Annotated in this window: 44 protein-coding genes, 1 rRNA gene and 1 pseudogene (1 of these 46 running past the window's edge); 27 read left to right on the top strand and 19 right to left on the bottom strand. The window is 73.1% G+C overall.

Annotated elements, in window-relative coordinates:
• The 4 genes from ACIHAA_RS10975 to ACIHAA_RS10960 all read left to right on the top strand — a co-directional run.
• Window positions 1-969, top strand: partial view of an amino acid permease gene (locus tag ACIHAA_RS10975; protein WP_399815547.1) — the 3' portion only. It extends 486 nt beyond the left edge of the window; the window shows 969 of its 1,455 coding nt (coding positions 487-1,455); the start codon falls outside the window, past its left edge; its stop codon occupies window positions 967-969.
• 188 nt (window positions 970-1,157) lie between these two features.
• Window positions 1,158-2,528 (top strand): peptidase C39 family protein, encoded by a 1,371-nt coding sequence (locus ACIHAA_RS10970; RefSeq protein WP_399815545.1) that lies wholly within the window; start codon window positions 1,158-1,160, stop codon window positions 2,526-2,528.
• A 351-nt stretch (window positions 2,529-2,879) separates the two neighbouring features.
• Window positions 2,880-3,026 carry an SCO1431 family membrane protein gene (locus ACIHAA_RS10965; RefSeq protein WP_399815543.1) on the top strand — a complete coding sequence of 49 codons (147 nt, stop codon included), beginning with the start codon at window positions 2,880-2,882 and terminating at the stop codon, window positions 3,024-3,026.
• A gap of 302 nt (window positions 3,027-3,328) precedes the next feature.
• Complete coding sequence (locus ACIHAA_RS10960; protein ID WP_399815541.1) at window positions 3,329-4,501, top strand: acyl-CoA dehydrogenase family protein; 1,173 nt, start codon at window positions 3,329-3,331, stop codon at window positions 4,499-4,501.
• Here the strand turns inward: ACIHAA_RS10960 and ACIHAA_RS10955 are convergent.
• Together ACIHAA_RS10955 and ACIHAA_RS10950 are read right to left on the bottom strand one after the other, a co-directional pair.
• Window positions 4,464-4,730, bottom strand: a complete 267-nt coding sequence (locus ACIHAA_RS10955; RefSeq protein ID WP_399815539.1) for a hypothetical protein — start codon at window positions 4,728-4,730, stop codon at window positions 4,464-4,466. The genes ACIHAA_RS10960 and ACIHAA_RS10955 overlap by 38 nt on opposite strands.
• Window positions 4,731-4,903: 173 nt before the next feature.
• The gene (locus ACIHAA_RS10950) at window positions 4,904-5,332 is read right to left on the bottom strand and encodes a hypothetical protein (protein WP_399815537.1); all 429 of its coding nucleotides are present in this window, start codon (window positions 5,330-5,332) and stop codon (window positions 4,904-4,906) included.
• A 303-nt stretch (window positions 5,333-5,635) separates the two neighbouring features.
• Between ACIHAA_RS10950 and ACIHAA_RS10945 the strand changes: the two genes are divergently transcribed.
• The 4 genes from ACIHAA_RS10945 (at window position 5,636) to fxsA (ending at window position 9,865) form a co-directional block, all read left to right on the top strand.
• The gene (locus ACIHAA_RS10945; RefSeq protein WP_004002750.1) at window positions 5,636-6,076 is read left to right on the top strand and encodes an Lrp/AsnC family transcriptional regulator; all 441 of its coding nucleotides are present in this window, start codon (window positions 5,636-5,638) and stop codon (window positions 6,074-6,076) included.
• 94 nt (window positions 6,077-6,170) lie between these two features.
• Window positions 6,171-7,787, top strand: a complete 1,617-nt coding sequence (locus ACIHAA_RS10940) for an amidohydrolase (protein ID WP_399815535.1) — start codon at window positions 6,171-6,173, stop codon at window positions 7,785-7,787.
• Window positions 7,788-8,328: 541 nt separating this feature from the next.
• Window positions 8,329-9,126 (top strand): polyprenol monophosphomannose synthase, encoded by a 798-nt coding sequence (locus tag ACIHAA_RS10935; RefSeq protein WP_399815533.1) that lies wholly within the window; start codon window positions 8,329-8,331, stop codon window positions 9,124-9,126.
• Between the two features lie 157 nt (window positions 9,127-9,283).
• Window positions 9,284-9,865: an FxsA family membrane protein gene (gene fxsA / locus ACIHAA_RS10930; protein ID WP_399815532.1), complete on the top strand. Its 582-nt coding sequence runs from the start codon at window positions 9,284-9,286 to the stop codon at window positions 9,863-9,865.
• A gap of 220 nt (window positions 9,866-10,085) precedes the next feature.
• Here the strand turns inward: fxsA and ACIHAA_RS10925 are convergent, their stop codons facing one another.
• The 4 genes from ACIHAA_RS10925 to ACIHAA_RS10910 all read right to left on the bottom strand — a co-directional run bounded on the left by ACIHAA_RS10925 (window position 10,086) and on the right by ACIHAA_RS10910 (window position 13,640).
• Window positions 10,086-10,460, bottom strand: a complete 375-nt coding sequence (locus tag ACIHAA_RS10925) for an RNA polymerase-binding protein RbpA (protein ID WP_399815530.1) — start codon at window positions 10,458-10,460, stop codon at window positions 10,086-10,088.
• Window positions 10,461-10,726: 266 nt separating this feature from the next.
• Window positions 10,727-12,109 carry an MFS transporter gene (locus tag ACIHAA_RS10920; protein WP_399815529.1) on the bottom strand — a complete coding sequence of 461 codons (1,383 nt, stop codon included), beginning with the start codon at window positions 12,107-12,109 and terminating at the stop codon, window positions 10,727-10,729.
• 41 nt (window positions 12,110-12,150) lie between these two features.
• Window positions 12,151-12,918 carry a glycerophosphodiester phosphodiesterase gene (locus ACIHAA_RS10915; RefSeq protein WP_399815527.1) on the bottom strand — a complete coding sequence of 256 codons (768 nt, stop codon included), beginning with the start codon at window positions 12,916-12,918 and terminating at the stop codon, window positions 12,151-12,153.
• On the bottom strand, window positions 12,915-13,640 hold the full coding sequence (locus tag ACIHAA_RS10910) for a YitT family protein (RefSeq protein ID WP_399815525.1): 726 nt from the start codon (window positions 13,638-13,640) through the stop codon (window positions 12,915-12,917). Before ACIHAA_RS10910 ends, ACIHAA_RS10915 begins: the two co-directional genes overlap by 4 nt.
• A gap of 64 nt (window positions 13,641-13,704) precedes the next feature.
• Here ACIHAA_RS10910 and ACIHAA_RS10905 point away from each other — a divergent pair, with 64 nt between their 5' ends.
• The gene (locus ACIHAA_RS10905; protein ID WP_399815523.1) at window positions 13,705-15,204 is read left to right on the top strand and encodes a PLP-dependent aminotransferase family protein; all 1,500 of its coding nucleotides are present in this window, start codon (window positions 13,705-13,707) and stop codon (window positions 15,202-15,204) included.
• 5 nt (window positions 15,205-15,209) lie between these two features.
• On the opposite strand, the gene ACIHAA_RS10900 is transcribed toward ACIHAA_RS10905, so the two are convergent.
• Entirely contained in the window at window positions 15,210-16,787 is a 1,578-nt protein-coding gene (locus ACIHAA_RS10900) for an ATP-binding protein (protein ID WP_399815521.1), read from the bottom strand.
• Window positions 16,788-16,815: 28 nt separating this feature from the next.
• Window positions 16,816-17,010 (bottom strand): hypothetical protein, encoded by a 195-nt coding sequence (locus ACIHAA_RS10895; RefSeq protein ID WP_399816115.1) that lies wholly within the window; start codon window positions 17,008-17,010, stop codon window positions 16,816-16,818.
• Window positions 17,011-17,345: 335 nt separating this feature from the next.
• Between ACIHAA_RS10895 and ACIHAA_RS10890 the strand changes: the two genes are divergently transcribed.
• From ACIHAA_RS10890 to ACIHAA_RS10870, 5 genes and pseudogenes are all read left to right on the top strand, one after another.
• Window positions 17,346-17,738: an ankyrin repeat domain-containing protein gene (locus ACIHAA_RS10890; RefSeq protein ID WP_399815520.1), complete on the top strand. Its 393-nt coding sequence runs from the start codon at window positions 17,346-17,348 to the stop codon at window positions 17,736-17,738.
• A gap of 301 nt (window positions 17,739-18,039) precedes the next feature.
• Entirely contained in the window at window positions 18,040-19,458 is a 1,419-nt protein-coding gene (locus tag ACIHAA_RS10885) for a HEAT repeat domain-containing protein (RefSeq protein WP_399815518.1), read from the top strand.
• A 172-nt stretch (window positions 19,459-19,630) separates the two neighbouring features.
• Window positions 19,631-20,797, top strand: coding sequence for a glycosyltransferase family 4 protein (locus tag ACIHAA_RS10880; protein ID WP_399815516.1), 1,167 nt, complete (start codon window positions 19,631-19,633; stop codon window positions 20,795-20,797).
• Window positions 20,794-21,933: pseudogene (locus ACIHAA_RS10875) on the top strand (glycosyltransferase); the annotation flags it as partial. The gene ACIHAA_RS10880 and the pseudogene ACIHAA_RS10875, both read left to right, overlap by 4 nt.
• 293 nt (window positions 21,934-22,226) lie before the next feature.
• Window positions 22,227-23,084 carry an SGNH/GDSL hydrolase family protein gene (locus tag ACIHAA_RS10870; protein ID WP_399815514.1) on the top strand — a complete coding sequence of 286 codons (858 nt, stop codon included), beginning with the start codon at window positions 22,227-22,229 and terminating at the stop codon, window positions 23,082-23,084.
• Between the two features lie 255 nt (window positions 23,085-23,339).
• Here ACIHAA_RS10870 and ACIHAA_RS10865 read toward each other — a convergent pair whose 3' ends face one another.
• From ACIHAA_RS10865 to ACIHAA_RS10850, 4 genes are all read right to left on the bottom strand, one after another.
• Window positions 23,340-24,209, bottom strand: coding sequence for a biotin-dependent carboxyltransferase family protein (locus tag ACIHAA_RS10865; RefSeq protein WP_399815512.1), 870 nt, complete (start codon window positions 24,207-24,209; stop codon window positions 23,340-23,342).
• Window positions 24,206-24,823, bottom strand: a complete 618-nt coding sequence (locus ACIHAA_RS10860) for an allophanate hydrolase subunit 1 (RefSeq protein ID WP_399815510.1) — start codon at window positions 24,821-24,823, stop codon at window positions 24,206-24,208. The genes ACIHAA_RS10865 and ACIHAA_RS10860 overlap by 4 nt, the downstream gene beginning before the upstream one ends.
• Window positions 24,820-25,572: a LamB/YcsF family protein gene (locus ACIHAA_RS10855; protein ID WP_399815508.1), complete on the bottom strand. Its 753-nt coding sequence runs from the start codon at window positions 25,570-25,572 to the stop codon at window positions 24,820-24,822. The genes ACIHAA_RS10860 and ACIHAA_RS10855 overlap by 4 nt, the downstream gene beginning before the upstream one ends.
• 112 nt (window positions 25,573-25,684) lie before the next feature.
• Window positions 25,685-27,004, bottom strand: a complete 1,320-nt coding sequence (locus tag ACIHAA_RS10850) for an MFS transporter (RefSeq protein WP_399815506.1) — start codon at window positions 27,002-27,004, stop codon at window positions 25,685-25,687.
• A 170-nt stretch (window positions 27,005-27,174) separates the two neighbouring features.
• Here ACIHAA_RS10850 and ACIHAA_RS10845 point away from each other — a divergent pair, with 170 nt between their 5' ends.
• The 4 genes from ACIHAA_RS10845 to ACIHAA_RS10830 all read left to right on the top strand — a co-directional run bounded on the left by ACIHAA_RS10845 (window position 27,175) and on the right by ACIHAA_RS10830 (window position 35,301).
• Entirely contained in the window at window positions 27,175-27,882 is a 708-nt protein-coding gene (locus ACIHAA_RS10845; protein ID WP_399815504.1) for a GntR family transcriptional regulator, read from the top strand.
• A 173-nt stretch (window positions 27,883-28,055) separates the two neighbouring features.
• Entirely contained in the window at window positions 28,056-29,585 is a 1,530-nt protein-coding gene (locus ACIHAA_RS10840) for a hypothetical protein (protein ID WP_399815502.1), read from the top strand.
• A 37-nt stretch (window positions 29,586-29,622) separates the two neighbouring features.
• Window positions 29,623-30,501 carry a hypothetical protein gene (locus ACIHAA_RS10835; protein WP_399815501.1) on the top strand — a complete coding sequence of 293 codons (879 nt, stop codon included), beginning with the start codon at window positions 29,623-29,625 and terminating at the stop codon, window positions 30,499-30,501.
• A 144-nt stretch (window positions 30,502-30,645) separates the two neighbouring features.
• A complete protein-coding gene (locus ACIHAA_RS10830; RefSeq protein WP_399815499.1) occupies window positions 30,646-35,301 on the top strand; it encodes a hypothetical protein in 4,656 nt (1,551 codons plus the stop codon).
• 151 nt (window positions 35,302-35,452) lie between these two features.
• Here the strand turns inward: ACIHAA_RS10830 and ACIHAA_RS10825 are convergent, their stop codons facing one another.
• Complete coding sequence (locus tag ACIHAA_RS10825; RefSeq protein ID WP_399815497.1) at window positions 35,453-35,929, bottom strand: hypothetical protein; 477 nt, start codon at window positions 35,927-35,929, stop codon at window positions 35,453-35,455.
• A 421-nt stretch (window positions 35,930-36,350) separates the two neighbouring features.
• On the opposite strand from ACIHAA_RS10825, the gene ACIHAA_RS10820 reads away from it, so the two are divergent.
• The 5 genes from ACIHAA_RS10820 to ACIHAA_RS10800 all read left to right on the top strand — a co-directional run bounded on the left by ACIHAA_RS10820 (window position 36,351) and on the right by ACIHAA_RS10800 (window position 44,417).
• Window positions 36,351-39,137 (top strand): nitrate- and nitrite sensing domain-containing protein, encoded by a 2,787-nt coding sequence (locus ACIHAA_RS10820; protein WP_399815496.1) that lies wholly within the window; start codon window positions 36,351-36,353, stop codon window positions 39,135-39,137.
• Window positions 39,134-39,574: a roadblock/LC7 domain-containing protein gene (locus ACIHAA_RS10815; protein ID WP_399815494.1), complete on the top strand. Its 441-nt coding sequence runs from the start codon at window positions 39,134-39,136 to the stop codon at window positions 39,572-39,574. Before ACIHAA_RS10820 ends, ACIHAA_RS10815 begins: the two co-directional genes overlap by 4 nt.
• Window positions 39,575-39,583: 9 nt before the next feature.
• The gene (locus ACIHAA_RS10810) at window positions 39,584-39,979 is read left to right on the top strand and encodes a DUF742 domain-containing protein (protein WP_399815492.1); all 396 of its coding nucleotides are present in this window, start codon (window positions 39,584-39,586) and stop codon (window positions 39,977-39,979) included.
• A gap of 234 nt (window positions 39,980-40,213) precedes the next feature.
• Window positions 40,214-43,831 carry a hydantoinase B/oxoprolinase family protein gene (locus ACIHAA_RS10805; protein WP_399815491.1) on the top strand — a complete coding sequence of 1,206 codons (3,618 nt, stop codon included), beginning with the start codon at window positions 40,214-40,216 and terminating at the stop codon, window positions 43,829-43,831.
• Entirely contained in the window at window positions 43,812-44,417 is a 606-nt protein-coding gene (locus ACIHAA_RS10800; RefSeq protein ID WP_399815489.1) for a GTP-binding protein, read from the top strand. The genes ACIHAA_RS10805 and ACIHAA_RS10800 overlap by 20 nt, the downstream gene beginning before the upstream one ends.
• A gap of 87 nt (window positions 44,418-44,504) precedes the next feature.
• On the opposite strand, the gene ACIHAA_RS10795 is transcribed toward ACIHAA_RS10800, so the two are convergent.
• The 3 genes from ACIHAA_RS10795 to ACIHAA_RS10785 all read right to left on the bottom strand — a co-directional run bounded on the left by ACIHAA_RS10795 (window position 44,505) and on the right by ACIHAA_RS10785 (window position 47,984).
• Window positions 44,505-46,157, bottom strand: a complete 1,653-nt coding sequence (locus ACIHAA_RS10795; protein ID WP_399815488.1) for a GGDEF domain-containing protein — start codon at window positions 46,155-46,157, stop codon at window positions 44,505-44,507.
• A gap of 214 nt (window positions 46,158-46,371) precedes the next feature.
• Entirely contained in the window at window positions 46,372-47,562 is a 1,191-nt protein-coding gene (locus tag ACIHAA_RS10790; RefSeq protein WP_399815487.1) for a lipid-transfer protein, read from the bottom strand.
• Entirely contained in the window at window positions 47,559-47,984 is a 426-nt protein-coding gene (locus ACIHAA_RS10785) for a Zn-ribbon domain-containing OB-fold protein (RefSeq protein WP_399816113.1), read from the bottom strand. The genes ACIHAA_RS10790 and ACIHAA_RS10785 overlap by 4 nt, the downstream gene beginning before the upstream one ends.
• A gap of 307 nt (window positions 47,985-48,291) precedes the next feature.
• Here ACIHAA_RS10785 and ACIHAA_RS10780 point away from each other — a divergent pair, with 307 nt between their 5' ends.
• Complete coding sequence (locus tag ACIHAA_RS10780) at window positions 48,292-48,828, top strand: NUDIX domain-containing protein (protein WP_399815485.1); 537 nt, start codon at window positions 48,292-48,294, stop codon at window positions 48,826-48,828.
• Between the two features lie 177 nt (window positions 48,829-49,005).
• On the opposite strand, the gene ACIHAA_RS10775 is transcribed toward ACIHAA_RS10780, so the two are convergent.
• Window positions 49,006-51,375, bottom strand: coding sequence for a glycoside hydrolase family 31 protein (locus ACIHAA_RS10775; RefSeq protein ID WP_399815484.1), 2,370 nt, complete (start codon window positions 51,373-51,375; stop codon window positions 49,006-49,008).
• Window positions 51,376-51,588: 213 nt separating this feature from the next.
• On the opposite strand from ACIHAA_RS10775, the gene ACIHAA_RS10770 reads away from it, so the two are divergent.
• Both ACIHAA_RS10770 and ACIHAA_RS10765 read left to right on the top strand, forming a co-directional pair.
• Window positions 51,589-53,556 carry an acetoacetate--CoA ligase gene (locus ACIHAA_RS10770; RefSeq protein WP_399815482.1) on the top strand — a complete coding sequence of 656 codons (1,968 nt, stop codon included), beginning with the start codon at window positions 51,589-51,591 and terminating at the stop codon, window positions 53,554-53,556.
• Between the two features lie 111 nt (window positions 53,557-53,667).
• Window positions 53,668-54,558: a hypothetical protein gene (locus ACIHAA_RS10765; RefSeq protein ID WP_399815480.1), complete on the top strand. Its 891-nt coding sequence runs from the start codon at window positions 53,668-53,670 to the stop codon at window positions 54,556-54,558.
• A gap of 95 nt (window positions 54,559-54,653) precedes the next feature.
• Here ACIHAA_RS10765 and ptsP read toward each other — a convergent pair whose 3' ends face one another.
• Complete coding sequence (gene ptsP / locus ACIHAA_RS10760) at window positions 54,654-56,324, bottom strand: phosphoenolpyruvate--protein phosphotransferase (RefSeq protein ID WP_399815479.1); 1,671 nt, start codon at window positions 56,322-56,324, stop codon at window positions 54,654-54,656.
• 80 nt (window positions 56,325-56,404) lie between these two features.
• Window positions 56,405-56,854: a PTS glucose transporter subunit IIA gene (locus ACIHAA_RS10755; protein WP_399815477.1), complete on the bottom strand. Its 450-nt coding sequence runs from the start codon at window positions 56,852-56,854 to the stop codon at window positions 56,405-56,407.
• Between the two features lie 644 nt (window positions 56,855-57,498).
• On the opposite strand from ACIHAA_RS10755, the gene ACIHAA_RS10750 reads away from it, so the two are divergent.
• Window positions 57,499-57,671 (top strand): 16S ribosomal RNA (locus ACIHAA_RS10750); the annotation flags it as partial.

Here is a 57,671-nt window from a genome sequence, read left to right as displayed (position 1 = left end):
AACCGGATCTCGGTGTGGTGGCTGCTGATCGGCCTCGTGGTGATCGTGACCGCGCTGGTCATCGGCCCGGACGCGCACCGCCCGGCCTCCTATGTGACGCATTTCGTGAACAACACCGGTTTCACCAACGGGCTCTACGGCGGCATGCTCGGCCTGCTGGTCACCAGCTGGACCTTCACCGGCTTCGACGGCAGTTTCCACATGTCCGAGGAAACGGTCCGGGCGACGGTCAACGCACCCCGGGGCATCACCCGCGCCATCGCCTGGTCGGCCGGGACCGGACTCGTCCTCATGCTGGCCCTGGTGTACAGCATCGGCGACTACGGCAAGGTGGCCGGCTCCGCGGCGCCGCCCGTGCAGATCCTCATCGACGGACTGGGCACGGGCGCGGCCAAGGCCCTGCTGCTGATCGTCATCGGCGCCATGCTCTTCTGCGGCCTGGCCAACCTCACCAGCAACACCCGGCAGATCTTCGCCTTCTCCCGGGACGGCGCGATGCCCGGCTCCCGCTGGTGGCACTCGGTCTCGCCGCGCACCCGTACCCCGGTCAAGGCGGTCTGGCTCGCGGTGGTCTGCTCCCTCGCCCTGGTGCTGCCCGGCTGGTGGTCCCACACCGCCTTCACCGCGATCGTCAGCGTGAACGTCGTCGGGCTCTTCCTCGCCTACGCCGTGCCGATCTTCCTGCGGCTGCGGCTCGGCGCCGACTTCCAGTCCGGGCCCTGGCACCTGGGGCGCTGGTCCCGTCCGGTCGGGGTGGTCGCGGTCGCCTGGATCCTGCTCAGCAGCGTGCTGTTCATGCTGCCGCAGGCCTCGCCGATCACCGTCGACTCCTTCAACTACGCACCGATCGCTCTCGCCACGGTGCTGGTCGTCGCCACGGTCTGGTGGTTCGCCACCGCGCGCCGCCGCTTCCAGGGGCCGGTCAGCTACGGCCGCCCGGACGAGGTGGCGGCGATGGACCTCGTCTGAGCCGTCGCCGTGCCCGGCGGCCGTACGCGACCGCCGGGCACGGCCCCCCGGGTCCTGCCAGTGGTAGGGACCAATAGTGGTGGACACGCCGAGGGCCGAAGCGGTGGCGGAGGCCCCGGACGGCCGCCATAGTTGGCCCACACCGTGCGTCTGGACCACCGCTTCAGGACACCTGGGGGCACCCACCGATGAGCAGAGCTTCAGAGCCGTCCCGCAGAACCGTCCTCGCCGCCGCCCTCGTCACCGCCGCGGCGGCCGGGACGGCGCTCGGCCCTCCGGCCGCGGCCGCCCCGGCCGGACCGCCCGCCGGACCCGCGAGAGAGACCCCGCGACCCGTGGACCACCACGCCTGGACCAGCTGTGCGGACTGGCGCGGCGGCACCGGCCGCGGCGTCCTGGTCCTCGCCGGCACCCGCCCCGGCGTGGTGATCGCGACCCCCGCCGGGACCACCGACTACACCGACCCGCACACCGGGAAGACCGCGAGCTGGGAGTACGCCACCTGGACCTCGCCCGTGCACCGGCTCTCCGTCCCGTCCACCGAGGCCGTCGCCTCCTGGAACGCCCGCACCCCGGCGGGCACCTGGCTCCAGACCGAGCTTCAGGGCACCTACTCCGACGGCACGGCCACCCCCTGGTATGTCATGGGCCGCTGGGCCTCGGGCGACCAGGACATCCGGCGGACCTCCGTCGACGGCCAGACCGACGGCAGGAGCAGCATCTCGACGGACACCTTCGCCGTCACGGACCCCGCCTCGGGCCTGCGCCTGGTCTCGTACCGGCTGCGTCTGACCCTCTACCGCAGGCCGGGCACCCGCCTCACCCCGACCGTGTGGCGGCTCGGAGCCATGGGCTCCGACATCCCGGACCGCTTCACCGTCCCCGCCTCGGCCCCCGGCCTGGTCCGTGAACTGACCGTGCCGCGCTACTCGCAGGAGATCCACAAGGGCCAGTACCCCGAGTACGACAACGGCGGCGAGGCGTGGTGCAGCCCCACCTCCTCGCAGATGGTCATCGAGTCCTGGGGGCGGAGGCTCACCCCCGCGCAGCTGTCCTGGGTCGACCCCTCCTACGCCGACCCCCAGGTCTGCCATGCGGCCCGCTCCACCTACGACTACCAGTACCAGGGCTGCGGCAACTGGCCGTTCAACGCGGCCTACGCGGCCACCTTCAAGGACCTCCAGGGCGTGGTCACCCGGCTGACCTCGCTCACCGACGCGGAGCGGCTGATCGCGGCGGGCATCCCCGTGATCACCTCGCAGTCCTTCCTGGAGCAGGAGCTGACGGGTGCCGGGTACGGCACCTCCGGCCATCTGATGACCGTGACCGGCTTCACCGCCGGGGGCGATGTGATCGCGGGCGACCCGGCCGCCCCGGACGACGCGGCGGTGCGGCGCGTCTACCGGCGGCGGGAGTTCGAGAACATCTGGCTGAGGACCAAGCGGTACAACGCCTCCGGCAAGGTCGTCTCCGGCACCGGCGGGGTCTGCTACCTCTACTTCCCGGCGCGTCCGAGCACCGCCCAGCTGGCGGCGCTGGCGGCGGTGGGCGTGCGCTGACCGGCCCCGGCCGCGGGGGGGGGGGGGGGCGGCGGCCCCCGCCCCCCCCCCCCCCCCCCCCCCCCCCCCCCCACACCCCCCCCCCCCCCCCCCCCCCCGGGGGGCGCCCCCGCCCCCGCCCCCCCCCCCCCCCCCGGGCGCGAAAGACCCCCCCCCCCCCGCGGGGGGGGGGGGGGGGGGGGGGGGGGGGCGCCCCCCCCCCCCGCCGGGGGGGCCCCCCCCCGGGGGGCACCCGCCCTCGCCGGGCCCCCGTCCTGTGACCAAGCTCTCCGCCGGGGCGGCCCGTTCCGGTGGCAAGGTGGACAGGGTCCGGGGGGACTCCGACGCACCACCGAGGACCAGCGAGCCGCCATGACAGCCCTCTCCGCCACCGCCGCCCGACTCCGTGCCCGCACCGGCGGCCCCCGGGACGACGACCCGAAGACCGTGGAGCACATCATGGGCTGGGTCCTCGTGGTGGTCCTCGCGATGCTGGTGACTCAGCTCGGCTGGCTGTGACCCCGCCGGCAAGTCCCCCTTCCCCCGGTCCCGGTGAGGTCTCCCGGCGGTGGCGGACCCGACCCGTGGGCGCACGGTTCGGGCCAATTGTTCCCGGTGGGGAATCTTTCTTCGAGTGAGCGCTCGTTAACTGGTGACTCCATGCCTCCGATCGGGCATACTCCAAGCGCCACAGCCGCTGGTCAGCCGCCTCCGAGACCCGGAGCGGCAACCATCGGCCGGGCCCAGTGAGACCCGGCGGAGCTGCCCCCACCCAAGGCGCGCATCCGTCGATGTTCCCGAAATGGGAGGAGAGCGTCGCCATGTCCGACCGCGTCCCGCAGCCGGTGGACCGTGAACTGCCCACCGACGAGGCCCGGGATCTGATCTCGCTCGTCCGTGACATCGCGCAGCGAGAGATCGCGCCGAAGGCGGCCGAGGAGGAGTACGCCGGACACTTCCCGCGCGAGGTCTTCCGCCTGCTCTCGGAATCAGGACTCCTCGGCCTGCCCTACGCCTCCGAGTACGGCGGCGGCGACCAGCCGTACGAGGTCTACCTCCAGGTCCTGGAGGAACTGGCGGCGGCCCGGCTGACCGTCGGCCTCGGTGTCAGCGTCCACACCCTCGCCTGCCACGCCCTGGCCCACTACGGCACCAAGGAGCAGCAGGTCGAGCATCTGCCCGCGATGCTCGGCGGCGGCCTGCTGGGCGCCTACTGCCTCTCCGAGGCCTCCTCCGGGTCGGACGCGGCCTCGCTGCGCACCCGGGCCCGCCGCGACGGCGACCACTGGGTGATCAGCGGCACCAAGGCGTGGATCACCCATGGGGGCATCGCCGACTTCTACACCGTGATGGCGCGCACCGGAGCGGAGGGCCCCCGCGGTATCTCCGCCTTCCTGGTCCCCGGCGACGCCGAGGGGCTGAGCGGAGTGACGCCCGAGAAGAAGATGGGCATGACGGGCTCGCCCACCGCCCAGGTCCACCTGGACGAGGTGCGGGTGCCCGACGAGCGCCGCCTCGGAGAGGAGGGGCAGGGCTTCGCGATCGCCCTGTCCGCCCTCGACTCCGGGCGGCTCGGCATCGCGGCCTGCGCGATCGGCCTGGCCCAGGCGGCCCTGGACGAGGCCGTCGGGTATGCGAAGGAACGCCTCCAGTTCGGGCGCCCGATCTCGGACTTCGAGGGGCTGCGCTTCATGCTCGCCGACATGGCGACCCAGATCGAGGCGGGCCGGGCCCTGTATCTGGCGGCGGCACGGCTGCGGGACGCCGGACGCCCGTTCGCCAAGCAGGCGGCCATGGCGAAGCTGCACTGCACCGATGCGGCGATGAAGGTCACCACCGACGCCGTCCAGGTCCTCGGCGGGTACGGCTACACCGCCGACTTCCCGGTCGAGCGCTATATGCGCGAGGCCAAGGCGCTTCAGATCGTGGAGGGCACCAACCAGATCCAGCGGATGGTCATCGCCCGTCACCTCGTGGGTCCCGAGTCGCGCTGAACGGGTCCTGGCCCACCGTCCCCCGGCCGGTTCCGGCCGGGGGAGCGGCGAGCCGTGTCCACTCCGGGTCATGGCGTCCCGGCAGGGTGCGCCCGCGGTCGGCCCAGGTACGCATCAGCGCGCGGTAGATGGGCGGATCCGGGAGCCGGGGCGGCGGCGGAGGCGGCGCTGCCGAGGCCGGAACGCGGACCCACGGCCGACGGCCCGTCGCCGATGATGTGGCGGTCATACAAGGGGAACGCCGGGACGCGTGCGCGGGTCACCGGCCCCGGTATTCGAGCGTGAGTTCCCCAAGGGCCCGTACGGGGGCACAGGGTGCCGTGCCCCGGCGTGGCGCCCCCTGACGGGATGTCCGGCCGGGGGCGGTGCCGCGAGCCGGCCGACGTACCGCCGACCGGGTGGTCAGGCTGCCTGACGGGGCATCACCGGCAGGCGCACCGGGTGCGACCCCGGGCCGCCGACGTGCGAGAAGGGCTGTGTCCGCCAGTCGAGTCCCTGAGGGAGCGTCAGCAGCAGGGCGGTGTCCTGCTCCTGAGGCACGGTCGACTCGTCCGCGGGCCGGGCCTGTGCGGCCGCGCGGCCCGTACCGGGGCACACCGTGAGCCCGAACGGGTTCCACGGAGAGGCGCACAGGGCGTGCTCCGGCAGGAACTCCTCGTCCGCCAGGAGCGCGATGGGCTGTGCGCAGTCCGGGCAGATCACCCGGTACATCTCGAAGGTGTCGTACGTGTCGAGCTCGTCGTCGGCGGGTTCGACGCCCTCCGGCTCGGGCTCGGCGACGAGCTGCTGCCGCTTGGACACACCACGACCTGGGCGCTTCAGACTCTGCATTGGGTTTCTCCCCCTCGGGCTGGGCCGACAAGGCACCGCGGCCTCGACCACAGCAAGCACTTCCCGCCGTCTCTCGGCGGTAATCACGGGAACATCACGAAGACGATCGATATCCTGTGGCGTTCGTCACATAACCTACACGGGGTCGTACGGGTGGTCCGTGTGTCGTGGTGCCCGACCTCCCCATGCGCCGTCCATCCGCCGCCGAAAGAACCCCCGACGGCCGCGCCCCGACGTCACAAACCGGCTATGACCTGCGTCTGCGGTACCGCGGAGATCGGTCGCCCTGTAGGTTCTTGCGCCATGGAGGAGCTGGACCGACAAATCGTGCAGCTGCTCGTCAAGGACGGGCGGATGAGCTACACCGATCTGGGCAAGGCCACCGGGCTGTCCACGTCGGCCGTGCACCAGCGGGTGCGCCGGCTGGAGCAGCGCGGTGTCATCCGCGGGTATGCCGCGGTCGTCGACCCGGAGGCCGTCGGCCTGCCGATGACCGCCTTCATCTCGGTGAAGCCCTTCGACCCCAGCGCCCCCGACGACATCGCGGACCGGCTGGCGGGCGTCCCCGAGATCGAGGCGTGCCACAGCGTCGCGGGCGACGAGAACTACATCCTCAAGGTGCGCGTGGCCACCCCCCACGAGCTGGAGGAGCTGCTCGCACGGCTGCGGTCGCTCGCGGGGGTCTCGACGCGCACCACGGTCGTCCTCTCCACCCCGTACGAGGCACGGCCGCCCCGGATCTGACACGCGGGGGACCGCGCCCGGACCCGCCGACATGCCCGGCCGCCCACCCGGCCCTGCGTGCCGGACCGCCCGGGCCAGGCGCGAGACTGTCCTCATGAACGAGCGCACCGCCCCGCCGCAGACCGTCCTGCTGCGCCGAGGAGAAGTCCACAGCCCCGCCGACCCCTTCGCGACGGCCATGGTCGTCGAGCACGGACAGATCGCCTGGGTCGGCTCCGAGGGCGCGGCCGACTCCTTCGCGGACGGCGTGGACGAGGTCGTGGACCTGGACGGCGCCCTCGTCACCCCGGCCTTCACCGACGCACATGTACACAGCACCGCGACGGGCCTCGCGCTCACCGGCCTGGACCTGTCCGGCGCGCCCTCCCTCGCGGCCGCCCTCGCACTGGTCCGCGACTTCGCCGCCGCACACCCCGGGGACCGGGTGCTGCTCGGCCACGGCTGGGACGCCGCCCGCTGGCCCGAGCGGCGGGCACCGCGCCGCGAGGAACTCGACGAGGCCGCGGGCGGCCGCCCCCTCTACCTCAGCCGTATCGACGTCCACTCCGCCGCCGTCACCACCGCACTGCTGGACCTCGCGCCCGGCGTCCGGGACCGGGACGGCTTCACCGAGGGGCAGCCGCTCACCAGGGACGCCCACCACGCCGTGCGCGCGGCGGCGTTCGCGGCCGTGACGCCCGCCCAGCGCACCGGGGCCCAGCGGGCCGCCCTCGCGCACGCGGCCTCCCTCGGCATCGGCACGGTCCACGAGTGCGCGGGCCCGGACATCTCCTCCGAGGAGGACCTCACCGGGCTGCTGCGCCTGGCCGCCGGGGAACCCGGGCCCCGGGTCGTCGGCTACTGGGCCGAGCAGGACGTGGACAAGGCGCGGGAGCTGGGTGCCCTCGGTGCCGCGGGCGATCTGTTCGTCGACGGCTCCCTCGGCTCCCACACGGCGTGCCTGCACGAGCCGTACGCCGACGCGGGCCACACCGGCACCGCCTATCTGGACGCCGCCGCGGTCGCCGCCCATGTGGTCGCCTGCACCGAGAGTGGGCTCCAGGCGGGCTTCCACGCCATCGGTGACGCCGCCGTCACCACCGTGGTCGAGGGAGTGCGCGCCGCCGCCGAGAAGACCGGCCTCGCCGGCGTCCGGGCGGCCCGGCACCGGATCGAGCACGCCGAGATGCTCACCCCCGAGACCGTCGCCGCCTTCGCCGAACTCGGCCTCACCGCCTCGGTGCAGCCCGCCTTCGACGCCCTGTGGGGCGGCCCGGACGGGATGTACGCGGAGCGCCTCGGCGCCGAGCGGGCCGGGACGCTGAACCCCTACGCGGCCCTGCTCCGCACCGGCGTCCCCCTGGCCTTCGGCTCCGACAGCCCCGTCACCCCCCTGGACCCGTGGGGCACGGTGCGGGCGGCGGCCTTCCACCGCACCCCCGGGCACCGGATCTCGGTACGCGCCGCGTTCACGGCCCACACCCGCGGCGGCTGGCGGGCGATCGGCCGCGACGACGCCGGGGTGCTGGTCCCGGGCGCCCCCGCGGACTATGCCGTATGGCGCACCGACGCCCTGATCGTCCAGGCGCCCGACGACCGGGTGGCCCGCTGGTCCACCGACCCGCGTTCGGGCACCCCCGGACTGCCCGATCTGACCCCCGGCACCGACCTGCCCGTCTGCCTGCGCACCGTGGTGGGCGGCCGGACGGTGTTCGTACGGCCGGGCGAGTGATCTGCCGGTGCGGCGGCCCGGCGCCTGCGGCACAGGACCCCGCGGCGCGACCTGCGCATCCTCCCCCCGAACCTGGCCCTGGGGGAAGAAACCGCAGGTCGCGCCACTGTTGACAGCCATGCGCAGGGGGCCGGTAGGTTCGGCGCGTCCACCGTCGGACGTCCGACCGGGGAACCTCCGCGCAGTCGCCGGAGCGCCGCTGGGTCAGGGATGGTGTGCCGCACCGGCGCACCACCACTGGGAGCCAGGCTCAGCGCCCGCGCCACGGCACGGGGACGTTCCGGCCGGTCGGCAGGGTGTGACCCGGGTGGGGCCCGGACGTCCAGTAGACAACGGCTTTCGGTCGACCCGCAGCCAGCGGGTCCCAGGTCGGCCCGAAGGGCGCCGGGCCCCCATCCGCAGCGGCTTTCCGCACGGTGCACAAGTCCCCTGTCTTACCCGACTCTTGTGCAATCGACACCCCCGTACGACCGTGCTGTGACGAAGGTGCAGGAGACGCCCACTATGGTGGTCCCCTGCGTATGGACATGAAGGGGCAGCAGTGAACGACGGTGACGGGACTCTCGCGGCACAAGCCCGTGAGAGGCAGTTCGGTCCGCTCGGCACCGCCTTGGTGATCATTCCGACCTATAACGAGGCGGAGAACATCAAGACGATCGTCGGCCGGGTGAGGTCGGCCGTGCCCGAGGCGCATGTCCTCGTCGCGGACGACAACAGCCCCGACGGGACGGGCAAGCTCGCGGACGAGCTGGCGGCCGGGGACGACCATGTGCATGTCCTGCATCGCACAGGCAAGCAGGGGCTGGGTGCCGCGTATCTCGCCGGCTTCCGCTGGGGCCTGGAGCGCGACTACGGCGTTCTGGTGGAGATGGATGCCGACGGCTCCCACCAGCCGGAGGAGCTGCCGCGGCTGCTGACCGCGCTCAAGGGCGCCGATCTGGTGCTCGGCTCCCGCTGGGTGCCGGGCGGCCGGGTCGTGAACTGGCCCAAGAGCCGTGAGTTCATCTCCCGGGGTGGCAGCCTCTACTCGCGCCTGGCGCTCGACCTGCCGCTGCGCGACATCACCGGCGGCTACCGCGCCTTCCGCAGCGAGACCCTCCAGGGCCTGGGCCTCGAGGAGGTCGCCTCCCAGGGCTACTGCTTCCAGGTCGACCTGGCCCGCCGCGCCGTCAAGGCCGGATACCACGTGGTCGAGGTTCCCATCACGTTCGTCGAGCGGGAGCTCGGCGACTCCAAGATGAGCCGGGACATCCTCGTCGAGGCGCTGTGGCGGGTCACCGCCTGGGGCGTCGGGGACCGGGTGGCCAAGGTCAAGGGCCGCGGCGGCAACGCCTCCTGAGCGACCGGCCCCGGATCCGGGGCCGAGACGGGCCCCGCGTCGACCCGGGAGCCGCTGGGGCCGGTCGCGGGGCCTTGGCCGTCTCCCGGCCGATCGGCCGTTCCTCCAGGTCGGCCCGCTTATCCCGCCCTGAGCCCGCGCCAGGCACACTGGGAGCATGACGACTGGCGCACCGACTTCCCCCTACCAGGCCCGGCCGCGGCGTTCCCGGATGCGCAGGTTTCTGCCGCCCGCTGTCGCCGCCTGGCTGGTGCTGGAGATCTGGCTGCTCACCCTGGTGGGGCGCGCCGCCGGGGGGCTCACGGTGTTCCTGCTGCTGGTCGCCGGAATCGTGCTCGGCTCCGTGGTGATCAAACGGGCCGGACGCCGCGCCTTCCGCAGCCTCGGCGAGGCGTTCGGGGGCCAGTCCTCGGCCTCCGGGGCGACGGACGACGGCACCGGCCGTACGGGCCGCGGCAACGGTCTGACGATGCTCGGCGGCCTGCTGCTGATGGTGCCGGGCCTGCTCTCCGACGCGGCGGGCCTGCTGCTTCTGCTCCCGCCGGTCCAGCGGGCGGTGAGCAGCCGTGCCGAGCGCTCCCTCGACCGCAGGCTCCGCGAGACGTCGTACGGCGGTCTCGGTGACGCCTTCCGGCAGGCTCGCATCCACCGCCCGGACGGAAAGGTCGTCCAGGGTGAGGTCATCAGGGAGGAGCCCGGCGGCGAACCGCACGAGCCCCGGCCGCCGCTGAGCCGCTAGCCCGCCGACCGCCCGGCCCGGGCGGTGGCTGTCGCCCCCTCCGGCCCTGAGCACGAGCCTCCACGGCCATGAGCGCGGACCTCCGCCTCCCTGAGCATGGCCTCCCAGGAGAAACGTCTGGCGCTGCCTCCCGGGAAAAACGGCAGCGGGCGCCCATGTCATACCGACATGGGCGCCCGCTGATCCGCGTGCTGTGCTGCCGCCCCGCTCCCCGGAGGGGCTAGGCGGACTTGCGGCTGTCCCGCGGATGGATCGCGATGTTCATCGCGCCGGAACGAAGGACGGCGAGACGCTCCTCGAGAACCTCTTCGAGTTCCTCGCGGGTGCGTCGCTCCATCAGCATGTCCCAGTGCGTACGCGCAGGCTTACCCTTCTTCTCTTCCGGGCCGTCGCCGTCCACCAGGAGTGACACGGCCCCGCAGACCTTGCACTCCCACTCCGGCGGGATCTCCGCCTCGACCGAGAAGGGCATCTCGAACCGGTGCCCCTTCTCGCATGCGTACTCCACGGCCTGGCGCGGGGCCAGGTCGATGCCGCGGTCCGTCTCGTAGCTGGTCACCACGAGGCGCGTGCCGCGAAGAGCTCGCTCACTCATGAATCGTGCCTCCCGGGCTTGTCGCCCACAGGACAGGTGTCGCTGTCGTCGTCATCCGGTCAACGTCCGGTCGGCGGTAAAGATTCCCGTTCCGTGTCCCGTTCCGGGTCAAGCGTCGCCGTCGTAGCCGCCCCTTGTTGTACCCACCAGCGCCCGGTTTGTCACATCTGCTAGCAGATGTCACCCAGCGTTCGGCTCCTTTGACGCGCAGTAACGGTACGCCTGGCAGGCCAAACGCGTACACTACCGCCCTTTGCCTTCAGGTGCTAAATCTGTTCGGGTACCGGGTTTCCCGCGTCGCGCACCGCCTGCCGCACCGGAACGCGTGCCAGCAGGACGAAGCCCAGGACGAAGAAGACCACCAGCGAGACGATCGCGTCCCGGTAGCTGCCGGTCAGCTGATAGGTGAGGCCGAACAGCAGCGGGCCCAGCCAGCTCATCCCGCGGTCGCTCAGCTCGTACGCCGAGAAGTACTCGGCCTCCTTGCCCGGCGGCACCAGGTGGGAGAACAGTGAGCGGGAGAGCGCCTGGCTGCCGCCGAGCACCAGCCCGATGCAGGCCGCGAGGAGGAAGAAGCCCACCGGTGCGCCCGCGGGCAGGAAGTAGCCGGCGCCGAGCGTCAGCGTCCAGGCGACCAGTGAGCCGAGGATGGTCCGCTGGGCGCCGTGGACACGGGCCAGCCGGCCCATGCCCAGGGCCCCGCCCACCGCCAGCACCTGCACCAGCAGCACCGCGATGATCAGTGTGGACTGGCTCAGCCCCAGCTCCTCGGAGCCGTAGACCGACGCCTGCGAGATCACCGTCTGGATGCCGTCGTTGTAGATCAGGTAGGCCAGCAGAAAGGCGAGGGTCAGCGGCTTGCCGCGCATGTCCCGGACGGTGGCCGCCAGTTGCCGCCAGCCGTGCGGTGCACGGACCGCGGACACCGTGCGGCGGTCCCGCAGCCGCCGCAGCGGTACCAGGGTGAAGGCACCCCACCACAGGCCCGCCGAGGCCAGGCAGATGCGGACCGCGGCGGACTGGGAGAGGCCGAAGGAGTCGTGCGCCGTGAACAGGACCAGGTCCGCGACCAGGACCAGGGAGCCCGCGGCGTAGCCGAAGGCCCAGCCGCGCGAGGAGACCGCGTCCCGCTCCTCGGGCGCGGCGATCTGCGGCAGATAGGAGTTGTAGACGACCATCGAGACGGCCATCGAGGCGTTCGCGACGATCAGCAGCAGCCCGCCGAGCAGATAGCGGTGGCCGTCCAGGAAGAACAGTCCCGCGGTGGCCGCGGCACCCAGATAGGCGCAGAGGGCGAGCAGCGGCTTCTTGCGGCCGGTGCGGTCGGCCGCCGCGCCCGCGAGCGGCATCACCAGGATCGACAGGATCACGGAGGCGGAGACCGTGTACGCGAAGAACGAGCCCGCCCGCACCGGGATGCCCAGCGGATGGACATAACCGTCCGCGTCCGCCGCCGCCTTGGCGACCGCGGTGAGATAGGGGCCGAGGAAGACGGTGAGCACGCTGCTCGAGTAGACCGAGCAGGCCCAGTCGTAGAAGTACCAGCCGTGCTGCTGCCGCCGCCGCTCCGCGGCCTCCTCGCGCTCCGGTGACCCGGGCGGTCTCGGTCCGGGCGGTACCTCGGCCGCCCGTTCGGTGTCGGTGCCCACCCGTGCCTCGCTTCCCCGCCGTACGTGCTCGTGCGCGGGCTTCAGACCCAGGTGCCCCGGTCTTGAAGGACTGTGCGCAGTGTGTCGATGTGATCGGTCATGATGCCATCCACTCCCAGGTCCAGGAGCCGGTTGATGTCACCGGGGTCGTTGATCGTCCACACGTGCACCTGGAGCCCGAGCGCGTGCGCGGTGCGCACGAAGCGCCGGTCGACCACGGGCACGCCCGACTGGGACCGGGGGACCTGGGCGGCCACCGCCGAGCCGCGCACCCGTGCGGGCAGCCCCCAGGAGCGCAGCCGCAGGCCCAGCACCCCGAGGGTGCCGTACGAGGTCGCGAGGCGCGGTCCGGCCAGCCGCTGGGCGCGGGAGACCCGGGACTCGGAGAACGAGCCGACGCAGACCCGGTCCCAGGCGTTGGTGCGCCCGATCAGATCGAGCAGCGGGAGCAGGGCGGGCTCCGCCTTGACGTCCACGTTCCACCGCACCTCAGGGAACTCTTCGAGGAGTTCCTCGAAGAGCGGGACCGGCTCGGTGCCCGCGACCCGGGCCCGGTGCACGGCGCTCCAGGGCAGCTCGGAGATCCGGCCCGCCCCGTCGGTCACCCGGTCCAGGGTCGCGTCGTGGAACGCCACCAGCTTTCCGTCGGTGGTGGCGTGCACATCCGTCTCGATGTACCGGTAGCCCGCCTGGACCGCGCGCCGGAACTGGGCCGCGGTGTTCTCCAGGCCGTCGGCCGCTCCGCCCCGGTGGGCGAAGGCGATCGGGCCGGGATGGTCGAGATAGGGATGGCGCACAGGGGTGGTCACCGACGCAGTATGACCTCCTCCGGTTGACCGGTGGCAACGACGGTGCTGCGTCCCGATGCCCGGGGAACGGCGAACACCCGCAGGAAGAACTGGGCCAGCGGTCCGATGGCCAGCGCGTACAGCACGGTGCCCACCCCCACCGTGCCGCCGAGCACGAAGCCGGTCGCCACCACGGCCGCCTCGACGGCCGTGCGGATCAGCCGGATCGACCGGCCGGTGAGCCGGTGCAGCCCGGTCATCAGACCGTCGCGCGGGCCGGGCCCGAAGTCCGCGGCGATGTACAGGCCGGTCGCCATGCCGTTCAGCACCACTCCCGCGAGGAGCAGGGGCACCCGTACGGCCAGGGAGCGGACCTCCGGCAGCAGGGAGAGGGCGGTGTCCATGGCGAAGCCGATCACCAGCACATTGGAGACGGTGCCGAGGCCGGGGCGCTGGCGCAGCGGGATCCACACCAGCAGCACGGCCGCGCCGACCAGGGTGAGCACCAGGCCCATGCTGAGCCCGGTCAGCTCCGCGAGACCCTGGTGGAGGACGTTCCAGGGCTCCAGACCGAGGCCCGCCCGCACCAGGAGCGCGGAGCTGGCGCCGTAGAGCACCAGACCCCCGTACAGCTGGAGGAGCCGGCGGACGAGGCGGCTCCTCATGGATGTGTCGATGGACGGACCGACGGCCGGACCGGTGGACACGGCATACCCCCCAGTGGTGATGGTGGCCTGACGCATGTCACTCTGTGGCTTGGAAAGAGAAGCCATCCATGGCCAATTCCGGGAAGGTGGACTGGGAAACATGGCGCAGTGGACTTCAGCGGTGGGTGCGGCGCAGCTGGCCCGGCTGCTCACCTCGCAGCAGGACCGCTCCCCGGGCCCCGGCACCCGCCGCCCGCCCGCCTACCGCGCGCTCGCGGACGGCATCCGGCTGCTCGTGCTGGAGGGCCGGGTGCCCGTCGCCGCCCGGCTGCCCGCCGAACGGGAACTGGCGATCGCCCTGACCGTGAGCCGGACCACGGTCGCCGCCGCCTACGAGGCGCTGCGCGGCGAAGGCTTCCTGGAATCCCGGCGCGGGGCGGGCAGCTGGACCGCTGTACCGGCCGGGAACCCGCTCCCGGCCCGCGGACTGGAACCCCTTCCCCCGGAGGCCCTGGGCTCCATGATCGACTTGGGCTGCGCCGCGCTGCCCGCGCCCGAGCCGTGGCTCACCCGCGCCGTCCAGGGCGCCCTGGAGGAGCTGCCGCCCTACGCGCACACGCACGGCGACTACCCGGCGGGGCTGCCCGCGCTGCGCGCCATGATCGCCGAGCGCTACACGGCACGCTCCATCCCCACCATGCCCGAGCAGATCATGGTGACCACGGGCGCCATGGGGGCGATGGACGCGATCTGCCACCTCTTCGCCGGGCGCGGCGAACGCATCGCCGTCGAGTCGCCCTCGTACGCCAACATCCTCCAGCTGATGCGGGAGGCGGGGGCCCGGCTGGTGCCGGTGGCCATGGCCGAGGGGCTCCGCGGCTGGGACGTGGACCGCTGGCGCCAGGTGCTGCGGGAGGCCGCGCCGCGGCTGGCCTATGTCGTGGCGGACTTCCACAATCCGACGGGTGCGCTGGCCGACGAGGACCAGCGCCGCCGCCTGGTGGAGGCGGCCCGGTCCGCGGGGACGGTCCTGGTCGTCGACGAGACCATGAGCGAGCTGTATCTGGAGGACGGCCTCACGATGCCGCGCCCGGTCAGCGGCTTCGACCCGGCGGGCTCCACGGTGATCACCGTGGGTTCGGCGAGCAAGGCGTTCTGGGCGGGCATGCGCATCGGCTGGGTGCGGGCCGCCCCCGATGTGATCCGCAGCCTGGTCGCCGCCCGCGCCTACGCGGACCTGGGCACCCCGGTCCTGGAGCAGCTCGCCGTGAACTGGCTGCTCAGTTCGGGAGGCTGGGAGCAGGCGGTGGGCCTGCGCCGCGCCCAGGCCAGGGAGAACCGGGACGCCCTGGTCGCCGCGGTGCGCCGGGAGCTGCCGTCCTGGGAGTTCACGGTCCCGCGGGGCGGTCTGACGCTGTGGGTGCGCACCGGCGGACTGTCCGGCTCCCGGCTCGCGGAGGCCGGGGAGCGGGTCGGGGTACGGGTGCCCTCCGGGCCGCGCTTCGGTGTGGACGGCGCCTTCGAGGGGTACGTCCGGCTGCCGTTCACGGTCGGCGGCGCGGTGGCGGAGGAGGCGGCGGTGCGGCTGGCGGCCGCCGCGCGTCTGGTGGAGACCGGCGCCTCCGGCCCGGCGGAGTCCCCGCGCACCTTCGTCGCCTGAGCCGCTCAGCCCTCCGCGGCAACTGCCTCCGCGGCCACCGCCTCCACGGCCACCGCCGGTACCGGGCTGCTGTGTTCGGGCAGCAGTCCAAGGACCGCCTGCCGGTGGTTCTCGCTGGTCGCGTCGTCGTAGGGGTCCGGGGTGGCCGGGACCTGGAGGCGGTGGACCGGGCCCGGGCCCAGCCGGGCATAGCCCCGGCCCGGCGGCACCTCCCGGACGGGCGTGGTGTGCGGGGGCACGCCGAGCACCGACTCCAGTTCCTCCGGGGACGCGGGGCCGAGCGCCACCCGGGCGCGGGTGTACTGCCGTACTGCCTCGGACAGCCCGTCCAGGGCCTCGAAGTGCTCGGCGACCACGACCGTCACATTCGCCGCCCGCCCGTGCCGCAGGGGCACCTGGACCAGTGTCTGGGGATCCGGGCGGCCGTCGGCGGCGGCGAGATGGCCGAGCGTGCCGGGCCGGTCCAGCAGGATCCACAGCGGCCGCCTGACGTCGTCCGGCGACGGATGCCCGGCCTGCCGCGCCCGGTTCGCCGCGATCAGCCGACGCTCGGTCTCATGGCTCGCCCACTCCAGGCTCGACACCGCGCCGACCAGGCCCGATTCCACGGACAGCACACCGTCCCGGCCCACCAGGCAGGCGTACTCGCCGGTGTCGCCGCCCTCGACGATCAGGACGTCCCCGTGGCGGAGCGCCTGGAGGGCGATGGAGCGCACCAGGGTGGTCGTGCCGCTGCCGGGCGCACCGGCGATCAGCAGATGGGGTTCGGCGGAGCGGGGGCCGGTGCGCCACACGACCGGTGGTTCGTCGCGCCGCTCGTCGCCCTGGGTGAGCGGCAGGGTGCGCGGGACACCGGTGGGGTCGGTGAAACCGAGGACCGTCTCCCCGGGGGCGGTCACAAACCGCTGGGCCGTGATGTCCGTGGGCAGCGGTGCCAGCACGGTCATCGTCAGCTCGTTGGCCTCCTCGTCCCAGTCGAAGCGGTATTCGCGGCCCCGGCCGGACTTGGCGTGCAGCAGCCGTTCGACACGGGCCCGGGACGCCGCCTCGCCGTCGGTGAAGTAGGCGGGGTAGCGCAGGCGCAGCCGGGAGACGCGGCCGCCGTCGTCGAAGTCGTACGAGGAGAAGGCCCGGGCCCAGTCGCCGCCGTGCGCGTAGAGCGGATCGGGGTCCTGTTCGGTCGAGAGATACGGCACCAGCGCCTCGTACAGGGTCCGCAGCCGCGCGGTCTGCGCCTCGTCGGGCCCGGAGGAGGGCCGGGGCTGCCTGCGGTCGCGGTCGCGGCCCTTCCAGGCCGCGGCCGCCATGAGGGACAGACCGGCGAACAGCGGCCCGTACGGCACCAGGGCCACCACCAGGATCACCGAGGCGGACAGGAAGAGGAGCGGTCCCCGCCGGTCCTTCGGGGTGGCCGTCCATCTGCGCCGTCCGGCCCCGGCCAGCCGGTGCAGGCCGCGGGTGAGGTGGAACAGGGGATGGAGGACGTCGCCCGCGCCGCCGGCCGCCGTCCTGGCCAGCTGCCGGCTGCGGGCGATCTGGGCGCTGCCGTTGCTCAGGATGCGGGGGAGGGGGCGCCGGGCCACGTCGTTCTCCTGGGATGGGGCGGGAGGGTCAGAAATTGATCCCGCCGAGCAGGCTCGCGAGGCTCTGGCCACCGGCCTTGATCCCCGGGGCGATACCGGTGCTGGCGAGATAGAAGCCGAAGAGGGAGCAGACCGTGGCGTGCGTGCCCTTGAGGCCGTCCTTCCGGGAGAAGAGGAAGACGCAGGTGCCGAGCAGCAGCACACCGGAGATGTTGAGGACCATTTGCTTCTCCTGGATCGCGGGGACTGTCACCATGAGTACTTCCAGGCTCACAGGATGTATCCATACGATAAAAGGTGCAAACGGGTGAAAGGGCTGGAATTACCCTCAGGTGGCGGAGCCGTCCCGCGCCCGCGCCTGCGGAAGCCCTGGGCGCGCCCGGACCGGACACTGTCGTGATCTTTGCCTGTCACAGTGCCGGTGGCGCGCACCTGAAGCCAGTACGCTGGCGATTCACCCGTACGGCGGCCCGCTCGCCGCCGTGCGCGCAGATACGGCGGCCCCGCTCGCCGTCGTACGCTCCCGCAGTCCCCAGCAGCAGTGAGAGGCGGCCGCCGATGAGTGAAGCCCCCGACCCCGAGGTCGTGGAGCTCGCGACCAAGATCTTCGATCTGGCGCGCCGAGGCGAGACCGAGGCGCTCGTGGCCTATGTCGACGCGGGCGTTCCGGCCAACCTCACCAACGACCGCGGCGACTCCCTGGTGATGCTCGCGGCCTACCACGGCCACGCCGACGCCGTACGAGCCCTGCTGGCGCGGGGGGCGGCCGCGGACCGGGCCAACGACCGAGGCCAGACCCCGCTCGCCGGGGCGGTCTTCAAGGGCGAGACGGAGGTCATCCGGGCGCTGCTGGACGGCGGCGCCGATCCGGCCGCCGGGACGCCCTCGGCGATCGACACCGCCCGGATGTTCGGCAAGAGCGATCTGCTCGAACTGTTCGGCGCATCCTGATACGCGTGCTCTGACCAGTAAAAGCAACGAAAACGGGGGAGGCGGTACGGGGCCGCCCGAAATAAGGTCGCGGCAGCGCGAGACGCCGGGTCATCATGACGTCGTGATTCACGGACGCGATGGCTGGGCAGGTGTTGCCGCACCGCGTGGACCGTGATGCGGTCCGTACGGGCCACCGACGAGAGGCAGAGGAAGATGGTCTACAGCAAGCAGCAGACGGCGGGCGCTCCGACGTGTTGTCACGCGGCCAGGTAGTGCGTGTTCTCCGGTTGCGTCGACGCTTGATGTGAGGCTGTTTCCCATGTTCGAACCGGTCATAGCGCCCAGCGGAACGCTGCTCGGTCTCCTCCAGAGGGGCCGCGGCGACGGCACGCTGCACGCGCTCACCGCCCCCCGTGCCGAGGCCCTCGCGGCCCTCGACCACTGTGTACTGCGCGATCCCCGCCACGACTGGCAGGTGGAGAACCGCTCCCTGTACTACGCCCGGCTCTATCTCGACCTCCACGGCGAACTGGACGCGATCGAGGCCCATCTCTTCGGCGCCGAGGACGTCCTGGACACCGAGGAGAACCGCACGGGGCTCGCCCTCGCCGTCCTCGGGCACCTCGCCTCGTACGGCAGGCGCGACGCTCTCGCACTGCTGCGCAGGTACGCGGCCTCGGGCACCAACTGGGCCTGGGCCCTGGACGAGCTGGCGCTGCGCGACGACGACGCGGGGCTGCGCGCCCTCGCCGCTCCCGTCCTGGCCCGCTTCCCCGCCGACCCCGAGGGCGAGGCCGAACTCGCCGCCGCCGTCCGCGACGCCTTCGAACCACGGCCCTGGCGGCTGTGGGCCGACGACCCGCGCGCCGCGGTCTCCGCGCGCGTACGGGCCGCCCAGGAGGCGGGCTCCTTCGACCGCTGGCAGCGGCAGCTGCGGCCCCAGGGCCCCCGGCCGGGCTGGAGCGTCCAGGCGGTCTTCGACTGGGCCCAGCAGGGCATCGAACGGGGCGCCGCCCTCCATGTGCCCGCCGCCCGCTGTCTCACCGCCGTCGCGGGTCCCGGCGACCGGCCGGAGATCGTCCGGGCCGCCCGCGCCGGGAGCGACGGCGCCCGCTGCACCGCCCTGCGCTACCTCGCCGCCGGTCACGACCCCGACGTCCTCGACCTGATCGAGGACGCCGTGACCACCGGGTCCGCCCTGGTCGTGGACGCGGCCCTGGACGCCTTCGAACGGATGCGCACCGTGGCCGCGGTGGAACGCGCCCGCGGCTGGGCCCACCGGCCCGACGCCCTCGGTGCCGCGGCCGGGCGGGTGCTCGCCTGCCGCGGCGGCGCCCAGGACCGGGAGGCGGTTCTCGCGGCGCTGCGGGAGGCCGTGCGCGGCGAGGGCCCCGACGCGCCGACCCTGTGGACCCTGGTCGACGGCGCCGGACGGCTCGGCATCGCCTGTGCCGCACCGGTGCTGCGCCACATCTACCGGGAGACCGCCTCGTCCCATCTGCGCGGCCGCACCGCCCGTGCGCTGGCCGCCACCGACCCCTCCTTCCCCGTGGGCTTCGCCGTGGAGTGCCTGTGGGACTGCGAGGAGACCACCCGGGAGATCGCCGCACGGCACGCCGAGACCGGAGACGTCCGCGTCGTCGAGCAGCTGCGCAGGCTCGCCGCCGACCCGGCCGAGGAGGCCGAGGTCCAGACGGCCGTACGCAGCCGGATCGGACCCGACATGCCCACCGTATGACACTTCGGGCGCCCCTTCGGGCGCGCGGGGTGAACAGGCGGTGACCCGGGAGTCAGGGGCGCATGGACAAGGGCTGACCTGCTCGGTTGCGCAGCCCAACGCTCATGGGACGTTCCCCGGGCGGAAAGATCGACGTTGACGCGGCCACGTCCGGCGCGGCGACAACACGAGTATGCGTGTCGTCATCGTGACCGAATCCTTTCCCCCCGATGTGAACGGCGTGGCCCACTGCGCGCTCCAGACCGCCCGGCACCTCGTCGATCGCGGTCACGCTCCCCTTGTCGTCGCTCCCGCCACCTCCCCGAGGTCCTCGGCCTCGCCCGCTCCCACGGGCGCCGCCGACCGGACCGCGGCCGACGCCCTCGCGCCGTGCCCCGTGATCCGGGTCCCCTCGATTCCGCTCCCCGGCTACCCCCAGGTGCGCGTGGCACTCCCCAGCCGACGCGTCGCCGCGGCGATCACCGCCCACCGCGCCGACATCGTGCACCTGGCCAGCCCCTTCATCCTGGGCGTCCGCGGCATGGCCGCCGCCGCCCGGCTCGGCATCCCCGCCGTGGCCATCTACCAGACCGACCTGGCCGGTTACGCCCGTACCTACATGGGCGCCGGGGAGGCCGCGGCCTGGCGGCGCATCCGCTCCGTGCACGCCGCCGCCGACCGCACCCTCGCGCCCTCCAGCGCGGCCCGCGACGACCTGGAGGCCCACGGCGTGCCCCGGGTGCGGCTGTGGCCGCGCGGTGTCGACACCGCCCGTTTCCGGCCGGAGCTGCGCGACGAGACGATCCGGCGGGAACTCGCCCCGAACGGTGAGCTGATCGTCGGCTACGTCGGCCGGCTCGCCCCCGAGAAGCAGGTCGAACTCCTCTCCGGCGTCTGCGGCCTGGACGGCGTCCGCGTCGTGGTGATCGGCGACGGGCCCAGCGAGACCACCCTCCGGGGCGCCCTGCCCGGGGCCGTCTTCCTGGGCCGCCGCACCGGCACCGAACTCGCCCGGATCTTCGCCTCCCTGGACGTGTTCGCGCACACCGGCCCCTTCGAGACCTTCTGCCAGACCGTGCAGGAGGCCATGGCGAGCGGGGTGCCGGTGGTCGCGCCCGCCGCGGGAGGCCCCCTCGACCTGGTGGCCCACGGCCGTACCGGCCTGCTCGTCCCGCCCGGCGACGCGACCGCCGTCCGGGACGCCGTCGCGGCCCTGGCGGCCGACCCGGTGCTGCGGACCCGGTACGGCGCCCAGGGACGGGCCACCGTCGAGGGCCGCACCTGGGCGGCCGTCGGCGACCGGCTCATCGGGCACTACGAGGACGTGCTCGCCGCCCGCACGACGGTGGTGGCGGCATGAGCTTCGCCACCGAACGCTTCGGCGACGGTCTGCGGATCGTCCGGCTCGCCAACTTCGTCGCACCCTCCTCCGGCGGGCTGCGCACCGCCCTGCGCGAACTGGGCAAGGGGTTCAAGGAGTCCGGGCACGAGCCGGTGCTCGTCGTGCCGGGCGAGCGCCACACCGACCGGATGACCGAGCAGGGCCGGGTCATCACCCTGCCGGGCCCGCTGCTGCCCGGCACCGGCGGCTACCGGGTCCTCACCGACAGGCGGCGCCTCGCCGACCTCTTGGAGGACCTGGTCCCCGACCGGCTGGAGGTCTCCGACCGCACGACCCTGCGCTGGACCGGCAAGTGGGCACGGCGCCACCGGATCCCCGCCGTGATGGTCTCCCACGAGACCGCCGACGGCGTCCTGCGCACCTGGGGCCTGTCCGAGAACCTCTCCCGGCGCGCCGCCGACGCCCTCAACACCCGTACCGCGCACACCTATGCGCGGGTGGTGTGCACCACCGAGTTCGCCGAGCGGGAGTTCGTGCGGATCGGCGCCCGCAATGTCGTACGGGCCCCGCTGGGCGTCGACCTGGAACAGCGCCACCCCGGACTGCGCGACCCCGGGCTGCGCGACCGGTACGCGCGCGCGGACGAGACGCTGCTCGTGATGTGCTCCCGCCTCTCGGTGGAGAAGCGGCCCGGTACCGCCCTGGACGCGCTGGAGTCGCTGCTGCGGCGCGGGCGGCGGGCGGTGCTGGTGGTCGCCGGGGACGGACCGCTGCGCGACCGGCTGGAACAGCGGGCCCGGGAGCGGCGGTTGCCGGTGACCTTCCTGGGCCATGTCCGCGACCGCGAGCTGCTCGGGGGACTCCAGGCCTCGGCGGACGTCTGTCTGGCCCCGGGGCCCGCCGAGACCTTCGGTCTGGCCGCCCTGGAGGCGATGGCCTGCGGTACGCCCGTGGTGGCCAGCTCCCTCTCCGCGCTGCCCGAGGTGATCGGCTCCGCCGGGGCCACCGCCGTGAACAGCGGTGACGCGTTCGCGGACGCGGTCGAGCTGCTGATGGAGCGGTCCGCGGGCGAGCGCCGCGGGGCGGCCCGCGCGCGGGCCGAGTGCTTCGGGTGGAAGACCGCGGTGGAGGCCTTCCTCGCGGCACACGACGCGTGGCCGGAGGGCGCACCCGCCGCCGGGGCGCAGCCGCAGCCGCAGCCGCGGGCGGAGGCGGAGGCGTTGGTGTGGGCGGGGCGGACCCCTGGCCCCCAGCCGTCGGCCGTCCTCGCGACGGGGGCGCAGGCGCCCGGGGCCCGACTCCACGGCTCACCGTCTCCTGCTGCCCCTGCTGCCCTCGCGGCCGGGGTGCAGCCGTCCGCCGCTCCCGCCCATGGCCACGGCCCGGAGCCGCGTGTCGCGTCCTCACCGGTCGAGCCCGTACGGGACACCGCTCGGGAGGGCGTGGCATGAGACCCCTGCGGTTCGTGGCACTCGGCGACTCGCTGACGGAGGGCGTGGGCGACCGCGTCGGAGAGCGCTGGCGCGGCTGGGCCTCGCTGCTCGCCGGGGGGCTCGCCCCCGCGGCCACGGCCGCGGAGTTCACCAATCTGGCGGTCAGCGGCGCCCAGACCCGGGACGTCCTGGAACGGCAGACCCCGCAGGCGCTCGATCTGCGCCCGGATGTCGTCTCCGTCGTCATCGGCGTCAACGACACCCTGCGCTACACCTTCGACATCCACGCCGTGGCCACCCGGCTCGACCGGGTCTACGGGGCCTTCCGGGACCGGAACGCCGTGCTGCTCACGGCCTGTCTGCCCGACCCGGGATCGATGCTGGGGCTGCCCGGAGCGCTGGCGCGTCCGCTCGCCCGGCGGCAGCGGGCCGTGAACGCGGTCGTGCACGCGCTGTCCGAGCGGTACGGGGCGGTCCATCTGCACGCCGCGGAAGGAGACTGGATCGCCGACCGCGCGATGTGGAGCGCGGACCGGCTGCACCCGGGGGAGCGCGGGCACCGGCAGCTCGCCCTCCAGTTCCACGGCCTGCTCGCCGGGGCGGGCGTGGCGACCGGCCCCGCACCCTCGCCCGAACCCGAGTTCCCCGCCCCCACCCGATCCGCCAACTTCTGGTGGCTGGCCACCGCGGGAACGGGCTGGGTGGCCCGGCGGTGCACGGACCTGCTGCCCCAACTGCTCACCCTGGCGGCCGCCGAGGTCCGCCACAAGGCCGGGGGGACCAGCGCCCGGCTGGACCTGAGCGCCTCACACGCGGTGGCATCCGCCCTGGCCGCCCTGACGGTGACCGAACAGCAGCCGGACGCGGCCTGATTGGCTCGGGTGCCTGGCGGGGTGTGCTTGACCCGGCTGATCGTCCGGTGGGGTGTGGCCTGACCGCCAGACCGCCTGACCGCCTGACCGCCTGACCGCCAGACCGCCAGACCGCCAGACCGCCAGACCGCCAGGCCGCCTGACCGCCCGGCCGCCCGGCGGGAATGCGGCACGACCGGCCCGGTCGCTGGACGGGCCCGGCCGCCCGACCGGATGCGGTCCGAGCGGGCCGACGCCGCCGACCGGGCTCGCCCGCTACCGGCGGCGTACGACCGCGAACCGCAGGGGGGTGCCCGGGGGCGCCTGTGCCGCCGCGGCGAGGTCGGCGGCGCGCACCACCGCGATCACCGGGTACCCGCCGGTCGTGGGATGGTCCGCCAGGAACACCACGGGCCGTCCGTCGGGCGGGACCTGGACCGCCCCCAGCACCATGCCCTCACTGGGCAGTTCGCCCGGCCGGACGCGCTCCAGGGCGGGCCCCTCCGTGCGCAGCCCGATGCGGTTGCTCGCGGCGGACACCCGGTACGCGGACCGGGCGAGGGCGCGCAGGGCGTCCGGGGCGAACCAGTCGGCGCGCGGCCCCGGCGTCACCCGCAGCACCAGTTCGGCCGGAGGACCCGGCCACGGAACCGTGTCCACGCGCGCGCCCGGGCCACAGGGCGTCCCGAGCGGGAGCACCGCGCCGTCAACGAGCGGCGGCGGCCCGAGCCCGGAGAGCAGATCCGTGGAGCGGCTGCCGAGCACCGGCTCCACCGCCACCCCGCCCGAGATCCCGAGATAGCTGCGTACCCCGGACCGCGCGGGCCCGAGGTCGAGCAGCGCACCGGCCGGGACACGCACCGGCGCCCCCCAGGCCGCCGGGCGGCCGTCCACGGCGACCGCGCAGGGTGCCCCGCCGACCGCCACCGTGGCCGCCGAACGCAGCCGTACGGTACAGCCGTTGAGCGTGGTCTCCAGGACCGCAGCCTCCGGCGGGTTGCCGACCAGCCGGTTCACCAGCGCCGCCGCGGGCGCGTCCAGGGCCCCCGAGCGCGGCACCCCGAGGTGGGCGTGCCCGGGCCGCCCCCGGTCCTGGACGGTGGTCAGCGCCCCGGCCCGCTCGACCGACAGCGCGCGGTCCGTCATCCCGGCCCCGCCGGGACGAAGCGGACGCGGACGCCCGGGGCGAGCAGCGCCGCGGGGACCCGTGTGTGGTCCCAGAGGACCGCGTCGGCCGAGCCGATGAGCTGCCAGCCGCCCGGCGACGAGCGCGGGTAGACGCCCGTGTACGGGCCCGCGAGGGCCACCGAACCCGGAGGGACGGCGGTGCGCGGGGTGGCGCGGCGCGGCACCCGGTAGCGGTCCGGCAGCCCGGTCAGATAACCGAATCCCGGCGCGAACCCGCAGAAGGCGACCTGGAATTCGGCTGCGGAGTGGATCCGTCCCACCTCCTCCTCCGGCACGCCCCACAGGGTCGCGACCTCGCCCAGATCGGGGCCGTCGTACCGCACCGGGATCCTGATCGGTTCCCCGGTGTGCGGGGGGATCCGGGGGACCGGTCGGTCGGCCAGCAGGGCCGCGAGCCGGGAGGGCTCGGGCACTCCGTCCAGGAGCACCGAGCGGGCCGCGGGGACGATCTCCTCCGCGGTCAGCTCCCCGGCTCCCCGGCGGCGCTCCAGCTCGGCGTGCAGCGCCCGGGCCTCCTCCCCGGAGGAGACCTCCACCAGCAGCGCCGCCTCGCCGACGGGCAGCACTCTCATACGAAGGCCCCCACGCGCACGCCGGACGCCTCCAGCGCGGCGCGCACCCGGCGGGCCAGGCCGACCGCCCCCGGGGTGTCGCCGTGCAGGCACAGGGAACGGGCACCTACGGCGATCGCGCGCCCGGAACGGGCGGTGACGGTCCCGGTGCGGGCCAGGTCCACCGACCGCCCGACGACCGAGTCGGGCTCCGTGATCACCGCACCCTCCTCGTCGCGCGGCACCAAGGTGCCCTCGTCGGTGTAGGCACGGTCCGCGAACGCCTCGGTGACGACCGGGAGTCCGGCCTTGCCGGCCACCTCCAGCAGCCGCGAGCCGGGCAGCCCCAGCACGGGCAGTGTCGCGTCGGCCAGCAGCACACCGTCCACCACCGCCCCGGCCTGCCGATGATCGTGGACCACCCGGTTGTAGAGCGCGCCGTGCGGCTTCACATACGCGACCCGGGAGCCCGCCGCACGGGCGAAGACCTCCAACGCGCCGATCTGATACGCCACTTCGGCCGCCAGCTCGGCGGACGGCACCTCCATCGCGCGCCGCCCGAACCCGGCCAGGTCGCGGTAGGAGACCTGGGCGCCGATCCGTACGCCGCGTTCCGCCGCCAGCTCGCACACCCGCCGCATGGTGACCGCGTCCCCGGCGTGGAAGCCGCAGGCGACATTGGCGCTGGTGACGACGGACAGCAGCCGCTCGTCGTCGGTGAGCCGCCAGCGGCCGAAGCCCTCGCCGAGGTCGGCATTCAGGTCGATCATGTTCCCTCCCGGCATGTTCCCTCCCGGTCGCGGGGTTCTCCCACCGTGAAGCGTGATGGCGGCCCGCTGCGCTGCGTGATCGGCGCCCGGGGCGACGACAACCGCCGCCGTTTCACAGCAGCTCCTTGCCGCGCGTCTCGGGCAGCCCCAGCAGCGCCAGTGCCGCGACCCCGTAGCCGACCGCCCCGAAGGCCAGCGCGCCGCCCATGCCCCAGCTGTCGGCGAGAAAGCCCACCAGGGTGGGGAAGACGGCGCCCACGGCGCGCCCGGTGTTGTAGGTGAAGCCCTGGCCGGTGCCCCGGACCGCTGTCGGGTACAGCTCGCTCAGATAGGACCCGAAGCCGCTGAAGATCGCGGACATGCAGAAGCCGAGCGGGAAGCCCAGTACCAGCAGCAGGGTGTCGGCCCCGCTCGGGATGTTCGCGTACACCAGGACGCACAGCGCCGACAGCAGGGCGAAGAGCCAGATGGTGCGCCTGCGGCCCAGCCGGTCGGTGAGGTGGCCGCCGGTCAGGTATCCCAGGAAGGCGCCGGAGATCAGCAACGTCAGATACGAGCCGGTGCCGACCACGGACAGGCCCCGCTCCGACTTCAGATAGGTCGGCACCCAGGTCGCCAGGGTGTAGTAGCCGCCCTGGACGCCGGTGGAGAGCAGACTCGCGAAGACGGTGGTGCGCAGCAGGCCCGGTGCGCCCCGCGTGCCCCGGCGGAAAATCGCCGTGAAGGAGCCCTTCTCCGCGCTGTGTTCACGCCGCTCCCGCGCCTGCGGGGCGTCGTGCACCCGGCGGCGCATCCAGAGCACCAGCAGTGCGGGCAGCGCACCGGTCCAGAACATCACCCGCCAGGCCAGGGCGTCGCCCACCAGGGAGAAGACCACGGTGTAGACGGTGACGGCCAGGGCCCAGCCCACCGCCCAGGCGCTCTGGACCGCGCCGAGCGTACGGCCCCGGTGCCGGTCGCTCGCGTACTCGGCCACCAGGATCGCGCCGACCGCCCACTCGCCGCCGAAGCCCAGGCCCTGGAGGGCCCGGAAGACCAGCAGGGCCTCGTAGCTCGGCGCGAAGCCGCAGGCGACGGTGAAGACGGCGTATGTCACCACGGTGATCACCAGGGCCCGGACCCGGCCGATCCGGTCGGCGACCACGCCCGCGACGGCGCCGCCGACCGCGGAGACCAGCAGGGTGACCGTGGTCAGCAGAGCCGTCCGGCCGCCGTCCAGGCCGAAGTAGGCCGACAGGGCCACCATGCTCAGGGGCAGCGTGAAGTAGTCGTACGAGTCCAGGGCGTAGCCGCCGAAGGCGCCCGCGAAGGCGCGCCGGCCGCGCGGGCCCAGCGCCCGCAGCCAGCCGAAGGGGCCGTCGTCGGTGCCGGGTGCGGCCGTGCCCGGCGGAGTGTCGGAGGGTGGGGCCTTCGGTGGGGGAGACGAGTTCATGGGCACCTCGGGGAGGGGGCGGGGGTGCTGGAAACCGGGTCTGCCGTGCGGAAGCAACGGCGTCGCGCCGGGAAAACGGGCGGCGCCGTGCCCAGCAAGGTAGAGGATCGTTGAACGATCCTTCAATACCTGTGTTGTTTCGTTCTCGTCTCTGCGCTTGAATTCCGGGCATGGCAGAGCAGCTGACGGGACTGGCCGACGACCGCGCCCTCCTCGGGCGCACCAGCACCGCCGAGCGGGTCGCGGACATCCTCCGGAGCCGGATCGCCGAGGGCTACTTCCCGCCCGGCACCCGGCTCTCGGAGGACAGCATCGGCGGCGCCCTCGGTGTCTCCCGCAACACGCTGCGCGAGGCGTTCCGGCTGCTCACCCATGAACGGCTGCTGGTCCACGAGTTGAACCGGGGCGTCTTCGTCCGGGTGCTGGCCGTCGAGGACGTCGAGGACATCTACCGCGTCCGGGCCCTGGTGGAGCGCGCCGTGGTGCGCGGCCTCGGGCAGCCGCCGTACCCCCTGGACGGGCTCGCGAAGGCGGTCGCGGAGGGGCAGCGGGCCGCCCGTGAGGGCGACTGGAAAGGCGTCTCCACGGCGAACATCCACTTCCACGGGGAGCTGGTGGCCCTCTCGGCCAGCGAACGCACGGACGAGCTGATGCGCGGCGTCTTCGCCGAACTGCGGCTGGCTTTCCATGTGGTGGACGACCCGCGGCGGTTGCACGAGCCCTATCTCGCGCGCAACCTGGAAATTCTCGAGGCCCTCCGCGCGGGCGACCGCGAACGGGCCGAGGACCTGCTCGCCGTCTACCTCCACGACTCCCGCGCGGGCCTCGTCGAGATCTACGGCCGCCGGGTGGCGGACGGAGGGCGGGGCGGAGGGTGAGGCTCCGGCGCGCGGCGCGCGCTGCGCGCTGCGCACCGCGGCGGGGTGGGCCGGGGCGGGTGGCGGTCCGGCGCGTCCGGTTCGGCCGGTGCGGCGGCCCGGAGGCGGTCGTCTCCGGGGAGCGGTCCGTGCCGTTTGGGCTGTTGTCAGACCGAGGACCTAATCTGTGCACCGTGACTTCGCCTGCATCGACGGACCGTGTTCCGCCCCAGCTCAGCGCGGGGCCGCGCCCCGCCGTGGGGCCGGCCGCCGACGAAGGGCTGGCGCGGCGCCTGCGCGCGCTCGCCTGCACCGCGCCGCTGCACGACCTGGACGCGCGCAAGGCCAACCTCGCGGGCGAGTTCTCGGTCTACGGCATGGCGGAGGTCGCCCTCGCCGCCATCGACCTGGTCACGCTGAACATGGACTTCGACACCGGCGCCGACCACGACCAGATAGTCGCCCGCCTCGTCCCGCGCATCGCCGCCCAGGCCCCCGCCCGCCCCGCCGCCGAACACGAGCGCGTGGCCCGCTGGGTGCTGGAGAACCTGATCAACGTCGGCAGCGTCGACCGCGGCTTCCGCGCCGTCTACGGCACCTTCGACCCCGACGGCACCTATGTCCGCCGCGACTACGACTTCAAGCTGATCGAAGAGGTGCCCGGGTACGGCGGAAGCGTCTACCTCCGCACCACCGACGAGGCGGTCAACGTCCTCGTCGGCGCCCTCGACACGGACGTGACCAGCGCCCAGATCGCCGCCGAGGTCAAACTCGAGGTGCTGATCAGCCGCGGACGCCTGGCCGACGCCCAGCTCGCCGCCGAGCAGGCGCGCTACCGGACCGTCCAGTACTCGGAGTCGCTGCGCCGCTCCCTGGAGGCCACCCGCCGCAACGTCCGCGCGGTCGACTGGCTGAACGCGGTGCCGGACATGATCGCCGAGGCCCTCGACCACGTGGCCGACCGCTACCGCCACGAGAACGCGATCCTCACCAACATCCGCAAGGCCCGCGACGAGTCCGAGGACCCCGAGCAGAAGCGCCGCGCCGCCGAACTCGTCGACATCGTCAAGGACTGCATCCGCCGCCACACCCAGCTCCAGTCCCGGCTGCTCGAGGCGGGCCCGCTGTTCCGCGCCGAGCAGGACCGGCAGGCCTTCGCCACACCGGCGGCAACCTCCGGCACCGACCTCTACGGGCACCTCCTCGCCCCCGCCCTGCCGCTTCCGCTGGAGCACGCCGTCCGTGTCACGGACGCCTTCTTCGCACACGGCACGGGACTGCGCACCCCCGGCTCCGTACGCGTCGGGGACCTCGTCGAACTGCTGCTGACACCCCCGGTGGAGCGGGAACACCTTGGCGCGGAAATGCCCGAACCGGACCTGGTCGCGACCCCCGACGACAGCCGCTTCAGCGAGGAACAGCTCGCCGTCGCCACCGAGTTGCTCGACCTCCCGGCGGACGCGCCGCGACGGCTGTCCGGGCTGCTGGCCGAGGCGCGCCGCACCGAGGACCCCGATCTGGCGTATCTGGTGGCGCTGCTCGCCGTGCACGCGGCCAGCCCGCCCGTGGGCACGGCCTACCGGCAGGGCGAGGAGAAGCTGCTCTTCGCCGTCGACGACGGAACGGAGCTGGACGACCCCGAGTTCGGCGGTGCGGATCTGATCGTCGGGACGGCTCTGCTGGACGCGGCCGGAATGGCGGCGGACCGGACGGAGGCGGCATGAACGACCACCCGTACCAGCACGACAAGGAGTCCCGACCGTGACCGAGCACGTCGAGTGGAGCGACCCGGAGGCCGCCGCCGCACCGGTGAGCGCCGCCGTCACCCCCGCCGACGCCGCGGACGCGGCGCGGCTCGTCGCCTTCGGGTTGCAGCCCAAGCTCCAGCCCGCACGCGACCAGGAGTACGCCGACCTGCTGCGCCGCTACCGGGAGGACCCGCCGTTCGGGCGCCTCGCCGACGCCGTCGCCACCGGACTCGGCCTGGTCGTCCTGGAGGTGTCCCCGCGCGCGGGCATGGCCGTCACCGCCGCCGAGGACTCCGTCTTTGCCGTCAGGATGGGCGACTACGCGCGTCGTACGTCGGCCGACTCCGGCGACCGCTTTCTGCACGGGCTCGCCCATCTCGCCGTGGCGGCCCTCGCCTTCCCCCGCCCCGAGGACCTCGCGGACGACGGCTACATCGGCCGGGTCACGGTCAACGGTGTCGACGCCTTCGTACGCCAGGCCTGCCGCCGTCTGGAGGAGCGGGCCGAGCAGCAGGGGGAGAACACCGACCCGGCGACGGACGCCCCCTCCCTGGAGGCGGCCTGGCGGATCTGGGCCCGGCGCAGTGCCACCGGGGCCACCAAGGACGCGCGCAGGCTCGCGGGTTCGACCACCGGCATCATCGCCAAGGCCGTCGCCTTCCTCACCGACTCCGGCTTCCTCCAGCGCACCGGTGACGACGGCGGCGGCACCTACCGCACCACGGCCCGGTACCAGCTCCAGGTGCGCGACATGGCGGGCAGTGCGGCCATGGCCGAGCTGCTGGAACTCGGCGTCGTCCCGGTGACGGACGGCACGGCCACCCTGCTGGCCGCCGAGGACACCGACGATCTGGAGCTGGTGTCCGACGCCGGACTGCCGTTCCACTCCTGAGGCCCCGGAACCGGGCGGCCCGGCTGACACACGTCGGACCGGGCCCCGAGACCGCGCGACGGCACGGCTCCACGGCATCCGCCCCGTATCGAACCTCCCCACGTTTCCACGACCACTCAGCACGAGCGACGACGAGAGCCCCCCATGTACGAGCTGTCCCGGGTCCGCCTCTACTCCATCGGGCCGGCCGGTGCGCGCTATGCCGACACCGTGCTGGACCTGAGGGGCGTGGGCGCTCCGGTGCCCGATCCCGCGCCCACCCAGGCGGAGTTCTTCGAGGAGGAGCCCACCGGTCCGCCGCGCCGTCCCGCACCCGCGGGCGTGCTCTTCCTGGAGAACGGCGGCGGCAAGTCCGTCCTGCTGAAGCTGATCTTCTCGGTGATGCTCCCGGGCCACCGCAACACCCTCGGCGGCGCCAGCTCCGGTGTGCTGCGCAAGTTCCTGCTCGCCGACGACTGCGGCCATGTCGCCCTGGAGTGGCAGCACACACTGACCGGCGAGTGCGTCGTGGTGGGCAAGGCGAGCGAGTGGCGCGGCCGCCAGGTCTCCAACGACCCCCGCAAGTTCGCCGAGGCCTGGTACTCCTTCCGCCCGGGCCCCGGACTCAGCCTCGACAACCTGCCGGTCGCCGAGTCCACCGCCGTACGGCAGCCCGCCGAGGGCGCGTCCGGTGCCCAGGGGCGGCGCCGCACCATGAAGGGCTTCCGGGACGCCCTCACGGAGGCGGGCAAGGCGTATCCGCACCTCGAAGTGCACTGGGAGGAGATCCACGACCGCTGGAACGAGCATCTGACCGACCTCGGCCTCGACCCCGAACTCTTCCGCTACCAGCGGGAGATGAACGCCGACGAGGGCGAGGCCGCCGGACTCTTCGCGGTCAAGAAGGACTCCGACTTCACCGATCTGCTGCTGCGCGCCGTCACCGACACCCGGGACACCGACGGACTCGCCGACCTGGTCAGCGGCTTCGGCAACAAGCTGGGGCGACGCTCCGAACTGATCGCCGAACGGGACTTCACCGCCGGATCGGTGGACCTGCTCGGGCGCATCGTCGACGCCTCCGAGGCGCGGTCCCGGGCCCGGGACATCCACGCGGGCGCCGAGCGGCGCACCCGCACCCTCGCCCGCCGGCTGTCCGCCCGCGGGGTACGGGAGCGGGTCCGGGCCGGTGACCTCGCCCAGCGGGTGACCGCCGCGGCTGACGCCGTCACCCACGCCGAGGGCGCCCGGGAGCGCAGCGCCCTGATCGCGGCCGAACTGGCCTACCGGCACGCCTCGCTGGCGCTCGCCGGTGCGGAGAAGGCCGCCGCGGCGCAGAAGCGCGAACTGGCCGACGCCCGCCAGCTGTATGCGGCGTGGCAGGCCGCCGAGGCCGTGCTGCGGCACCGCGCCGCCGCCGACCGCTCCGCCCGCGTGGCCGCCGCGATCCTGGAGGCCGAACGGGACGCGGCCCCGGCGCTCGCCGCCCGCGCCAAGGCCGCCGTCGATCTCGTACGGGCGCTGCACACGGCCGCCGGGAACGCCGAGTCCCTGGCCAACGAGGGGGAGGAGCGTTCCGCCGCGCTCCAGGAAGTCGGCGAGTCCGCCTACCGGGACTCCACCGCCGCGGCCACCGAGGCGCAGCGCGCCCGCAGTGAGGCGGGGCATCTGCGCCAGCGGCTCGACGAGGTGGAGCAGGAGACCGCCCAGGCCGTACGGGCGGGCTGGCTGGACGACAGCGCCCCCGACGCCGACCCGGCGCGGGCCGCGCTGGCCGCCAGCGACGCGGAGAAGGAGGCCGTCGCGGCCTGGGACACCGCCCGCGACGCCTCCCGCAGCGCCACCGAACACGCACGCGAGGCGGCCTCCGCCGAGTCCAGGGCCGAGCTGACCGCGGCCCGTTCGGCGGACGCGGCCACCGCCGCCGAGCGGGCCCACCGGGCCGAACACCGGACCGCCGAGGCGCTCGCCGCGGAGGACCGCCTCGCGGAACTGCTCGGCCTGGCGGCCGCCGACCCGGCCGCACGGAACCGGGTCCCCGGCCCCCGGCGCGGCACCGACACCGACACGGACACCGACCCGGCAGGCACCGCGGCCGCGGGCGAGGGCTCCCTCACCCCCGAGGAACTGGACGGCTACGCCGACGAACTGCGCGCCCTGCTCGACGACTCGGTCACCGCCGCCGAACGCCACCTGTTCGAGCTGCGCACCGCGGCGGCCGACGACGCCCGCATCCTCGGCGCGCTCGGCGACGGCGGACTGCTGCCCCCGGGCCCCGATGTGCTCGCCACCGTCGAGTACCTCGGCGAGCACGGCATTCCCGCCCTGCCCGGCTGGCGCTACCTCGCCCAGGCCGTCGACCCCGCCGACCACGCGCGGGTGCTGGCCGCACGCCCCGAACTCGTCGACGGCGTGATCATCACCGACCCCGAGTCGCACGCCCGGGCCCGCCAGGCACTGGGCGAGGCCGCGCTGCTGCCACGGTCCGCCGTCGCCGTCGGCACCGCCGCCGCGCTGCTCGCCCCGACCCCGGCCCTCGGAGAGGGCGACGGCGGGACCGACGGCGTGTTCCTGGTGCCGCCGAACCCCGCCATGCACGACGAGCACGCCGCCGACGAGGAACGGCAGGCCCTGCGCGCCCGGGCCACCGCCCGCGACGAGGAGATCCGGCTGCTCGCCGCCCGGCTCGGCAAGGACCGGGAACTGGCAGCCCGGCTGGCCTCCTGGCGCACCGGATGCCCGGCCGGACGGCTCACCGAACTCGCCACGGCCGCCCGGGACGCCCGCACCTTCGCCGAGGAGGCGGAGGCCGAGCTGACCGAGGCGCGCACCGTCCGCGCCGAGGCCGACGAAGCCGCGGCCGAGGCCGCCCTGATGCGGGACGAGCGGCAGGAGGCCGCCCAGAAGGCCCGCCGTGCCGCGGACGCCCTGGCAGGGCTCGCCTTCCGGCTGCGCGAGCGCGCGGGCTGGCAGGTCAGGCTGCGGGAACTCGCCGACGAGGCAGTCGAGTCGGAGGCCCGCGCCCAGTCCTGTCTGGAGCGTGCCCGCGCCGCCGACGAGGACCGCCGCGCCGCACAGCGCGCCGCCGACGACGCCCGCCGCACGGCGCGTGCGCTGCGCGCCGAGCGCGCGGAGATCGCGGGCGCCCCCGACGACGTACCCGAGGACGACGCGACCGGGCCCCGGGCCTCCCTGCCCGCCCTGCGCGAGGCCTACCGGGCCGCCTCCCAGGTGTACGAGAAGGTGGGCGTCGGCGCCGACCTGCGGGCCGAGCAGGCGCGGGCCGAGAGCGACGAGTCCGCCGCGCTCGCCGAACTCAACCGGCTCAGCAACAAGGTGCGCACCCGGGCCGAGCAGCTCCTCCAGTCCACGGACGGCTCCGACGGGCCCTCCCGGCAGGCCGCCGCGGCACGCGCCGAGGAACTGGTGCAGCTGCTGGAGACCCGGGCCTCCACGGCCAGCGAGCAACTGGGGCGGCTGCGCGGCGAGGCCGAGCGGCACGCACCGGAGAACGGCGAGGCCCACACCGGGCTGCCCGAGGAGCTGGAGCCCCGGGACGCCGAGCACGCGGCGACCCTGCTGCGCACCGCGACGGCCGAACTGGCCTCCCGCGTCGAGGCGCTCGACGCGGCCCGCGCGGCCCACGCCGAACTCCTGGACGCCCACCGGGCCGCCGAGGACGCGGCGAGCGGCTTCGACGAGATCGCGGCCATGCTCCGCGACCTGCTGCGCGAGCACGCCTCCGAGGAGGAGCAGGAGCAGTCGGAGGCCTATCCGGGCACCCCCGAGGAAGCCCGGCGTGCCGCCGCGGAGACCCGCAGGTCGCTGCGCGGCTGCGCCGCCGACCTGTCCGCCGCCGAGGCCGCCGTGCGCGAGGCCTGCGACGTACTGGTCCGGCATGCCAACTCCACCCGCTACGAGCAGGTCCGCACCCCCGCCCGGCAGCAGATCCGGGAACTGCCCGCCTCCGCGCTGCCGGAGCACGCCCAGCGCTGGGCCGACGCGTTCGCCCCCCGGCTGCGCGTCCTCACCGACGAACTGGCCCAGCTGGAACGCAACCGGGACTCCATCGTGGACCGGCTGCGGGGCCTGGTGGAGTCCGCGCTCGCCACCCTGCGGTCCGCCCAGCGGCTGTCCCGGCTCCCCGAGGGGCTCGGCGAGTGGTCCGGACAGGAGTTCCTGCGGATCCGCTTCGAGGAACCGGACCAGGCCACCCTGGTGGAGCGCCTCGGTGAGGTCATCGACGACGCCACCCGGGCGGCCGTCAAGAAGAACTCCGACCTGCGGCGCGACGGAATGTCACTGCTACTGAGGGGAGTCGGCGCCGCACTCCAGCCCAAGGGCGTCGCGGTCGAGATCCTCAAGCCGGACGCCGTGCTGCGCGCCGAGCGGGTCCCGGTCGGTCAGATGGGAGACGTCTTCTCGGGCGGCCAGCTGCTCACCGCCGCCATCGCCCTGTACTGCACGATGGCCGCGCTGCGCTCCAACGACCGCGGCCGCGACCGGCACCGCCACGCGGGCACCCTGTTCCTGGACAACCCCATCGGCCGCGCCAACGCCACCTATCTGCTGGAACTCCAGCGGGCCGTCTCGGATGCGCTGGGCGTCCAACTCCTCTACACCACAGGACTGTTCGACACCACCGCGCTCGCTGAATTCCCGCTGGTCATCCGGTTGCGCAACGACGCCGACCTGCGGGCCGGACTGAAGTACATCCGGGTGGAGGAGCATCTGAGGCCGGGGCTGCCCCAGCAGCCCCAGGCCGGTGAGGCGGTGCACAGCGAGATCACCGCGACCCGGATGTTCAAACGCCCCGCCTGACCCCCGCGCACCCCTCCGGACCCCGCTCTCCCCGCAGTCGCCTACCCCGCGGCCCCGGGCCGAGCGGAGCCCGGGGCGGTCCCGAGGCACGCCAAGTGGCGCCTGCCGACTTGCCGTTCACCAAAGCAACGGGTGCACCGTCGTGCCCCGGCTATGGATGGGACAGCCGCCCGGTGCCGGCGCCGCCCTGCCCGGATATCCGGCGCCGGGCGCGCTCCGCAGACCGGGCGTGCCGCCGCTCCCTGCGCACCTCGCGTCGCGCGGCGCGGGCCGTGCTGCTGGGAGCCGAGATCACCCCGTGCCGCTGGTACCAGACCTGGCGTGTCACCCAGACGTCCAGCACGCCCCAGGTCGCCGCCACGGTCCCGGCAACGCTCGCCAGGACCATCGGGAACGCCAGCCACGAGCCGGCCATCGTGCACAGGAAGGCGACGACGGCCTGAATGAGGGTCACCGCGACGATGAGGACCGCCCGCACCGCCGCCTTACGCACCGGATCCGGAAGCCGCCGCCTGCGCGCGGGCTCCTCCACCCACAACGGCCGGTGGTACGGCGCCTCGTACCGCCCCGCGTGGGTCCCGGCGCCCCGTTCGACCGCGCGGGGATCTCTTGCGTCCGTCGTGCCCATCAACCCGTCACTCCCCACCGCCCGCAGCCCCCTGGCCCCGGCGCCGTCCGGCCCCGGCTTCTCAGTGGCTGCCCGGCTTGCGCTGTGTTACGCCGCCTGAGCGCGGCCTGCGGCGCCTCGGGTCCCATTCGCCCCCGATTCCCCATGGACAAGGACGATCCACACGCTCCGAAGATTCCCGGCGAACGAAAAATTCCGGCCAACCGCCCCGGACGTCCGGCCGCGCGCTCTCCGCCCCGGACGCCTGTTGCGGGCCGCGAATTCCCGTAATGGCGGGACAACTCCCGATGTCCTGTTCGCTGTCCATGACAAGGTGTGCCCGGTCGGCCCTTCGAGATACCAGTGTGTCGGTAGTAGGCTCACGCCGTTTGTTGACGCACACGTGTGCCCCCGGCCGCAGGGGGTCGAGCTGGGGGAGGCCATGCGCTTTCGCGGGAAGTCCATCCGCCGGAAGATCGTGGCGCTCCTTCTCGTGCCGCTCCTGTCGCTGACCGCCATCTGGGCCTTCGCGACCGTGCTCACCGGCCGTGCCGCCCAGTCCGTGTTCCACGCCTCCCACATCGTCGAGAAGGTCGGCTACCCGACCGAGGACACGGTCCGTCTCCTCCAGGCGGAACGCCGCCAGACCCTCGTCTATCTCGCGGACCCGCGCGCCTCCGACTCCCTCGCCGCACTGCGCCGCAGCCGCTCCGCCACCGACCGGGTGGTGGCGACGCTCCGCCGCAACAGCAGGGACGGCGACCTGCACGACGACATGGGGCCCGGCACCACCGAGCGGCTCACCGCCATCCTGGACGCCCTGGACGGCATACCCTCGCTGCGCCGCAGCGTGGAGGACGGCACCGTCGGACGCAGCCAGGCCCTGGACCTCTACAACCGCCTGATCGACCCCTGTTTCACCCTGCTGACCAACCTCCAGGTCCTCGACAACGTCACCATCGAGAAGCAGGGCCGCGCGCTCGCCGGTGTCTTCCGCGCCCGCGAACTGCTCTCCCGGGAGGACGCCCTCCTCGGCTCCGCGCTCGTCGACGGACGGATCACCCGCGATGACATCCGCGAAGTCTCCGGCCTCGTCGCACAGCGCACCGTGCTGTACGACATCAGCCTGCCCCTGCTGCCGGGCCCGGAGAGCGACCGCTTCAGGCACTACTGGAGCAACCCCGACACCGCGCCCCTGCGCATGGCCGAGCAGGCCGTCACCGACGCCGCCCCCGGCACCCCGCACGGCGTGACCGCGCAGAGCTGGGACCAGGCCGCGGGGCCGGTCCTGCACCGGCTCGACGCCATGAGCAACCGGGCCGGCGACCGCTACCAGGACCGCGTCCGACCCCTGGCCGTCGACGTCATCGTCAAAGCGGCCGTCGCGGGCGTCCTCGGCCTCGCCGCCCTGCTGGTCTCCCTCGTCATGTCCGTACGCATCGGCCGCGGTCTCCATCGCGACCTGCGGCGGCTTCGCCTGGACGCCCATGAGGCGTCAGGAGTACGGCTGCCCGGCGTGATGCGCCGTCTCTCGGCGGGCGAACAGGTCGACGTCGAGACCGAGGTACCACGCCTGGAATACGACCAGAACGAGATCGGCGAGGTCGGCCAAGCCCTCAACACCCTCCAGCGCGCCGCCGTCGAGGCCGCCGTCAAACAGGCCGAACTGCGCGCCGGTGTCGCCGAGGTCTTCGTCAACCTCGCCCGCCGCAGCCAGGTCCTGCTGCACAAGCAGCTCACCCTCCTCGACACCATGGAGCGCAGGACCGAGGACACCGAGGAACTCGCCGACCTCTTCCGGCTCGACCACCTCACCACCCGCATGCGCCGCCACGCCGAGGGGCTGGTGATCCTCTCCGGCGCCGCCCCCTCCCGGCAGTGGCGCAAACCGGTCCAGCTGATGGACGTGGTGCGCGCCGCCGTGGCCGAGGTCGAGGACTACGAGCGGATCGAGGTACGACGGCTGCCCCGGGTCGCGGTCACCGGCCCCGCGGTCGCCGACGTCACCCACCTGGTCGCCGAACTCCTGGAGAACGCCACGGTGTTCTCGCCGCCGCACACCGCCGTGCAGGTCATCGGTGAACGCGTCGCCAACGGCTTCACCCTGGAGATCCACGACCGCGGCCTCGGCATGTCCGCCGAAGCGCTCCTGGACGCCAACCTCCGGCTCGCCGAAACACCCGAGTTCCAGCTGTCCGACACCGACCGGCTCGGCCTGTTCGTGGTCAGCAGACTCGCCCGCCGCCAGAACGTCCGCGTCTCCCTCCAGCCCTCCCCCTACGGCGGGACCACGGCCGTCGTCCTCATCCCCGATGTGCTGCTGACCGACGACGCACCGGACACCAACGGCGTCGGCTTCCGTCTGGACCGCCCCCTGTCCGGCAGGACGGAGACGGGAGCCGGGGACCGCACACCCGGTCTCGCCCCCCTGCCCGCCAAGCTCCCCGGCATCGCGGCCTCGGTCCTGGACGGTCCGGTGGAACTCGAAGCCCCCGTCGACCTGGACACCGTCGACGACTTCCCCGGCGCCCTCGGCGACGAGGACAGCGAACGCGGCGGACTCTTCCGCCCCCGGCGCTCGCTCGCCGACGCCCCGGCAACACCGCACCCGTCCGCACGCGACTCCCGCGGTGAACCCTCCGGACCCGCCGACAGCGACCACCCGGACGCCCCGGTACCGCTGCCGCGCCGCCGCACCCCCAAGCTCGTCAGCTCCCACGGCCGCCCGGTGACCGGCCCGCGGCGCGGACGGCCCGACGCGGAAGCCGAGCCGCCCGAACGGCGGGTCACGGATCTCCAGCAGGCCAGAAGGCCCCCGGGCCGCCCGGCGGAACCCACCGGAGTCACCCCGCGTCTCCACGGCGACCGCGCCACGGCCCCCGCCCTGCCGCAGCGGCGCCGTCCCCTGCCCCCGGCAGGCCCCGAGGCCAGCGCCCCGCAGCGCCCCCCGGAGGACGGGCCGGCGGAATCCGCTGCGGGAGCACTGCCCCGCCGGGTCCGCCAGGCCAGCCTGGCACCGCAGTTGAAGGAAGACCCCCATCGGCGCACCGAAGGCGACCGGTCCCGCACCGCGGACCGGCCGACTCCGGGCGAACGCGACGCCGACGAGGTCCGCAGCCGCTTCGCCTCCCTCCAACGGGGATGGCAGCGCGGCCGCGAGGAGGACGCCACGGGCGACGAGGCCCCGAACGGCTCAGCACCACGAACAACAAAGGGAGACGGTCGATGACCGCACCGAAGGCCGCAGGGCCCACCGCGACGAACACGGCGTCCGGGGAGCTGAACTGGCTCCTCGACGACCTGGTCGAGCGCGTCGCCAGCATCCGCAAGGCGCTCGTGCTCTCCGGCGACGGCCTGCCGACAGGCGTCTCCAAGGACCTGAGCCGGGAGGACGGCGAGCATCTCGCCGCCGTGGCCTCCGGCTTCCACAGCCTCGCCAAGGGGGTCGGCCGCCACTTCGACGCCGGGGGCGTCCGGCAGACCATCGTCGAGCTCGAAGAGGCGTTCCTCTTCGTCACGGCCGCCGGAGACGGCAGCTGCCTCGCCGTACTGTCCGACGCGGAATCCGACGTGGGACAGGTGGCCTACGAGATGACCCTCCTGGTGAAGCGCGTCGGCGCACATCTCGCCGCCGCTCCGCGCACCGATCTGCCTTCGGGCGGGTAGTGAGACGGTATGAGCGGAGACGGGCGGGGAAGAAGCCACTGGTTCGACGACGAGGCCGGGCCGGTGGTCCGTCCGTACGCCATGACGCGCGGCCGCACCAGCCACGGCGCCCAGCACCGGCTCGACCTCATCGCGGTGGTCGTCACCGAGTCGCGCGCGGAGGCCCCGGAGGCGGACCCGTCGCTCTCTCCGGAACATGTGGACATCGTCCGGCTCTGCCGTGACACCCCCCAGTCCGTCGCCGAACTCGCCGCCGAACTCGATCTGCCCGTCGGTGTCGTCCGCGTACTCGTTGGCGACCTGGTGGACGGGCACCTCGTCCACGTGTCGCGTCCCGTGCCCCCCGCGGAGCTGGTGGACGAGAGCATCCTGCGGGATGTGATCAGCGGCCTGCGCGCCCTCTGACGCCGGGGGGCCCGCGCCCATACGGCCCGCGCGCGAACCCCCGGGGACGAGGAGCGGCGGCCGGGCGCGGCCGGGCCCGGGAGCACCGGCGGCCGCCGACACGGCCTCCCGCGCGGGGACCGGGACCGGCAGCCACCGCCCGCTAGGATCTGACCGATCGTCGACCCCCAGCCGCACCCGGCCGGTCATCCGTCCGCGGACACGGTTCCGAACAGCGCGATCGGAGAGACGGACGTGACCACGGGCTGGCAGTTCTGGGTCGACCGCGGCGGCACCTTCACCGACATCGTCGCGCGCAGCCCGGACGGCCGCCTGCTCACCCACAAACTGCTCTCCGACAACCCCCGCCACTACGCCGACGCCGCCGTGGCGGGAGTACGCGCACTCCTCGGCGGCGACGAGCCCATCGACACCGTCCGGATGGGCACCACCGTCGCCACCAACGCCCTCCTCGAACGCAAGGGCGAACGCACTCTCCTCGTCATCACCCGCGGCTTCCGTGACGCCCTGCGCATCGCCTACCAGAACCGTCCGCACATCTTCGCCCGGGCGATCGAGCTCCCGGAGCTGCTGTACGAACGGGTCGTCGAGGTCGACGAACGCATCGCCGCCGACGGCACCGTCCTGCGCGCCCCCGACCTGGACACCCTTGCCGGAGCGCTCCAGGACGCCTACGACGACGGGATCCGCGCCGTTGCCGTCGTCTGTATGCACAGCCATCTGCACACCGCCCACGAACGGGCCGTCGGCGAGCTGGCCGCCCGGACCGGCTTTCCGCAGATCTCGCTCTCCAGCGAGGTCAGCCCCCTGATGAAGCTGGTCCCGCGCGGCGACACGGCCGTCGTCGACGCCTACCTCTCGCCCGTCCTGCGCCGCTATGTCCGGCACATCGCCGAGGAACTCGAAGGCGTACGGCTGATGTTCATGCAGTCCAACGGGGGACTCGCCGAGGCCCGGCAGTTCCGCGGCAAGGACGCCGTCCTCTCCGGGCCGGCCGGCGGCATCGTCGGCATGGCCCGGATGTCGCAGCTGGCCGGTTTCGACCGCGTCATCGGCTTCGACATGGGCGGCACCTCCACCGATGTCTCCCACTACACCGGTGAGTACGAGCGCGTCTTCACCACCCGGATCGGCGGCGTCCGGCTGCGTGCACCGATGCTCGACATCCACTCGGTCGCGGCGGGCGGCGGCTCGGTCCTCCACTTCGACGGCTCCCGCTACCGCGTAGGGCCGGACTCGGCGGGCGCGAACCCGGGGCCCGCCTGCTACCGGGGCGGCGGCCCGCTCACCGTCACCGACGCCAACGTCATGCTCGGCCGTATCCAGTCCACCCACTTCCCCGCCGTGTTCGGCCCCGGAGGCGACCAGCCGCTGGACGACGCCGTGGTCCGCGACCGGTTCACCGCCCTCGCCGAGCGGATCCGCGAACGCACCGGGGACGAACGCACCCCCGAGCAGGTCGCCGAGGGCTACCTGGAGATCGCGGTCGCCAACATCGCCAACGCCGTCAAGCGGATCTCGGTCCGGAAAGGCCACGACGTCACCCGCTACGCGCTCACCACCTTCGGCGGGGCGGGCGGTCAGCACGCCTGCCGGGCCGCGGACTCGCTGGGCATCCGCACCGTCCTCGTACCGCCCATGGCCGGGGTCCTCTCCGCGCTCGGCATCGGGCTCGCCGACACCACGGCCATGCGCGAACAGTCCGTCGAAGCGCCCCTTGAACCCGCCTCGATGCCCCGCGTCCACGAGACCGCCGACGCACTGGAGGCCGCGGCCCGCGGCGAGCTCCTCGCCGAGGGCGTCCCGGAGAGCCGTATCCGCGTCGTCCGCCGGGCCCAACTGCGCTACGACGGCACGGACACCACCCTCACCACCGAGGTGACCGAGCCCGACGAGATGCTGCGTGTCTTCGAAGAACGTCATCGCGCCCTGTACTCCTTCGCCCTCGACCGCCCGGTCGTCGTAGAAGCCCTCTCCGTGGAAGCCACCGGCATCACTCAACCCCCCGATCTGTCGTCCCTCGCCCCGTACGAAGGCCGCTCCGCCGCACCCGAGACCGTCCGCCTCCACACCGGCGGCGCCTGGCGCGACGTACCCCTCCACCGCCGGGAGCATCTGCCTCCCGGCGACACCGTCACCGGACCCGCGATCATCACGGAGCCCAGCGCCACGACCGTCGTGGACGACGGCTGGCGGGCCGCGGCGACCGACGACGGGCATCTGGTCATGGAACGGCCCGTGATTACAGAGAGTTCCCGACCCGACACAGAAATCGATCCCGTCCGGCTGGAGCTGTTCAACAACCTGTTCATGTCCATCGCCGAACAGATGGGCGCCCGGCTGGAGTCCACGGCCCAGTCCGTCAACATCAAGGAACGCCTCGACTTCTCCTGCGCCCTCTTCGACCCTGAGGGAAACCTGGTGGCCAACGCCCACCACATCCCCGTCCACCTCGGCTCCATGGGCACCAGCGTCAAAGAGGTCATCCACCGGCGCGGGGACGCGATGCGGCCCGGCGACACCTACGCCGTCAACGACCCGTACCACGGCGGCACCCATCTGCCTGATGTCACCGTTGTCACCCCGGTCTTCGACACACAGGGTGAGCGGATCCTCTTCCATGTCGCCTCCCGCGGCCACCACGCGGAGATCGGCGGCATCGCCCCCGGCTCCATGCCCGCCCGCAGCCGCACCATCGAGGAGGAGGGCGTCCTCTTCGACAACTGGCTGCTCGCCGAGCGGGGCCGCTTCCGCGAGGAGGAGACACTCCGGCTCCTGACCGGGGCACCCCACCCGTCACGCAATCCGACGACCAATCTCGCCGACCTGCGCGCCCAGATCGCCGCCAACCGCAAAGGCGCCGACGAGGTCGGCCGCATGATCGAGGACTTCGGCCTCGACGTGGTCCAGGCCTATATGAAGCACGTCCAGGACAACGCCGAGGAATCCGTCCGCCGCGTCATCGACGCCCTGGACGACGGCGAGTGCGCCTATGAGGCGGACTCCGGCGCGGTCATCCGCGTCCGGGTGCGGGTCCACCGCGACAGCCGCTCCGCCACCGTCGACTTCACCGGTACCTCCCCGCAGCTGACCACCAACTTCAACGCACCCTCCGCCGTCGTCAACGCCGCTGTCCTGTATGTCTTCCGCACCCTCGTCACCGACGACATCCCGCTCAATGACGGCTGCCTGCGCCCCCTCCACATCGTCGTCCCGCCCGGCTCGATGCTCGCGCCCGAGCCCCCGGCCGCCGTCGTCGCCGGCAATGTCGAGACCTCCCAGTCCCTCGTCGGCGCCCTCTACGCCGCACTGGGAGTACAGGCCGAGGGCTCCGGCACCATGAACAACGTCACCTTCGGCAACGACCGGTACCAGTACTACGAGACGGTGGCCTCCGGCTCGGGCGCGGGCGACGGCTTTCCCGGCACATCCGTCGTACAGACCCATATGACCAACTCGCGCCTGACCGACCCCGAGGTCCTGGAATGGCGACTGCCCGTCCTGCTCGACGAGTTCGCGGTACGGTACGGCAGTGGCGGCACCGGCCGCTGGCACGGCGGGGACGGAGCGGTCCGCCGGATCCGATTCCGGGAGCCCATGACCGTTTCCACACTGTCCCAGCACCGCAGGGTCCCGCCCTACGGCATGGCGGGCGGCAGCCCGGGCGCGCTCGGCGCCAACCGGGTGGAGCGCGCGGACGGAAGCGTGCTGCACCTTCGGGGCAGCGACTCGGCGGACGTCGGCCCGGGCGACGTACTGGTCGTCGAAACCCCCGGTGGCGGAGGCTATGGACCCCCGCCGACCGACCCCCAGCAAGCAGGAGAAGAGAACGATGATCGTCGGGCGCAGTGAGCGCGGCAGGCCGCCGGTGGAGCCCGTCACGCTCAAGATCCTCGTGGCCGGCGGATTCGGCGTGGGCAAGACGACTCTCGTCGGCGCGGTCAGCGAGATCAGGCCGCTGCGCACCGAGGAGACCCTCACCGAGGCCGGGCGCCCCGTCGACGACACCAGCGGTGTGGAGGGCAAGCACACCACCACCGTGGCGATGGACTTCGGCCGGATCACCCTCCGCGAGGACCTGGCCCTGTATCTCTTCGGCACACCGGGCCAGGACCGCTTCTGGTTCCTGTGGGACGAGTTGGCCACCGGCGCCCTGGGCGCGGTCGTCCTGGCCGACACCCGCCGTCTGGAGGACTGCTTCGCCGCCGTGGACTACTTCGAGCGCCGCTCCATCCCCTTCGTCGTGGGCGTCAACTGCTTCGAGGGCGCGGCCGCCTACCCGGCCGACGACGTACGGCGCGCCCTCGACCTCGACGGCGGCGTACCCGTGATCCTCTGCGACGCGCGCGACCGGGAGTCGGTGAAGGACGTCCTCGTCGGGCTCGTCCGGCACACCATGGAGTCCACGGCCGACCACCGCGCGAGCGTCACCACCTGACCTCCCGCAGGGCCGCCCGTGCCACGTACTCGATCAGACGGGGGAGCGCCGGTGCGCACGAGGTGCTCCCGTCTGCGAACGGGCGTGTCAGCCCCAGGCCGGTTCGCCCGCCTGAGCCTGGGCCTGGGGCTGGTCCGCCGCCGTGCCACGGCGTACCTCGTGCCCCGGGAGACCGGGCCGCCCCAGCACCCAACTGGCCCCGCTCAGCGCCTTGGCGGCCCGCTTCAGCGGGGCGAGACAGGCGGCGGCCTCCCGGTGGTCGGTCACACTGCCGGGCGGGCAGACCACCGTGGCCAGCGAGAGGGTGACCGCCCGCCCTCCGGCCGACCACGACGCGTCCAGCACCGAGGCGGCCAGCGGATCGAGCCCCTCCGGATCGGCGAGCACCAGGAAGTCGTCCCCGCCGATGTGCCCCACCCGGGTGCTCCCCGACTCCGCGCCCTGGAGCGCCCGGCCCACCGCGCGGATCAGATCGTCCCCGGCGGCGAACCCCGCCCCGTCGTTCACCTGCTTGAAGTGGTCCACATCGAGCCAGCTCAGCGCGAACATCCGCCCTTCCGCGATCCACCGGTCCACCTCCCCGGTGATCGCGTCCGAACCGGGCAGCCGCGTCAGCGGGTTGAGCCCGGCCGCCTCCTCCACCCGTGTCTCGGCCAGCGCCCGTACCAGGTCCGCGAGCCGGACCACACCCACACACCGCCCATCGTGGTCGACCACCGCGACATCGTCCGAGGTCCGGTCCCGTTCGCCGTCCGCCACCACATCGAGCACCTCCCACGCCGTGGCGCCGACCCCGACCGTCCGCGGCGGGTCGCCGAGCTTCGCCGCGGGCCGGTCGGCGTACAGCGCATGCCCGTACGGTCCCGACATCGACAGCAGAAAACGCGAGCGGTGCACCGAACGGACCGGTACCCCGTCCGGATCCACCAGCAGCACACCGGACACCTCGGGGGAGCCGGTGAGCAGCGCCCGCACCTGCCCGGCCGAGGCCGTCGCGGGCAGCAGCGCGGCGGGCCGCAGGAACTGGCGCACCGACGGCCCGGTGCGCGGTGCGGGCGGCACCGCGGCGGTCCGGCCCGGAAGGTATACGTCCGCGGTGGGCAGCCGGGACGGAGGCGCGAAAAGGTCGCCCTGCGCCCACTGCGCTCCCGCCGCCGTCACCGCCGCGCACTGCCGCTCCGTCTCCACCCCCTCCACCGACAACAGGGCGCCCAACTCCTCGCACAGCGTGCGCATCCCCCGCACCGCAGCCGGACGCGCCACCAGCGACACGTCGAGCTTCATCAGGTCCGGTGCCAGATCCGACAGCAGCCGCAACGGCAGGTCACCGTCCCCGATCCCGTCCGCGCAGATCCGGAAGCCCTCCCCGCGCAGCACCGCGACGGCCTCCAGCAGGGCCCGGTGCGGCACATGGGTGTACGGCGGCCCGACGTCGACCGTCACCTCCCAGGGCAGCCGCCCCGCCTCGCGCACCGCGTCCACCAGCGCGGCGAGCCCCCCGAGATCGGCGAGGGTTCCGGCGAACACATTGACGTGCAGCGGAAGCAGCGCGTCCATCCGCGCCGCGGCCCCGACGGCCGACGCGGCCAGTCTCCCGTCGAGTTCGGGGTCGCGGCGGGCCTCGGCCAGGATGTCGCCGGTCTCCGGGCGTGCGAGGATCTCCAGCGCGGTGACCCCTCCCGTCGTCAGATTGACCACCGGCTGGAACGCGAAGCGGAGAGTATCCATCCAGGAGGGCACGGGAGCATGATGACGCCACCGCCGCGCCCCGAGGCCCAGTTCATGACCTGTTCACACAGCATTCCCAGGTCGTCACGGAGCGTGTGATCGATGGTGAACGGCCCGCGGAGGCACGCGAACCGGCCGCCCTCACCACCCGCCGACCCGACCGTGCACTGAACTCTCCGGCCCTACCGGTCGGGGTGCGCTCCGGCGCGGGAGCAACGGCCGATCGTCACCGCAGGACGACCACCGCCGAACCATGCCCGAACAGACCCTGGTTGGCCGTGATCCCCACCCGGGCCCCCGCCACCTGCCGCTCTCCCGCACGGCCCTGCAACTGCCGCGTCAGCTCGCACACCTGGGCAATCGCCTGCGCCGGGACCGCCTCCCCGAAGGACGCCAGTCCACCACTGACATTGACGGGTATACGCCCGCCGAGCGCCGTGGAGCCCTCGCGCAGCAGCTTCGCCCCCTCGCCCTCCGCGCAGAGCCCCAGATCCTCGTACCACTGCAACTCCAGGGCCGTGGAGAGGTCGTAGACCTCGGCGAGGGAGAGGTCCTCGGGCCCGACACCCGCCTCCTCGTAGGCGCTCCGCGTGATCGAGGCGCGGAAGGTCTCCTCCGGCGGATCCACCGCCACCGCCGAGTCCGTCGCGATGTCCGGCAGATCCAGCACCGTGTTGGGAAACCGTGGTGTCACCGTCGACACCGCTCTGATGCGCACCGGCTCCGCCGCCCCGTGCCGCCGTGCGAACTCCATGCTCGACAGGACGAGTGCCGCCCCGCCGTCCGAGGTCGCGCAGATGTCGAGCAGCCGCAGCGGATCGGCGACGACGGGGGAGGAGGTGACCTCGTCCGCGGTCACCGGTCTGCGGTACCGGGCGTGCGGATTGAGCGCCCCCATCGCCGCGTTCTTCACCTTGACCCGCGCGAAGTCCTCCACCGTGTCTCCGTGGACCGCCATCCGCCGACGGGCGTACAGCCCGAAGTACGCCGGATTGGTCGCCCCGAGCACCCGGAACCGCAGCCAGTCGGGATCGTCCGGCCGCTCCCCGCCCGCCGGACGCAGAAAGCCCTTGGGTGTCGAGTCCGCCCCCACCACCAGGACCACGTCCACCAGCCCCGCGAGTATCTGCGCCCGCGCCGCCAGGACCGCCTGAGCCCCCGATGCGCAGGCCGCGTACACCGTCGTGGCTCTCGCCCCCTGCCACCCCAGGGCTCTGGCGAAGGTCGCCCCCGCCACATGGCCCGGATAGCCGCCCCGCACCGTGGCCGCTCCCACGATCGAGCCGACCTTCCGCCAGTCGACGCCCGCGTCGTCAAGTGCCGCACGCGCCGCCGCCGTTCCGTACGCGACAAAGCTGCGCCCCCACTTGCCCCACGGGTGCATTCCCGCACCGAGCACCGCCACATCGTCCGTCATACCGCCACCCCCGTCGGCCGCCAGTGCCAGGTCGTCCAGACCGCTTCCGCGTCCTCGTACAGCACGCCGGGGACGATCCGCATCTCCATGCCCACCGCCAGATCGGCGGCGGTCACCCCCGGAACGGCCTGCCCGAGCACCACGATCCGCTCTGCTTCCAGTTCCACCGCGACCAACGCGTAGGGCTCCCACGGAAGTTCCAGGTTCGTCACAAAGGGTGACGGGGGCGGGTAGTGGGCGTCCGTGTACGACCATATTCGCCCCGTTGTGGACAGTGACGCTTCGGTGAGATCCACTCCGCCGCAACCGGGGTTCCGGCAGAAGGTGTCCTCGCGCGGGAAGTGCACCGAGCCGCACGCGGAGCAGCGCGTGCCGAGGAGATGGAAGCCGTCCCCCTCCCCGGCGAACCATCCGGCCACCACGGGGATGAACTCACGCGCCACGGCACCTCCCGGTCAGACATCCGACGACAAGCGGCCGCCGAGCCGGATGGCCCGACGAGCCGAGTGACCCCGACGGCCGGAGTCGCCCGGCGGTCCGAGTTGCCCAACGAGCCGAATGGCCTGCCGAGCCGAATGGCCTGCCGAGCCGAATGGCCCGGCGGGCCGGAGAACCCTTCCCCGACCTGACGGAACGTCAGAAGTGTGTCACGGGCATCGGGAATCCGGCAGCCGTCGGGACAGACCGCAAAGGGAAGACGCCCTCCGCGCGATCGGATACAGTCCGCCCGTGTCCGAATCCCCGTTCCCCTCCAGGGACTCCGTGCCGGGCTCCCACTGCTCGGGGTGCGGAGCGCCCTATGGAGCAGACCTCACCGGCTGGCCCCGAGCCTGTGCCGTCTGCGGCACCGTCGTCTACCGCAATCCGCTGCCGGTCGCGGTGGCGCTCCAGCCCGTGCACGACGCCGAAGGCGCCGCCCTGGTCGTCATCACCCGGACCATTCCGCCCGCACTGGGCGGCATCGCCCTGCCCGGGGGCTTCATCGACCACCGCGAGGACTGGCGGCACGCCGTCGTCCGCGAGCTCGGGGAGGAGACCGGCATCGACGCGGCGGCCCGCGACGTCCGGCTGATCGACGCGATGAGCTCGCCCGACGGCCATCTGCTGCTCTTCGGACTCCTGCCCGAGCGCCCTGCCGCCGATCTGCCGCCGTCCGCCGCCACCGACGAGACGGAGGGCTGGCACCTGCTGCGCCGACCGGCCGAACTCGCCTTTCCGCTGCACACCCGCGCGGTACAGGGATGGTTCGACGGCCAGTACGGGTAAGGCACGGCCGGGACCACATCGGCGCCCAGCCCGCGCCCCGCCCGCACGCACCCTGCCCCGCGCCCCGGCCCGCACAGCCCACCGCGCGCGAGGCCCGCACCCCCGCGCGAACCGCCCCCCCGCGATCGCCCCCGGGCCCGCCCCGCCCCTCAGCACCAGCCCCTCAAACCCAGCCCCTCAACCCCCGTCCTCAACCCCCCGCACCCGCACCGGACACCCCGGCTCCCCCCGGCTCCCGTCCCCCTCCCGCCTCACCACAAGCCGACGGCCCTTCCACCGCACGGTGTAGCTCTCGATCTCCGGCTCTCCCCAGCCGTCGCCCGCGTCCCGCACCACCAGGCCGCCCCCGGCGCGCCCCCGCACCGGCGCCCAGACCTCCAGCTCCAGACCGCCGTCCGCACCCCGCACCGGCAGCACGGCGCCCGCCCGCGCGAACACCGGTATCCGCGCCCTGGACACCTCGACCACCACCTGCCCGGGCCCCTGGTACACCTCCTCGGTCTCCGTGTCGTACCACCGCCCCCGCGGCAGCGAGACCGTCCGCCGCCCGGCGCCGGGATCCAGCACCGGCGCCACCAGCAGACCGTCGCCGAGCAGAAAGGCGTCCTCGCAGTCCCGCAGCCCCCGGTCCTCGGGAGAGCCCCACCACAGCGGCCGTACATAGGGCGCCCCCGTACGGCGCGCCAGATGCGCCAGCGTCACGAAGTACGGCAGCAGACGGCGCCGCTCGTCGAGCGCCGCACGCGCATGGCCGAGGACCTCGTCACCGAACTCCCAGGGCTCCCGGCGTCCGGCCCGCAGGCTCGCATGCGTACGGAAGAGCGGCAGATACGAGGCGAGCTGGAACCAGCGCAGATACAGCTCGGGCGACGGACTGCCGTCGAAGCCCCCCACATCCGGCCCGGAGTACGGCACTCCGCACAGTCCGAGGCCCAGCACCAGGGACAGCGAAGCGCGCAGCCCGGGCCAGCCCGTGGCCACATCACCGGACCAGGTCCCCCCGTAACGCTGCATCCCCGCCCATCCCGAGCGGGAGAACAGGAACGGCCGCTTCCCGGGAGCCAGCCTCCGCAGCCCCTCGTACCCGGCCCGGGCCATGCACAGCGCATACACGTTGTGCGCCTCCCGGTGGTCGCCCCCGCGGCCCTCCAGCGCATGCCGGGCCGAGCGGGGCAGTGTGTTCTCCCCGAAGGCCGTGAAGGACACCGGCTCGTTCATGTCGAACCACAGACCCTCGAAACCCTGCGCGAGACGCTCCTGAAGCAGCCCGCCCCACCACTGCCGCACCCGAGGGTCCGTGAAGTCCGGATACACCGACTCCCCGGGCCACACCAGCCCCTCCACCGGTCGGCCCGAGGCGTCGCGAACGAACGCGTCCTCGGCGCTCCCGGCGTCGAACACGGCATCGCCCGGCTCGGCCTTGACCGCCGGGTCCACGATCGAGACCAGCCGGATGCCGTCCCGGCCCAGCTCCGCGGCGAGCGAGGGCAGATCCGGGAAGCGCTCCCCGTCGACCGTGAACACCCGGTGGCCGTCGTAGTGATCGATGTCCAGATGGACGGCATCGAGCGGAAGGCCATGCTCCCGATAGCCCGCGACGACCCGCCGCACCTCCCGCGCGCTGCCGAACCCCCACCGCGCATGATGGTGCCCCAGAGCCCACGCGGGCGGCACCGCCGCGGCCCCGGTCAGCGACGCCCAGACGCGCAGCACCCGCGCCGGAGTGCCCACCACCACCCAGCAGCGCAGCGGCCCGCCCTCCATCCGCACCTCGCAGCTGCCCGGCCGGTCGTGCCCGGAGCCCGCACCCTCCTCACCCTCGCGCAGGATCACCGTGCCGTCCCACGACGAGTCGAGGAACACCAGATGAGTGGCCGCGTCGGCGACCACCATCTGCACCGGCATCGTGATGTACAGCGGATCGTCCCCGGGCCCGAAGGGGCGGCCCGGATCCGTGTTCCACAGCCGGTAGGCCCCGTCCCGCAGACGAGGGCCCGCCGCCCGTCCGCCCAGCCCGAAGAACCGGGCGTCCGACGCCACTTCGGACCGCTGCGTCCAGCGGCCCCCGCCCCCGTCCACGGGCTCCCACCAGCGCGGCGGCAGCTCCCGCCGCAGGGTCACGCCACCCGGTGTGCGCACCTCGATCGCACCGTGCCGCGACACCGCGACCGTGACGCGCTCCGCCACCACCCGCCAGCCGCCGTCCTTGTCCGGCTCCAGCACGGCCCGCGGATCCGGCGCGGGACACCGGCCCGCCAGCGCGTACGACGGCTCCGGCTCCGCCCCGTCCCAGCCCCAGAACACCGCCCCGTTCACCGCCACCCTGATCCGCAGCTCGGTCCGCGCGAACCGCACGATCCCGCCCCCCGGACCGGGCTGGGCACCCTGCACGGGACCGGGCACCCGCGCCCGCTCCGCACCCCGCCGCGGCAACCCGGCGGCGTCGGCACGCCTCCTGCGCCACGCGGCCCGCACGGTGCGCAGACCCTGCACCGCACCCCCCGAACCGACCGCCTTCACCGAACGCACCAGGTCACGACCGTTCATGCTCCTCACCCTGTCATCGACATCCCCGCCCCAAGGCGCCGTTCAACTACCGTTCACCCGAGCCCGGGGAACAGGTTCACGACGCCGGCCAAGCGGGGCGCACCCTGGTGCAGAAGTCGATCACATGGCATCGTCCCTGTCAGCCGCGTACCGCGCACACCCCAGCACGTGCGCGACTCACGCACACCACGCGTCCAGTCCGGGAGCCGACCCATGACCTCAGCGAAGCCACTGCCGCTCTGGCAGCCCGACGCCGACCGCATCGCCCGGGCGCAGATCACCAGGTTCCAGGCCTGGGCGGCGGAGCACCACCAGGCCCCTGCCGAGGGCGGCTACGCGGCCCTGCACCGCTGGTCGGTGGACCAGCTCGACACCTTCTGGGAAGCCGTCACCGAGTGGTTCGACGTACGCTTCTCGACCCCCTGGACGCGGGTGCTCGGCAGCCGGTCCATGCCGGGCGCCGCATGGTTCCCCGGCGCCACCCTCAATTACGCGGAACACGCCCTCCGCGCCGCGGCCGACCGCGCCGACGAACCGGCCATCCTGGCGGTCGACGAATCCCAGGAACCCCGCCCGGTCACCTGGGCCGACCTGCGCCGCCAGGTCGCCTCGCTCGCCCATGAACTGCGCGCCCTCGGCGTACGCCCGGGCGACCGCGTCAGCGGCTACCTCCCCAACATCCCCGAGGCCGTCGTCGCCCTCCTCGCCACCGCCGCCGTCGGCGGGGTGTGGACCTCCTGCGCCCCCGACTTCGGCGCGCGCAGTGTGCTGGACCGCTTCCAGCAGGTCGAACCCGTCGTCCTGTTCACGGTCGACGGCTACCGCTACGGCGGCAAGCAGCACGACCGCCGCGAGACCGTCGCCGAGCTGCGCCGCGAACTGCCCACCCTGCGCGCCGTCGTCCACATCCCGCTGCTCGGCACCGAAGCCCCCGAAAACGCCCTGAACTGGGCAGACCTGACCTCCGGCGACATCGAGCCCGTCTTCGAACAGGTCCCGTTCGACCACCCCCTGTGGGTGCTGTACTCCTCCGGCACCACCGGCCTGCCCAAGGCCATCGTCCAGTCCCAGGGCGGCATCCTGGTGGAGCACCTCAAGCAGCTGGGCCTGCACTGCGACCTCGGCCCCGGGGACCGCTTCTTCTGGTACACCTCCACCGGCTGGATGATGTGGAACTTCCTCGTCTCCGGCCTCCTGACGGGCACCACGATCGTCCTCTACGACGGCAGCCCCGGACACCCCGACACCGGCGCCCAGTGGCGCGTGGCCGAGCGCACCGGAGCCACCCTCTTCGGAACCTCCGCTGCCTACGTCATGGCCTGCCGCAAGGCCGGAGTGCGTCCGGCACACGACTACGACCTCAGCCGGGTGCAGTGCGTCGCCACCACCGGATCCCCGCTGCCGCCGGACGGTTTCGCCTGGCTGCACGACGAGGTCGGCGACGACCTCTGGATCGCCTCCGTCAGCGGCGGCACCGATGTGTGCTCCTGCTTCGCCGGAGCCGTCCCGACCCTCCCGGTGTACATCGGCGAACTCCAGGCCCCCTGCCTCGGCACCGACCTCCAGGCCTGGGACCCCAGCGGCCGCCCCGTCGTCGACGAGGTCGGCGAACTGGTCGTCACCAACCCCATGCCCTCCATGCCGATCCACTTCTGGAACGACCCCGACGGCAGCCGCTACCACGACAGTTACTTCGACATGTACCCCGGGGTGTGGCGCCACGGCGACTGGATCACCCTCACCTCCCGCGGCTCCGTGATCATCCACGGCCGCTCGGACTCCACCCTGAACCGCCAGGGCGTACGCATGGGCTCCGCCGACATCTACGAGGCCGTCGAACGCCTCCCGGAGATCAAGGAGTCCCTGGTCGTCGGCATCGAACAGGCCGACGGCGGCTACTGGATGCCCCTCTTCGTGCATCTCGCCCCCGGAGCGGTCCTGGACGAGGCGCTCCTGAAGCGGATCAAGCAGACCATCCGCGAACAACTCTCCCCGCGCCACGTCCCCGACGAGGTCATCGAGGTCCCGGGCATCCCCCACACCCTCACGGGCAAGCGGATCGAGGTCCCCGTCAAACGCCTGATGCAGGGCACCCCCCTGGAGAAGGCCGTCAACCCGGGCTCCATCGACAACCTCGAACTGCTCCACTTCTACGAGGACCTGGCCCGCAAACGCGCCTGACCCCTCCGGCCGCCCCCCGCCCCCAGCCCGCCGGTCACCGCGACCGGCGGGCATTGTCAGCGCCCCTGATTACTGTGTGTGATGACCGATCGACTGCATGCAGGGGGAGCCATGACACACACCGAGCACCGGACCATGCGGCGCATGCTGCGCCGCGAGATCGCCGGCACCGTCGGCCTGCTGACCGACCAGGACGACTTCACCGCGATGCGGCGCTATCGCAGCTTCGCCTTCGACGACCACACGACCTACCTCGAACAGATGGAGGCCCTGCTGAGGACCCTCACCGCCGAGGGCACCCACACCACCGTCACCCTCTTCGACCCCCAGGAGTACGCCGCGTTCTGCGCCGACCGCGGCCTGGAACCCGACGCCCCGTCCAGCCGTACCCGCTTCACGGCCGAACTGGCCGCCACCGGGCCGGTCATCCCCTACGAGGGCCAGCCCCTGGAGGAGCTGCTCCCGGACCTCGTCGACGAAGCCGTCCGCCGGATCACCTGGCAGTACGCGACCACCGTGCTGTCCGGCCTCGGCGCCTGCGCCTCCTGCGGCGAGGACATCGGACACGCCGCCTGCGCCCGGGCCTCCCATCTCCTCACCCGCGTCCTCGACACCGCGGGCCCCGGCCACCGCCATCTCGTGTGCAGCGTCTCGGTGCCCCCCGAAACCCTGGTCGCGGTACTCCACGCGGACGAGGAACCCGACGGCACACACCGCATCGACGAGGCGGAAGCCCTGGAATTCACCACCGTCCTCGCCCTGGGCATCGCCACCCGTGCGGCCGGCGGACTCGTGATGCGCACCACCGCGCCCGACAGCACGGACCGGGTGTACGGCTGGCGCCTGCGCGGTGAGCGACTGGAGCCTCTCACCGCCGGAGAGGTCTTCGACGCCTACTGCACCGATGTCGAGACCGGCGACCTCGTCTCCCCGGAATCCGGCGTCGACTACAGCACCCCACCCGACCTCGACGACGAACCCATGCGGGACCACCCCCACTGACCGGGGCGTGCCCTAAGCGGCACGCGAAGGGGCGCCCCACCTATCGGTGGCGCGCCCCTGAGCAGAAAAAATCCGACGCCACGGCGCCGTTCCGGCTACTCGCCGGACAGCACCGCCTGAGCCGCCTTGCGCGCATCGTCCGCGGTGTCCGCCGCACGCGCGGCCGACGCGGCACGCTCGCACTGCGCCAGCGTGTACTTCGCCAGCGTCGCCCGCACATACGGAAGCGACGCCGCCCCCATGGAGAGAGAGGTGACACCCAGGCCGGTCAGCACACACGCCAGCAGCGGGTCCGAGGCGGCCTCGCCGCACACACCGCAGCTCTTGCCCTCGGCCTTGGCGGCCTCCGCGGACAGCGCCACCAGGTCGAGCAGCGCGGGCTGCCACGGGTCCTGGAGACGCGACACCGCACCCACCTGGCGGTCCGCGGCGAAGGTGTACTGCGCGAGGTCGTTCGTCCCGAGCGACAGGAACTCGACCTCCTGGAGGATCGACCGTGCCCGCAGCGCGGCTGACGGGATCTCCACCATCGCGCCGAACTTCGCCCGCAGCCCCGCCTCACGGCAGGCGTCCGAGAACGCCTTGGCGTCGGTGCGGTCGGCGACCATCGGCGCCATGACTTCGAGATAGACCGGCAGCCCCTCGGCGGCCTTGGCCAGCGCGGTCAGCTGCGTGCGCAGCACCTCCGGGTGGTCCAGCAGCGTCCGCAGGCCCCGCACACCCAGCGCGGGGTTCGGCTCGTCGGCCGGGGTCAGGAACTCCAGCGGCTTGTCCGCACCCGCGTCGAGCACCCGTACGACCACACGGCCCTCGGGAAAGGCCTCCAGCACCTGCCGGTACGCCTCGACCTGCTTCTCCTCGGAAGGAGCCTGCTTGCTGTCGTCCAGGAAGAGGAACTCTGTGCGGAACAGACCGACACCCTCGGCACCGGCCGCGACAGCGGCCGGCACATCCGCGGGACCGCCGACATTCGCCAGCAGCGGCACCTTGTGCCCGTCGGCCGTGGCCCCCGGCCCACTCGACGCCGCGAGCGCTGCCCTGCGCTCCGCCGCGTCCGCCTCGAGCCGAGCCTTCCGGTCCTCGGTCGGGTTCACGAAGATCTCACCGGTGGAGCCGTCCACGGCGATCATCGTGCCCTCGGCCAGCTCAGCCGCACCCGGGAGCGCCACCACGGCGGGGACACCCAGTGCGCGGGCCAGGATCGCGCTGTGGCTGGTCGGCCCGCCCTCCTCGGTGACAAAGCCCAGCACCAGAGCCGGGTCCAGCAGAGCCGTGTCGGCGGGGGCGAGGTCACGTGCCACTAGGACATAGGGCTCGTCGCTGTCCGGGACACCGGGCATGGGGACGCCGAGAAGACGGGCGACGATGCGGTTCCGCACGTCGTCCAGGTCGGCCACGCGTCCGGCGAGATACTCCCCGGCACCGGCCAGCAGCTCCCGATAGGCGGCGAAGGCGTCGTACACGGCGCGCTCCGCTGTACTGCCGACGGCTATTCGGCGGTCCACATCCGCGCTCAGCTCCGGGTCCTGGGCCATCAGGGCCTGGGCCTCCAGCACGGCCTGCGCCTCACCGCCCGCGAGATGGCCCCGAGCGGTCAGATCGGCCGCCACGGCCTCGACGGCCTGGTGCGCACGGTTCTGCTCGCGCTCGGCCTCCTCCGCCGGGATCTGCTTCGCCGGCGGTTCCAGCACCGCCGTGCCCATGTGCCGGACCTCGCCGATCGCCACACCGTGACTCACACCGACGCCTCGCAGCGTTGTCTCCATCTCACCCGTCTCCGAATCGTGCGGCGAGCCCCGCCACCGCGATGGTTGTCTGTTCTGCCGCATGCGCTACGGCAGCGGCGTCACTGCCAGGCGAAGAGCTGGTCGCCCGACTTCACATCGCCGTCCTCGCGGAGACCGGAGAGGGCATCGGCCGTGGCCTCGAGAGCCACGACGGGGCACACGGCCGACTTACCGGCCTGCTCCACGGCAGCCGGGTTCCAGCGCACGATGCCCTGACCGCGCGTGACGGTGTCGCCCTTGTTGACGAGCAGCTCGAAGCCCTCGCCGTTGAGCTGCACGGTGTCGATGCCCAGGTGGGTCAGGACGCCATGGCCCTCTCCATCCACTACGACAAAAGCGTGAGGGTGAAGCGAGACGATGACCCCTTCTACAGGGGAGACGGCCTCCACGGGCTCGCGCACGGGGTCGATCGCCATACCGGGCCCGACCATCGCTCCGGAGAAGACGGGGTCGGGCACTGCGGCCAGTGCGATCGCACGTCCTGCAAGAGGGGACGTCACGGTGGTCATGGGAAGCCTCCCGGGGGGTGGAGATTCAAATGGGCCGTCACTGCCTGTCCCGGACGGCGCACTGAGCAGCAGCGTATGTCATATGAAGTGACGGTTCCGCATGAGACATATGGGTTGACAGGCCCAGGAGTACGGCCCAGGCGATTTGCGCCCCACCATGGCTGCGTGTACAGTCGTACTCCTGCCTTGGGGCGAGCGATGCTGACCAAGCGTCCTGTGCCCGGCAGCACCCAACTTGTCAGATCCTATCTCGGGATCACTTCTGCATGTCTGCAGACAGTGGTCAGAGAGACGGAAAAACACTGATAGAGTTTGGAAAGCCGGAAAGGGAAACGCGGAAGCGGGAACCTGGAAAGCACCGAGGAAATCGGATCGAGAAAAGGTCTGATAGAGTCGGAAACACCGAAGGGAAGCGCCCGGAGGAAAGCCTGAGAGAGTCTCTCGGGTGAGTACAAAGGAAGCGTCCGTTCCTTGAGAACTCAACAGCGTGCCAAAAGTCAACGCCAGATATGTTGATACCCCGTCCATCAGGCTACTGATGGTCGAGGTTCCTTTGAAAAAACACAGCGAGGACGCTGTGTGCGAGGGGATTATTCCTCCTCTCGCACCGCTCTCGTGGTGTTGCACCGGATAACCGGTAAACATTCACGGAGAGTTTGATCCTGGCTCAGGACGAACGCTGGCGGCGTGCTTAACACATGCAAGTCGAACGATGAAGCCCTTCGGGGTGGATTAGTGGCGAACGGGTGAGTAACACGTGGGCAATCTGCCCTGCACTCTGGGACAAGCCCTGGAAACGGGGTCTAATACCGGATAA

The organism is Streptomyces sp. NPDC052040, from assembly GCF_044548405.1.
Classification (GTDB): Bacteria; Actinomycetota; Actinomycetes; order Streptomycetales; family Streptomycetaceae; genus Streptomyces.
This window is presented reverse-complemented; position numbering and strand designations above follow the sequence as displayed.

Coding starts and splice junctions, on each gene's coding strand:
- ACIHAA_RS10860 (WP_399815510.1), bottom strand. CDS start 24,823: ATGAGAGTGCTGCCCGTCGGCGAGGCGGCGCTGCTGGTGGAGGTCTCC.
- ACIHAA_RS10800 (WP_399815489.1), top strand. CDS start 43,812: ATGATCGTCGGGCGCAGTGAGCGCGGCAGGCCGCCGGTGGAGCCCGTC.
- ACIHAA_RS10865 (WP_399815512.1), bottom strand. CDS start 24,209: ATGACGGACCGCGCGCTGTCGGTCGAGCGGGCCGGGGCGCTGACCACC.
- ACIHAA_RS10770 (WP_399815482.1), top strand. CDS start 51,589: ATGACCTCAGCGAAGCCACTGCCGCTCTGGCAGCCCGACGCCGACCGC.
- ACIHAA_RS10925 (WP_399815530.1), bottom strand. CDS start 10,460: ATGAGTGAGCGAGCTCTTCGCGGCACGCGCCTCGTGGTGACCAGCTAC.
- ACIHAA_RS10845 (WP_399815504.1), top strand. CDS start 27,175: ATGGCAGAGCAGCTGACGGGACTGGCCGACGACCGCGCCCTCCTCGGG.
- ACIHAA_RS10950 (WP_399815537.1), bottom strand. CDS start 5,332: ATGCAGAGTCTGAAGCGCCCAGGTCGTGGTGTGTCCAAGCGGCAGCAG.
- ACIHAA_RS10885 (WP_399815518.1), top strand. CDS start 18,040: ATGTTCGAACCGGTCATAGCGCCCAGCGGAACGCTGCTCGGTCTCCTC.
- ACIHAA_RS10965 (WP_399815543.1), top strand. CDS start 2,880: ATGACAGCCCTCTCCGCCACCGCCGCCCGACTCCGTGCCCGCACCGGC.
- ACIHAA_RS10855 (WP_399815508.1), bottom strand. CDS start 25,572: ATGATCGACCTGAATGCCGACCTCGGCGAGGGCTTCGGCCGCTGGCGG.
- ACIHAA_RS10910 (WP_399815525.1), bottom strand. CDS start 13,640: ATGCGTCAGGCCACCATCACCACTGGGGGGTATGCCGTGTCCACCGGT.
- ACIHAA_RS10945 (WP_004002750.1), top strand. CDS start 5,636: ATGGAGGAGCTGGACCGACAAATCGTGCAGCTGCTCGTCAAGGACGGG.
- ACIHAA_RS10810 (WP_399815492.1), top strand. CDS start 39,584: ATGAGCGGAGACGGGCGGGGAAGAAGCCACTGGTTCGACGACGAGGCC.
- ACIHAA_RS10880 (WP_399815516.1), top strand. CDS start 19,631: ATGCGTGTCGTCATCGTGACCGAATCCTTTCCCCCCGATGTGAACGGC.
- ACIHAA_RS10820 (WP_399815496.1), top strand. CDS start 36,351: ATGCGCTTTCGCGGGAAGTCCATCCGCCGGAAGATCGTGGCGCTCCTT.
- ACIHAA_RS10895 (WP_399816115.1), bottom strand. CDS start 17,010: ATGGTCCTCAACATCTCCGGTGTGCTGCTGCTCGGCACCTGCGTCTTC.
- ACIHAA_RS10970 (WP_399815545.1), top strand. CDS start 1,158: ATGAGCAGAGCTTCAGAGCCGTCCCGCAGAACCGTCCTCGCCGCCGCC.
- fxsA (WP_399815532.1), top strand. CDS start 9,284: ATGACGACTGGCGCACCGACTTCCCCCTACCAGGCCCGGCCGCGGCGT.
- ACIHAA_RS10960 (WP_399815541.1), top strand. CDS start 3,329: ATGTCCGACCGCGTCCCGCAGCCGGTGGACCGTGAACTGCCCACCGAC.
- ACIHAA_RS10905 (WP_399815523.1), top strand. CDS start 13,705: ATGGCGCAGTGGACTTCAGCGGTGGGTGCGGCGCAGCTGGCCCGGCTG.
- ACIHAA_RS10765 (WP_399815480.1), top strand. CDS start 53,668: ATGACACACACCGAGCACCGGACCATGCGGCGCATGCTGCGCCGCGAG.
- ACIHAA_RS10815 (WP_399815494.1), top strand. CDS start 39,134: ATGACCGCACCGAAGGCCGCAGGGCCCACCGCGACGAACACGGCGTCC.
- ACIHAA_RS10850 (WP_399815506.1), bottom strand. CDS start 27,004: ATGAACTCGTCTCCCCCACCGAAGGCCCCACCCTCCGACACTCCGCCG.
- ACIHAA_RS10940 (WP_399815535.1), top strand. CDS start 6,171: ATGAACGAGCGCACCGCCCCGCCGCAGACCGTCCTGCTGCGCCGAGGA.
- ACIHAA_RS10955 (WP_399815539.1), bottom strand. CDS start 4,730: ATGACCGCCACATCATCGGCGACGGGCCGTCGGCCGTGGGTCCGCGTT.
- ptsP (WP_399815479.1), bottom strand. CDS start 56,324: ATGGAGACAACGCTGCGAGGCGTCGGTGTGAGTCACGGTGTGGCGATC.
- ACIHAA_RS10890 (WP_399815520.1), top strand. CDS start 17,346: ATGAGTGAAGCCCCCGACCCCGAGGTCGTGGAGCTCGCGACCAAGATC.
- ACIHAA_RS10775 (WP_399815484.1), bottom strand. CDS start 51,375: ATGAACGGTCGTGACCTGGTGCGTTCGGTGAAGGCGGTCGGTTCGGGG.
- ACIHAA_RS10825 (WP_399815497.1), bottom strand. CDS start 35,929: ATGGGCACGACGGACGCAAGAGATCCCCGCGCGGTCGAACGGGGCGCC.
- ACIHAA_RS10830 (WP_399815499.1), top strand. CDS start 30,646: ATGTACGAGCTGTCCCGGGTCCGCCTCTACTCCATCGGGCCGGCCGGT.
- ACIHAA_RS10790 (WP_399815487.1), bottom strand. CDS start 47,562: ATGACGGACGATGTGGCGGTGCTCGGTGCGGGAATGCACCCGTGGGGC.
- ACIHAA_RS10870 (WP_399815514.1), top strand. CDS start 22,227: ATGAGACCCCTGCGGTTCGTGGCACTCGGCGACTCGCTGACGGAGGGC.
- ACIHAA_RS10755 (WP_399815477.1), bottom strand. CDS start 56,854: ATGACCACCGTGACGTCCCCTCTTGCAGGACGTGCGATCGCACTGGCC.